This window comes from Pelagicoccus mobilis, from assembly GCF_016595505.1.
GTDB lineage: Bacteria > Verrucomicrobiota > Verrucomicrobiia > Opitutales > Opitutaceae > Pelagicoccus > Pelagicoccus mobilis.
Genome location: NZ_JAENIL010000003.1, coordinates 115344 through 173014, shown reverse-complemented (window position 1 = coordinate 173014; position 57671 = coordinate 115344). Strand labels below are relative to the sequence as shown.

Sequence of the window (57671 nt, the reverse complement as noted above, 5' to 3'; positions counted from 1 at the left end):
CAGGGCGTCATTCGCTGGGCCATAATTAATTCCAGCATCGATACTGAGCATTCGCCCGCGATTGAGCACCGTCTCATAAATCTCGATCAGGCCGTAGTCGTTTATTGTAGACAGGTTCAGAGCGACATCCCCTTCCCAACGAGGGCCAGCCTCAGTCAATATACTGGCATCCGTATCCACATTGTTAGCAAAGAGGTTCGTAACCCTTTGGTTGAACGGATTGATACCAGCGAGCACGCGCTTGATCCAGCCTTCTGCGAGCGCTGGTCGAGTCCACTGCGAATAACCACTCTCGTCATCGTCAGCACGAGCAGATCCATCCTCCAGAAGCTTTGGACGATAGCGCATGATCAGGTAATTATCCGCCAAGGCTCTTACGTCCGCAGTCTCGCCCAATACAGTCCGAACCCCATCCGGGTAGCGCGAAGGATCCAAGGCAATCCAACTCTCCTCGGTTTTGTCCACTCTGTGGTACGCTTCGATACGGAGATTGAAATCCTGTACCGTATCCGCATCGGCACTACTGTAGAGCTCAACTGAGACATCATGAGTCACCTCATCAGCGCCATCCGTCCCGAGAAGCAACACTTCGACTGGGACTGAGTAAACTCTAGATAAAGTCTCAAATCCCGCAGGAGAACCTGTTGTCGGGCTATTCAAAGCGTCCTCGGAAACTTCTGACGCATTTGCTACCACGACTTCGACACCATTCACAAACACGCGAGCGCCAAGATCTGTGGCGATGTCCAAACTCAAGAAGATCGCGGAGAAATCCAGATCCTTGGAACTGGTAAACGTCCGGTGCAAGAAACTAGCCGGCAAACCTTTGCCCGCTAATTCCTCAATTGAAACAGGCACGAATCCGCTCGCGTCTTCTTCGAGCGCCAAAACCGATAGCACCGAATCAGTAGAGTTCGCCGTCCCGCGAACCAAGATGGCATCATCGGTAGCATCACGAATGACAAAGGAGTCATTCACTTCAACCTCGCCGGCGTCCGCAGAAGTAAACTCATGTTCGCCAGTCGTTCCGTTTTCCGTGGTAGAACTGACCGCCAAACTCTCGACCGCAGTCACGCTACCCGCAGATTGCACGCCCAGACGATCCGCGTCGATAGACGAGAACGAAACAGCGGAGTCAAATACCGTTGGAAATCTCAAGTGCGACCAAGTGTCGTCGCCCATGAGCAAGACGCGCTCGTTGAGATTTACCACTGGATCCGCTCCATCCACCGGGGATGCAATCTTCCACTCGAACTCATAGTCGTCGACCGCCCCGGCGAAGTCCGAGATCTGGCGCATGGTCAACATCTCATTCAGAGGATTGGAAGAAAGGACCGGCTTCACCTCGCCTCGGTACAATGCGTCGTCGACACGAAGGATCTGCATCACCACAGGATCTCCGACCGGAGTAAACGCTTCGCCATTTCCAAAGATCATGGTCACGTATCCAGATCCTGGGCCCACCGCACTCAGAGCATAGGAATCCACCGCGATGTCTTCATTATTAATCGACGCCAGTTCCTCTTCGCCCACCACTTTGTTCAACGCGACGTTTGGCTTGTAAGTTCCTGGCTTATCCTCGTCTTCCTCGAACGTCTCTAGAGTCGTCGCCAAAGAATCGATTGCGAGATCCCAAGCATCCTTGTCTTCGTCCGAGTCGACGACGAGCCCCTTGAGCTTCTCCTTGTCCGACTCGCTAAGGATGTTCAGCTGCAGATAGTCTTCGCCTAAAACCTCGTCCACGAACTGGCCCTTGTAAACAAGGTGGCCCTTCTCTCCACGAATCGGATCATAGAAAAAACGACTCCCGAGATGTGGCGGCAACAGGCTGAAATAGGTCTTGCCGAGATAGCCCTCCGTAACTGCCGAACCAGGAATCTTCTCCAAACCGTCTACACTGAGGGCGACACTCTTTTCACGCGTCGGGTCGTGCAAAACGACCGAAGCTTCTTCGGCATTCTCTTCACGAGCGGATTGCTGATAAAGAACCTCCGCGCTGATCTGCCCGCGCACCGCCGGCAATCCTCTCTTAGGATTCGTCAGAGTCTCACCCGTGAAGAGAACTGGCGTCGTATCCGGCCAATAAGGACGGTAGCTGATAGCAAGAGCTTGCTCCGCACTACCAAACGCTGGCCCCGACCAACTTCCGTCCGACTCGCTACTTCTCAGATAAGGAACAATCGTACCAACATCTGGCTGGTTCGCACCGGAGGCAGGGAAGTAGAAGCCGGGTAGCGTCTTATAGTAGAACTGCACGCTAAACGCTTCATCCGGAGCAGGTCCCTGCTTGCTGTGCGGCCCGCGATAGACCCACATGTTGCCCTTCCGGTCTTGGTAGGTGAACTTGCTTCGATAGTCGTTTAGAACCAAGTCATCACTTGCCAGAGGACTCTGGCTAACGTACCAATTATCCAAGGCACCGTCCGCCAAGCTTCCATCAGTCACGATCAATTCCGCGTCATCGAAGAGGACATCCCCAAACTGGTATCGCCTTACCGACCCCAGGCCTGAATTATAAACATCCTCCGAACGGAGCGCTTCGGGAGCCTCAAAAACAAGAATATCTACACCGTTTGACGTTTCCTGAGAAACGAGAGTCATCTCCAGCAACTCACCGCGAACAGGTAGGTACAGGTGGTAAGGATCTCCAATAGCGAGACTCGACAGATGAGAACTGCCAGAGTTCACGCTATAATAAACGTGCGGGTTTTGGTCCGACAAAAAGTGGTAGCCCCAACCACTGGTCTCTGTGTCGGTGACGCTGAGCGACGAGATCGAGACTTCCGCACCTCCAACAATGCCGCGAATCGTATTGGCGTCGTAGGAGTAGCTCTCGACATACAGCTTTTTCGTTTCGCTCAAGTCTGAGCTCTGCAGGTTGTAGGCTGAACCTTCAGCCAAGGCTGGCCTCTCAGCTGAAACGAATTCCCATACTTGGCTTGCCATCGGATCCTGCACGTCAGAACTCTGGATCTGCACCCAATCCGCCTCCTTGGAAACATTGAAGCCTTCGCTCTCGCCCGATTCCAGCAAAGGCAAATCCATCAGGGGCAGAGGCATCGGAGCCTGCAAAATAGTCCCCGCCTCTACAGGGTAAGTGAAGACCTCCCCTTCCGAGAGCTTTTCTCTCAAGACCTTGTAAGGCTTCATGGACAGGCGGCCATCGGTGTCTTCGTACTCAAGAATTACATACGGATCCGAGGAGTATTCGCCACTGTCGTTGGTGACGACATTCAAGTCGTCGCGCAACGCAAACGCTTGGCCGCCTTGCATGAGAGCATGCTCCTCGTTCGGGTTGTAACCCGGGGCGGAGGAATCGTTTTGATAGTAGACCGATCCCTTTGCCAAAAGACTGGAGAGAGGTCCCGTACCATCATTGCTAGCAAGTACAATTTCCGACGGCGAACTTGGCCACTCGACCGTGTAGCGACCTAAAGCAGACGGCCAATAGTGAGCGCTAAAGCCATCCGTCTCGTCATCATCGCTACGGCGGAACCAAAGAGCCTCCAGCTTGTTGTCGCCTGGAATCGAATTCACCGGGATGATCGCGCCTCGATTCGCTTCGTCGAAGCCGAACTCAAACGGATCGATATAAGCATTGGGATTGAACGAATCGCCGATATCAAGGTTCAGATAACCGGCCCAATACTCTTCGCCTTCACCAGATCCGAAAGCTGTATTCGGAACAGGAAGACGCTCGCCCACCGGCACCGTCATATCAAAAACGTATGGGATGCTAGACTCGTCCGGCCAAGTGAACTTGCCCGAGGTGGGATCATAGGAATCCAATTGCTGCGCCACACTCGTCCCCAAACTTCCCGCCACAAAACTATCGTCACTATCCAATGGCGACAGAGTCGTATCCAACCAAGAGAACACGCGCTCGAAACGAACTTCGTTTCCGGAGATAAAACGAAGCAAGGTTCGATGCGCCGGGAAATTCTCGTCCAAAATCGTATAGAAACGATTATCCGCCGTTAGCTTCGCACGGACCTGGTCCAGCTGGTCCTGATACTCGATCCGCGGGGCCTCATCGCCATTAAGCAGGACACTGGTCTCCTTGGCTTCCAGTTCACTTCCAACCAGAGGTCGCATGTAGTGGCTAAACGAAGCGATATCGCTGGGCCACTTGAAATCATAACGAACATACTCCTTTGGCCAAAGCACGCCTTGCACCCCTTTTTCGAGCCACCACAAAACGACATCATTCACGTTTTCCGTTTCCCGCCTAGCAAAGAGCACCGCATTGCTGAGATCGCCAGCAGTCGCCAGATCCGACGATTCAAAATGTTGATACAAATAGTTCTCTCCGTCAGGAGTATTCGCCACACGCGGAACAAGCTTTTCACCATCGCTCTCATCATAGACGTCAGGCACAGCTTCTCCGAGATGGACAGACTCGTTAAGCGGAACCACGTCTTTAACGATATCGACAACCTCGAAACCGAGATGCTCCGGTACACCAGAAACCGAATCTGGCGTGCCCAAAAACTCGACGAACAATCGACCTTGCCGATTCAAAGACTTCAGAGCCTTCTCCGTCGCCGAATACCACAAGGTGGAAGTGATAGCCGTTGCCACATTGCTTCCTTCAGAAGAAACACCACTTCCTTCCCCAAGTACCACTCCTTCGGATACAGGCACGTTTCTAGGAACGTCTGAGTTATAAACGATCTGTAGTTTGGATACAGTCGAAGCCGGAATAAGTACAGGGACTCCCACGTTCCCCGCCTCGCTCCAGTAGATCTTTTTCGGCTCCTTGACTGGAGAACCTGAAATCACGTACCTCTTGTTGAGGAGGCGGTAGTAGCGACCACCGTTTTCCACATAGTTATCATCGCCAGAATGATCTCCCGCAGTCGGCTCGATTCGTTGCCAAGTCACGGATACTGGACCAGGCTGGGTGGCAAAAACGGCATTCGCCGAAGCGCTGTAGTGATACCTCTCAGTCGCTCGCAGCACATAGGGAATCGGGTTCCAATAAGTCGTATCCGTTTCGGCAAGCGCGGTCGCTCCGTCGGCTTCGACCAATGGGGGCGGAATAGAATCCCCTCTCGAGACCCCGACATGAGAGTGTTCGTAAAGTCTATAATAAACACCCGCCTCGACATGGTAGTTTTCAGGGCTCGTTTCGTAGTCAGCAGGTTTTCCAATTTCGGCTCGCGACCGTTGCCAAACGATGTCGAAGGTGCCTCCCTCACTAGCCAAAACGCGGTTCCGGCCCTCGTCCCAAGCGTATCCAAGACGATCGCTCTCCCTAAACGGTCTCGCATTCCAATAGTCGGAAGGATTTACGCCCGAAAGCTCGATCCCATCCTCATCCGTATCCGGAAGCGGAAGAACCGCCCCGAACAGGTAGTTCGTAAAACGCCCATACAACGGAGCGCCTACCCTCATGTGCTGAATCTTCAGGGAACCCGTTCCATTCGAAGGTCCCTCCACCGGGTTGCTGCCAGTCAAAGGAGCAACCCCACCAAAGGTATGCAGAGCTGTAAACTGCCCTGGCGTCGAGCTACCGTCACCGGAAAGACCTGCGCCTTCCTGTACGCGATTGAAGATGTTCTGAAGTTGATCTAGCTCGAAGAAGACAACTTGTGCGGATGCAGCGATTGGAACTGCAGCCACGACCAATCCAGCAATCAGTCTCTTTAGACGTCTCATAGGCACATTGGATTTAGGTTTCCGTTCGATTATCCGCTCACCTTAGAGACTACAACTGAGGCTGATCTCCCCCACGGGTTCTCGTCTTATAGGTGCTGTTGTAGTCGTTCACCAAACGAGACGGCACCCACATGATCTGGAGGTAGACATCCGCGTTGTTGATGTGAGTCTTCGCCTTCGCGGTGATATACCAGTCGCCCGAGCCATTCTTTCTCCAATACAACTCCAAGAGATTTCCGCTACCATCTTCAGCAAGGTCGCCGTATCCAAAAGACCATCCAGTCAAAATCGGCCACCACTGCGATACCTCTCTGGAGCTAAACGTATAGCTGAAGTCCGTTCCACTTCCGATATACACTTGCTGGTACTCGAATAGACCTCCGACAATTTCGTTCCCCCTGACACCGTTCGTCGCAATGTCGCTACTCGTAATTGTATTCGAATAAATATGACCGCCAGTCACCGCATTGGGCGCGAGTTCGCTTTGCCCGATCGAATTCGAACCGATATCCGCCGCTCCAAGCGAGTTGTCGACCACATGACTCGAAGTCACCGCATTGTTCCCCAACTCAGACTGCCCTACCGCGTTCGGAGCGATATCCCAATAACCGATACTATCGTTTACTATGTTGGAGGAGTTCACCGAATTTGACCCCATATCCGCCAGGGCAATTGTACCGTTTATAATGTTCTCGCTCGCAACCGAGTTGGGAGCCAACTCAGAAGCGCCCACCGAATCCGCCGCCAAGTCATCCGCAACCAAACTGTTTATCGCCACCTTGTCAGAAGTAATCGCACCATTCTTGATTGCCGCCGTATCGATACCGTCTGAGCTCACCTTAGCCGCCTCATTCGCATACGAGGCTAGAAACGCATAAGCGCTTGGCAAAAGCCTGAGACGCGGAGACAAGGTTTGAGCATTACTGCCGTCCGTATCCGAAACTTGGATCTCGAGAAACCGATCCGAAGCGTCAGATCCGCTAAACGCGGTTGAAAGCTCGTGGTTCTGGCCCGACACTTCACTACCCTCTCCGAGCACGACACTAAAATGCCCCTTATCTACCGTCACAATTTGCTCGTCGGCGAATACGACCGTTCCACCTGTATCCGCATTGTACAGAGAGAAGACCATTTTCTTGTTCACCGGCGCCGCATTGCCTAGCGGCGTGCCGCCATCATCCGTAATGTAGCTCTGAACCGTCATTCGGTTTGGAGGCGTGTCGGACGCGCCCTGCAAAGAGGAAGCGGCAAACGCGAGAGTTAGCAACGCTAGCGTAGTGACAAAGGTTCGGCTGATAGCGGAATATTTCATGGCGATTGAAATAAGGGTGGATTGGATGGCATTCATTTTGGTATCGGTAAATTGGTTACATTATCACTCGCTCACAGTCGTGAGCAGCGTTCCTAGGTCATTAAGTCGAGTCAGCGAAAAACTGCCTTTCACTTCGTAGGACTCGTTATTGGTCCCACTTCCGGCGAGTTCGATCTCCTCCAAGTAGACCCCTCCGATGTCTACTCCTCCTGAGGTGAGAGAGTCAAAATCATCACTCGGAGGATCAAACTCTAGATGAAGCGTGCGAGTGACTCCATACGACTCGATTCCTTGCCCGAGGGAACTGGAGAACGTCGCGTTACGGTTGTCGTGATCAGGGTGATACGAGTGCAGGAACGGATTCGATCGGTGATCGTCGGCACCAAGGGTCACCTCGACCTCAACACTCTCTCCCTGACCGAAGTCCCCACCAGTGAGAAGCCACGGATCGTTACCTTCCGTCCAAGGCAAATGCGAAGCGCTAATTCTTCGGGCAATATCCAGTTGCTCCACATTCAGATTTTCTTCCTTGGTGCTCAGCACTGGTTGGTTGGCATCGTCCAGACCGTAAAAAACACGCTGCAACAGATGAGACGTCCCGTCCTCCGCGACATGCACGATCAACCTCAACTTAAAGGGACGCGCCACCGTACCAAATTCGACATTACGATCGATCTCTCGCACTTCCTCGCCAACACGCTCGAAGAATCCAAGGTTGTGCCTCACCTCACTGACAACCGCTTCACCAACCCAAAGGCCAGCCACGTTTCCTTTTGTGGCGGTTACCGGAATATCGTACTGGGCGTAACCAAGAGAATCCGTAAAACGCAGAAGCCCCGCGTAAAAGGAATCCGCTTCCGCAGTCATTCCGCTACGATCCAAGCCAAGAATCACATCCACTTCCGATCCCTCGGCTCCCTTCGGGGCCAAAGTCCAACTGCCATCAGACTCGCTCAACCGGCTGAAAGAGTGAGACAAAGTATCCACACTGAACGCACCCCGTACCAGAACTTCGGGAGCCCCCTCTATAGAAGCTTGCCCAGCGGGAGGCGTTTCTGAAGCCACGGAAGCAAGCGAAACATCCAAATCCTCATCTGTATTGTTCTTAATCCGCACCCGGTAGACGGAGGCATTCTTCCCAAAATCAACGCCTTCGCTCTTCTGAAGCGATATTTCAAACGGAGCATAGTAGCGGTTATAAACGCCATCTGCTCGTATCCAAAAAGCCTTACCTCGCTCCACCTTTTCGGATCTCAAATCAAACACGCGTGCCGGATTATCCGCTATCGGACCACCCACATACTCGTAGAGCTCCGCATTTAGCCTTACATCTGGCACTGGCTCGAGAAAGTCATAGAAGCTCGGCGGATTCGTTCCTACCGTAGAAAACCCCAAAAAGTTCGCTCCATCCGAACTCCAGAAACTACGCGGCGGCACCGGCTTCCCCTTCAGCTCCAATGTGTAGTTCGACCCTCGGCTCTCATCCACGCGAATGAGGTAGGACGCATTGCCAATAATGCTAGAAAGCGTCGCTTCCAAAGGAAAAGCCTTCTTCCACGACAACCACCGCGAGTTCGTATCCAACGGGTCTTGCGGGGAAGTAACAAACTGCAAGGTCGACAGATCCGGCTTCCACAACCACACCTCCGTTACCGGAGTCGAGCCAAGAAGGTCAGCCAAGCTCGTATGCTGCATATCCACATGCACGTTTACCGCGTTCCAACCAGGACTCAGCACGAAAGACTGGGTTTGCCACTGGGCTCTGCCAAGAGCTGTCAACAGACACATCGCCAACAGGGCGGCGGCGACTCTAAAATTCTTTTTGAGGAGAGGTTCCATATTAATCTTCTTAGCTATGGAGTTCTAAACAGATAAACCGTAGGGCTAGCATCAATACGCTGCAAAGACGCGATCCGACCTGAGTCTTCACGCCCGCCAAAAACAAGAGCTTCCCCGCCAATCCACACAACTGAGGATGCAGCCCTCTCGACCGGATTCCCTCCGGAAACAGGCCTCCATGCATCAGCTTCCAAATTGTACGCGTAAGAATTCGAAATCGTACCTGAAGCGGAATCTCCGCCAAAGACCACCAACTCTCCCCCAGACCAAAATGCCCCCATGTCATAGCGCGCATTGGGAGCGCCTGTATCCGAAATCTGAGTCCAGGAGTCAGTCCCTAATTCATAGACATAGCCATCTCCAAGCGAACTCCCCAAACGCTGACCACCCCACACGACGACATCCTTGCCCGTCCACACGAGGGCATGGTCCGTTCGCCCGTCGGGCGCGCCCACTCCGCTCAGCATTCTCCAAGACGTGGGGGAGGAACCGCTAAACAGCAGTTCAGCTCCATCAGCCAATGCTCCCGAAGCGCCTTCTCCACCGAACAAAATCAAACTCTCACCCGTCCATACCCCCTTCGTATCCTTCCGCGCAGCTGGCGCTCCCGATACGTTCAAAGGCGACCATTTATCACCAATCGGATCGTACAAGGCTCCGTCGGCGATCAAACCAGAACCGTTCACACCTCCCCATACTAAGAGAAACTCACCCGTCCATGCAGAAACATGACCCGTGCGCGGACTGGGAGCATCAACGCCGCTCATTGGAGTCCACAACTGAGTAGTCGGATCAAATCGTTTCCCGTCGCTTAAGTAACCCGTCCCATTAACGCCGCCCCAAACAAGCATTTCCTCGCCCGTCCAAATGCCACTGTGCCCCATTCGAGCCGAGGGAGCATCAACCGACGACAAAGCGCTCCAACTATCGGATACAGGATCATAGGAACCGCCCGTTGCCGTAAACAAACCGTTAGCGATCTCCCCTCCCCAAACCAGCAAATGCGTGCCTGACCAAACCGCAGAATGACCATCGCGAGCGGAAGGAGCATCAACAGCAGAACCATCGACCCAGCCCTTCGAATCGACCGTCGAAAACCTCTGATAGCCCGAAGAAAGCAAATCCGCGTCATCAAACGCCAAAGAAGCAACAACTGGCCTGATACGGCTAGACACTCCCAATTGCACCGCAATCGCGTCCACCTGAGCTTGGAGATCTGCAATTTCAGCCTCTAGTTCACTGGTACGCGCAATATCGTCGCTGATCCGAGCAACCGCGATCGTGCCACTGGAAATCCTCGAAGCATCAAACGTAGCCTCAGAGATCTTCGTATCCACCTCTTCGTCACGAGCGATGGCAGGCACGATCCGCTCAGAAGCAATCTCTCCCGACACAATCTGCGATGCGTCGACACTCAGCTCTTCAAGCTTTGCGTCCACTTCAGAATCAGTCGACAAACTCTCTGGCAGCCGAGTAACCGAAATCGTGCCACTTGTGACCCTCGAAGCGTCGAACGTCGCCTCAGAGATTTTAGTATCCACCTCATGATCACGAGCGATAGCGGATACGATCCGATCCGAAGGAAGCTCTCCCGAAACAATCTGCTCTGCGTCAATACTGAGCGCTTCAAGCTTCGCATCCACTTCGGAATCGGTCGACAAACTCGCAGGCAAGCGAGCGCCGGCGATCGTACCGCTCGTAATTTTAGATGCGCTTATATCCGGCACATTCCGAACCGTACCTGCCTCGTTCGCATACTCCGCTGACTTCGCCTTAATCGAAAAGGCCACCGAACTGAGCTCATGATCCGGACCCAACAACTCGTATTCCTCCAAACCGGAACTGAACCAAATCCTTAAATACAGCTTCTCAGATTCAAACGCCCCCGCTCCCAACGAATCCATTCCTTCAATACCAGTATCCCCAAGCCGGACCGCATAAGATCCTCTCACAACTGACAAGCCGACACCCGAGCCAGGCTCTGCTCCATTCGAGCTCGATCCGTCGTTACTCCAAACCGTCGCGCCTTCCTCATCCAACAAGGCAAATTTGAAATACCCCTGCCCTTCGTAGGGCTCGCCCGAAGAAATAATAAACCCTTGGTAGCTCAAAGTAAGAGGAACCGCCGCCAACTGCGCCACTGCAACGACGCAGAATAAAGCAGAGCAACAAGCCAGTCGAACCGTCTGGGCACAAAAAGCGGATACAAGAAAGGGAACGCGAAAGCGTTTTCGCATGAGCACAGGAAGCCATGCTTCACCGGAAGGCGAAGAAAACAGGCGAGGAGGTGGATTAGTTCAGAAGAAGAAGGAAAGGCGAAAAGTCCGCCTTGAGAGAAAGATTAGGCACCTGCGATTAGATAAAATCGTGAAGCGCTGAAGGAGAACTAATCCCCAGCTCTTACGGAACAAGCTAATAATAAAATATTTGCTAATTTGAAGCAGCGCTCATGCGAATACGCCACGCCGCCCTTGAATCTGCTAGCTCGTGCACAATTGCCGTCAATCCACCACATGCAAAAGGTTCATCACCGAATGCAGTGGAAGAGAACCCAACCGTTGGCGTCCCGCCTTTAGGCGGCATCCCTAAGCAACGGAAACCGATAAGCCCGCTGAAGCGGGAACACCGACAGTCTCGACTCAAACAGCAATCCACTGGATTGGGGTGATGAACCACTCCCCCAAGCCCCTCGCGGACATCCCGTTCCTATCGTCTAAAACTGAGCGCTTCCACCGAGTGCATAGAGCCAAGAACCCATGAGCGCTTATTTTATTTGAGCCCAACTACTTAAGAGCGAAATGAAAAATTAAAAAAGATGCTAATTTGAGTAGTTCGCTCTATTGGCAGCTTGCTAAAACTTTGCTAATTTCCAGCCATGTCCTTCGAAACCGCCAGATCCGTAACTCCCGAATCCTTCAATCAGGAGTTCCAGTTCACCAAGCGCCCCTCGGTTCGCTACAAGGTGAAAACCAAGGCGAAAGCGAAGCAGACAGTGAACATTTCAAACGACACGCTGAGCCGAGCCGCCCTACGCCGTTTGCAAAATCCCTACGCTCCCAAGCAGTCCTACAGCGAAAACGGAACGATTTCGGCAGGCACCGCGACAGGCCAATTCCTCAGCGCCTTCGCGTAAAAATTTTGTTATCAATTACGCATTACTAAGTTTACGAACACACAAGGGCAGGCCGGGAGGTCTGCCCTTATTCTTTTGCGAGCCTGCCCCATCTCTTAAAAACTCCTCGCCGCCGCTCGACCGCGTGTCCTAAAACCACTTCCCTCACGCAGAGAACGACACATCGAAAAATGGAAATCGACCTCCCAAATCTCGCCCCCGCAGAACGCTACAAGTTCCTCACCTCCGTCGTGGTTCCCCGCCCCATCGCCTGGGTCACCACCATCAGCTCGACCGGAACCGTCAACGCGGCGCCATTCAGCTTTTTCAACGTCTTCGGCTCCAAGCCTCCCCTCGTCGTTCTCAGCATCGGCAACCGCCCCGACACCGGAGAACCCAAGGACACCGTCCTAAACATTAAGAGCTCCAGCCAATTCGTCATCAACACCGTCTCGCTCGACCAAGCGGAAGTCATGGTAGCCACCTCCACCGCACTCAAACACGAGCAAAGCGAAGTCGACACCTACCAGCTCGAAACCCACCCCTCCACAAAAGTCGCACCTCCTCGCATCAAAGGCGCCGCCATTTCACTCGAGTGCGAACTCCACTCCATGCAAGAGATCGGACAAAACCGACTCATCATCGCCAAAGTAGTACACGCCTTCGTAGACGACCAGTACTTCGACACAGAGAGTGGCGAAGTGGATACAGCCGCCGCCCAGCTAATCGGCCGCCTCCACGGCCCCGCCGGCTACTGCCGCACCGACGCCTATTTCGAAATCGAACGCCCAAGCTAGCCTCTTTTTAAAGGTAGGGTCTGACCGCCGTGGCAGACCGCGCTGCAGGATCAACTCCTTGCCCTCACGCCCTACCATCGACGCTCCTACTTCTTCTTTTTCTTGAAGAGACCTTCTAGCAGCTGACCAGCTGCATCCGCTTCGTCTCCTTCCAGGCCAAACTTCTTCGTCGCTTCATCGAGCAGCTTCTTCTTTCCAGTCGAAACGAGAATTTTCTCCAACGCCTTCGAGTCCAACTTAATCCCCGGGCTATCCAGCGGCCCCTTGATCGCGACCGGCAAGGTCAAGCCATCCAGATCGACAGGATTGCCGCCAATCCGAGCCTTCGTTCCATCAAAGGTCACCTGAGCCACCAGATCGTTCGCAGCAGAGCCGATCGCTCCGCTCAAATCAATGTCGACCGTCCCCCCTGAAATAGGCGGCTCGCCGTCCGACTTGATCTTGGCCGCCAGCGGATCCACCTCCAGGTCCTTGAGAAGCATTTGCAACTCGTTGCTGCCTGTTCCGCTCGCGCCTGCCAAAGAAAGGCGGCTTTCAAACGAACGATCATCCGCAACCAGCGACACGACCGGAGGCGCTCCCGCCAAACTCGGATGCGTGGACAAATCAGCTCCATCCAGATCAAGCGTCGCTCCCTTAAAGTACGGCGTCCGAATCCCCTTCGCCTCGATTTTCCGTATCCACAAAGTGGGACTCCCCTCTGTCAAAAAGTCCGCCTTCACATTCGCATGGCCCAGCGCCCGAATGCGGTTGTTCAACTCTTCCTGCCAACTCAGAGCCTCAGCAGCCTCCTCGCCTCCAGCTGAAATCTGCTCCAGCCAACGCTTCGCTTGAGCAAGCCGCTCCTGCCACTCGCTCGCATTCGTCAGAACACTGTCGAGATCGTCGAAGTCCGGCATTTCCAGCTTCGGGCTAGGCGACGATTGCGGACCAATTTGTTTCCCCGGCGATTCACGAGCATCGCCAGAACTCGCGTCCTCCAAGACCAAACGATCGATCGAAAAACGCTTACGCAGCAAATCCGTCGTATTCACATCCGCCACAATTCGCTTCGAGGCAAAGAGATTCGTATCCAGTTTTTGGGCATCCGCCATTTCCAGGCCAAGCACCTCGAGCCTCCCCTCCTGCAAACTCAGATCCACCGTCTCCAGATCCACCGTCGCGCCATTCGCCGCTTCCAAATTCGACTTCGCCAACGCTGTTATCAACGGAGCGGTCAACTTACTAAAGCCAAGCGCAAGCACCCCAACCACGACAGCGACGATCGCCACCCCCCATATCCGCAACGGGTTTCCCATCCGCACCGAGAGAAGCTCCTCATAAGACTTCTTTCCACGCCCCTTCCCGAGAAACAGAAACTTCAAGATCTTCACCCACAGCTTTTCTTGATACTTCTTGAGCCGCTCCGAATCCTCGGACAAAGCCATCATCTTCTTGCGATAGCTCGTGATCGACCCCTTCAGAAAAAACGCCAAAGCGAAGCCGATCACCAAAGCGAGCAACTGTCCGCCCGCAACCACGTAGTAATCAAGCCCTGAATACGCGGTCACAGGAGCATTGATCAGCGATTTAAACAGCCCCTGAGTCGGCCCTTCCAACAAGAATTGACCAACCGCAAACACCAAAGGCATCGCGACCAAAAGAACCAGCTTCGCCAGCAAGAGCACGACCCCCGCCAAAAACAGATTCGCGTTCAAAACCAGCAGCAGCAAAAGCCAAGCGAGCATCAAAGCCGGCGCATGCGAAAACCCCGGAATGAAACCAAGCAAAGCCCCCAACAAGCAGGCCGCATAAATCTGGAACGGCGTGGTCTTGCCACGAATCAAAGTACCAATCTTCCGAGTGATGATCATAGAGAGCAGGATTAAGGGTTAGGGCAAAATCAAAGAGCCCGGATACGGATCCAACCCAAACGCCTAGCGTCATCTAAGTCAAAGCCCCAAAGCCATTTCGCCAAAACATCATACAATCCGCCATCTCTCCGGGAACATCACTCAAACTCGCCGATCTCCTAAACCTCCGCCCCTCTTCCCCGATTGTTAGAAAGATGAGATACGCCCTCCGCCTCCTCCTAGCAGCCAGCCTCGCCACCGCTATAACCGGCTGCGCCGTCACAGTTCCAGTAAAGGTCGCCACCAAAACCACCAAAGCCGGCGTCAAGGTTACGAAAACCACCGTCAAGACCGCCGCATCCGCCCTGCCCTCCGGCGAATCCAAAGAGGACAAAAACTAAGAAGCCTCACGGGAGTGGCACAATAAGGATTGCGTAAATCTACCGATCCCCTTCACTACTTCATACTTAATGAAGCGACCGTTCCTTCCCGCCCTCCTGAAAGTCCTTTCCGTCTTCATCGCATTAAGCCGCAGTCTATCAGCGCAGGACTTCGGATTCGATATACTTGGTCTGCAAGACGAGGACTTCTTCCGTCCACCCAATGTTGCAAACGTTCATCTGTCACCTGACGGAAACAGGCTCGTCTACACCGAGCCAACATACGACAGCGAACGTATTCATATACTGGATAGAGTAGACGATAGTGATGAGGTCGTCCACGAAATCGACAACGAGAGCGGCCCAATAAGCTACTTGGCATGGCTCGACGATGACACGCTACTCTACCAAAGCCAATTCGGCGATCTGCACACTAAAAACATAGAAACGGATTACACGGAATTGGTTTTCGGTGCGGATCGAACTCTTTTCTATGGCTACGCCCTGTTTCGCTCAAACGCCACTCTTCCTCGTGTCATCTCTACACTCCCTCAGGACCAGAAACACATCCTGATCTCAGCTTACGACAACAAGGGCCGCCGCCGCGTCTACAAACTTCCCCTCTCCAAATGGGATCTCAGCGACATGCCGGATCCACTATTCAAGAGCTCCAAGGGGTTTGATATCTGGCATGCCGACACAAACGGCGAGGTCAGGCTCGCAATGAAACTGAGCCAACGTGGCACCACGCTCTATCACAGGGCCGGCAACTCGAAGAAATGGGAGCAGATGAGCTCCCTTTTCAGCTCTTCCGCAAACAGCCTCACCTTAGATATTAACAAACATAACATTACACAAAAACGGGACTACCTGATCGGTTTCGCACCAGATCCGGAGCTTATCTATTTCGCCTCAAACAAAGAAACTGACACGGCCGCACTCTACCTCTTCGACATAAAAAAAGGGGAACTGGTACGCCGAATCGCTCACCATCCTCAGTACGACCTCATAGATCCTACCACGGGTATGGCCAGCGTGGTTACCAACCCCGAAGACGACTCCTGGCTCGGCATCCACTTCGAAGCTGACCAACCGAGGACCATCTGGCTAGAAAAGAGTTACCAATCGATGCAGCAGGAAATCGACGACCTTCTGCCCGACTCTAGCAATCTCGTAATTGAGTTTAGCCAAGATGAGTCTATCGCCGTCGTACAAGCTCTCAGCAGCGATCGACCGCCACGCTACCTCCTCTTCGAACGCGAAACCAAGGAACTGAAGAGCATCGGAAAGCAGAATCACCCGCTGCTCCAGACACCGGGCGTACCGACTCAAAGCATCGAGTTTCAAGGGCAAGACGGACACTCCATCCACGGTTACTTTACCCCCGCCAAAGACTTCAATCCCGAAAACCCAGCGCCACTTGTATTCATAATTCACGGCGGGCCGTGGGCTCGGGACACATTCACCTACGAACCTTTCTCCCAATGCCTAGCAAACAACGGCTTCTCCAGCCTGCGCTTCAATTTTCGCGGATCGACAGGCTACGGTTTCAACTACATGGTCGCCGCTGAGCAAAACTACGGTTGGGCCGTGCAAGACGACATCCGCGATGCTCTGCAGTGGGTCATCGCCCAAAACCTCGCAACCGAGGATAAGGTCGCGATCATGGGATTCAGCTACGGCGGGTATGCTTCCGCTCTCGCGGCCGCTCACCAGCCCACGGCGTTTCAGTGTGCCGTGCCGATGTCCGGCATCTACGACATCTTGTATGAAACCAAACAGATAAAGAAAGAGACTTCCCGCGGAGTAGGCTACCAGCACTGGAAGCAAATGGTCGGATCCGAGTGGAAAAACCGCGAAAGGCTCGCCGAAATATCCCCCATCAATCTGGTTGAGCAAATAGAGATCCCAATCCTCCTCGCCCATGGCACCCTCGATCCAGTTGCCGGCATTGAACACGCCCAAAACTTTGCCAAAGCCCTCGAGAAAGCCGGCAAGGAATACGAGTTCATCGAACTCGAAGAAGAAGGGCACTCCCTCGATCTCCCCAAAAACCAAGCCTACCTGTTTGGAAAGATAAACGACTTCCTCTCGGAACATCTCAATTAAATGAAGCTCCCATCCCTCGCCCATAGCCTCGCCATAGCAGCCCTCTTAGCCAGCTGCTCAGAACCGCCACCTCAGGATCCACTGCTCGACGCAGCCAAGAAAGGAGATCCCGTTTCCCAATTCGAACTCTACGAAAGAGAGTTCGCCAACGGAAATAAAGAGGCCGCGCTCAACTGGTTAAAATCGTCACATGATTCCGGATACGCCATTGCTCAAAAGAAATACACGATCCATCAGCTAGCAAACGCTCAGTCCGACAGCGAAAAAGCTCACGCAATCGCAATGCTCCAGGAATTCTCAGAAGGAGGAAACCTCGATTGCACCCTAGCCCTCGCTAAAAGCTACGAGCGAGGCATCGGAACGGTTGCCGATTCAAAGCTCGCTCTAGACTACTACAAAAAGGCGGCAGAATTGGGAGACGGATACGCTCGATACCGCATACTCCTCGACAATTGGCTGGCGAATAAATCCCAGCTTTCAGTCACGCAAACCAAAGGAATCAGCGAAGAAGCACGATCCATTGGAAGCACACAAGATCCAAGAGCCTTCAGTCTCTACGCCCGAATCCTGGATACAGAGGACAAGACAACCCAAGCTGACAAGTTTCACCTAGAAGCCGCGAAGGCCGGCGAGCCCTACTCCATGTACCGAATCGGGGTGGCTTACCACAGATACGTTAGAGATCCCGCATACGGACCTCTAGGGTTCGAGTTTCTGAAAAAAGCAGAGCAAGCCGGCGAACCCAAAGCCCTGCTTCCTCTCGCTAAAGCCCACTACCAAGGCAACGGGACGCCAGTAAACAAAGAAGCCAGCCATCAAATAGCAGTACTCGCTGCATGGCATGGTGAACCCGATGCAATCGACTTCGCATTCAAATCTTACCTTTCAAAGGGTGAATGGTCGATCGAAGACAAAATCGAAGTACGAGCCATGCACCTCGCTGCCTCAGACAAGCCTATCCTTGTCAGCAAAGCAGTTATCCAACGAATGGGAACCCGTAGCAAACTCTTCGATACATTCGCCGAAAAACGATCCGAAGAGATCAAAACCATGCTCGCGAGCTACCAAACATCCCGACGACAAGGGAAACCCGACCTCATCGAAGCCGAAAACGCCATCACCCGGAACGATCTTTTCGCCAAATACGGAGAAGACAGAGACATCGCTCTCAAAGCGCTGTTCGCCGCCGACAGCAAAGCTGCGTTAAAAATTGCACGCGGTTGCGAAGACGAGAACAGCCCGTACTACGCCCCTAGAGAAAGCACAAGCTGGATTGCTCATGCATCAGCCGCCGGCAACCCCGAAGCCGGACTTATCCTCTACGAACTCTATCTGGAAAATCCGGAAGGCTCGGGTATCTCCAAAGAGCAAGCACTCAATGCCCTCCGTCATGCAGAGGTCGCATCTACGCCCAAAGTGCTAATGTATCTTGCAAACGAATACAAATCTGGCGACTTACTCGAAAATGACAATCTACTAGCCCTAAGGGCCGCAGAGAGAGCCCTTGAAGGAGGGCACGAGGAGGCGAAAGACTTCATAAAGGATCACCTACTCGGCTCTTCCGACTTTCAGATCAACTCAGACCATATTCTAGCAGTCGTGGAGGAAATAGCCGACGAAGGGAACGTTGATTTCCAATTTCTAAGATCGGTCTATAAAATCGGCCTTCACATTACACGCATGCATTCAGCAGGCTCGAATTTTAGCAACGATCGGGCACAAGGAGCAATCCATGGAGTGTGGTTTGACGCGAGGGAAGACTACAAAGAAATCTGGTATGGAAACGATCTAGGCCTTTCACGCGAAAGCGGACTTCCGGAAGAGGTCGAATCGGCCGCGAACGAGATATTTAAACTAGCAGATGAAGGGTACCTGAAAGCTGTAGAAACAGTCGCGATGTGGTACCTGAAAGGAGTATTCACCGAACCCGATTCCGCCAAGGCCCTACACTACCTTTCCGTCTGCGAAAACGAGACTCGAGAGGCAAGGCTCCTGCTAGAATTCGCAAACGACTACTTCACAGCGGAAACGCTACCTCCGGGTGTAGTAGAGGCCGCCCTCCTCTACCGTAAGGCAGCGGAGCTGGGAAACAAAAGTTCAGCAGAGTTATTCCAAGACCTCGAAGGGAGCCCTCCCACCAATGCAGGAGAGGAAGGCGTCTATCCCTTTTCCATCATCGAAACCGCCTACAAAGCCGGAGCACAAAACGATCCGGAAGCAATGTTCTACCTCTCTCTCTACTTCCGAAACGAATGCGACCTCGACTCAGAGTATAAAGATTCCCAATACAAGTATTGGCTCGGCAATGCGGCGAAAAACGACCACCAAGACGCGTTGATTCAGATCAGCAACAACTATTTCTCCGGTACCGACGTCGAAAAGAATCCGCAGAGGGGGCTCCGCTACCTGAAACGTAGCGCTGATCTCGGGAACCCCGACGCGCAATTCCACTACGGGCAAATGCTAGCCCTAGGGGTAGAAATAGAAGCAAACCTGACTGAAGGCATGAGCTATTTGGACCGAGCCTCCAAACAAGGAAACCAAGAAGCCTCCACACTCCTGCAAAACCTAAAAGCCACCAACTCTATAAAATCAGATCAAGAAGCCACCGGAGAAAACGTAATCGCCCAGTTCGTGTCCTCGGCGCTCGGTCACGATACGTTCCCAATCTCTCCCTACGCTCAAAAAGACACAACGCTCTTGCCCATCATAGGCATAAACAAGAAACGCCCCATACTCCAAACAGAAGCAAAACCCGTATTGGGAACCACGAACCAAAAACCAGTACTACTCGCCGGTGACTCATTCTCGGATGCTCATATAACAATCCAAGCCGCCACCTTGATGGCTCCCATTCTTCAAATTGACGGAGCCATGATATTCACCGGCCAAGACCCAAGCCTAACCCTTGAGATCACCTCCGACTCCAATCTAAAAAACGTCTTCGCCTTGCTCCTCCTCAAGCAAGGAACCGAAGCCGCGACCTACTATTGGAAAGGAGTCGGAAAGATAAGCTCCAAGCAAAAGAAACGGGTGCTCTTCAAATACGAAGACCCCTACGTCCGAGCAGATGATATCGCGGTTTACTTCTTCACAGACGAGAACGAGATTCCATCAAACTTACGCTTTCAACCCCAATTCTTTCTACAGGAACGCCTGGTCGATTTTTCTAAAAAGCGAAAAGAATACATCGAGGAAAACAAAGAGAACACCCTGCCACCAAAGTTCTCCGAAGACTTCCAGACTCAAATGGGAGAGATCATCTACCTTCCTCTGGAATGTTACGCGAACTTTACCCTGAACCAATTCGGTTTCGTGAAAGATTTCGTAGTTCCTGAAGGAATACGCGACGACTCCTTAACCCAGCTTTACAACAAGCTTCCCTACCTCACCTTCTTTCCAGCAATCGAAGACGGTAAAGCGCAAGCAGGGGAAACAAGGGAGCTGCTCGACTAGGTGGAAACTTCCGAAATGAAGAGCCATAACCTGTAACGGCCGTTGCCCCCAACGACCATATCGACGGTTCGCCATGTCCCCTTCGAAAGCAGGGAAAACCGGCTACACCCTGTTTGCTAATACGTTTCTGCGAGTGGCACTAATCGAACTGATAAAAGCCCACAATCAAAAAGAAAGCCCTAGTCCTTCAACTAGGGCTGCAAAATAGACTCTCTTCTAGAGCTTACTTTACCGTCACCGTGATCTCCTCCGAAATCACCGGAGGAAGATGCGGGATATGCAAGTGATCCCCAAGGACGAGTTGCAAGCGGTGCTTGCCGGGCTCGAGCGTAAGCGTCACCTCCGTCTGGCCTTTACCAAAGTGCTTCAGACTCGGAGTCATCGGCATCGGCATGCTTTCGCTCGGTAGAGATTCCGCATCGACCAGAAGGTGATGATGTCCAGTATTCGGCAAATCGATACCGGCCGGGGCAACCCCCATCCCCTTCAAGCCAAACAGTACCGTGAAGGTCTTGCCAACCGTTTCACCGTCCTTCGGAGAAATGATATAGACCTCCGCTCCTTCAGGAGAGGGCGAGCGCTTGAGCTCTGCGAACGCTGTCGCGGAAAGCGCGACTGTTAATAACAAGAGAGTTAGTCTTCTTAGTTGGGTCATTAGGCTTGGTGCTTTTTTAGTTAGATAAATCACTGAGGCGTAGCGAAAACCGAATCGTCGATCTCCGGATTAATCTCCAGCGAGTCAAAGCTCAGAGTGATCAGCATGCCAGCATTCGTCATCTCCATCTTAGCTGGATACAAGATCCCGTCTTGCTCGCCATAGGACTTGATATTCATGCTCGCCGGCATCTCGCCCATCGGCCCCATATCGGCGATCGTATCAATGCGCACGAGCAACTTGCTCTCCTTGCTGTAAAAATGGGTTTCCTCTTTGCCCGTATCAGACGAGACGAGCTTGACGACCGTTGCCGATTGACCGTCCACTTCCGCATCCTCAAGAATCTCCCCAGAAGAATACGCCGACTCGAAGTCAAGCATGTCAGCGATCCCCTCGTTTTGCTTCAAAGTCGCAACCTCGCCCTCTGACAGCAAACGGAAGCCCTGCATTGGATCACGCGCCCAACCGGTCTCACCGTCAAACCCCTGCTCAATCCGCCCCATGCCAGGCAATTCCTGAACGTTGTATACCTTGTCTGGATACGCGTGCACAATTTCAGAGGTTCCGTTCATCCCCATGCTCGGGAGCGAAAACGTCCCCTTCAAACGCGTCGACTTGATCGCCGAGATCGCCTCCCGGCCGCCGCTCGCCTCGATGCTCGCCTCAAGCACGCTTGCAACTTCCGTCGGCAACGCAGCCTGAAGAGGATTTGAAAAGGCGGCGGCAACTAAAGCCGCTCCGGCAACGAGCTTACGAACAAAGGGAGATTTCATAACACACTATAGGGTTTGAGTTTGATGGATCCAATCAAGGGCCGCGGACAACACACTGTCCTCTCCTTGCGAAAGATCAACAGGCGAAATTGTAACAATCTCGTCGGGCGTAACACCTCGCCCCTCCAAAGTCACGCCTTGGGGCGTCTTGAAATCGCCCAACGCGATCTGAAGCGAGTCCCCGCTCGGCAGCGAAACGATCACCGACGGCAACGCCGCCCCAGGCGTCCGCTGCCCAAACACACGCACCCGCCCCAGCTCTTGCATCCCGATTGCGAACACCTCGCTCGTCGAAACGCTCGCCTCGTCCACCAGCACCGCAACCTTGCCGAGAAAACGCCCGTTTTGCGGAAAGCCTACCACGTTCATATGACCCTCCCGCAAAGTCGTACGCCCCAGCTCAGCCTGCTCATCCAAAAGCATTCCAGCAATGCCCCCCGCCATCAGCATCACCCCCCCTGGATTCCCCCGCAGATCAATGACAAGCCCATCCGCTTCAGGAGGCAGACTTTGAATAAACTCCCTGATCTGCGGCATCACCGCCGGAAACCAAAAATTGAAACGCACGTAGCCCGCCCCCGACTCCAAGCGCTTCAACTCCAACTCAAGCGGCATGCGACCAATCCGCCCCAACGGCTCCGAAGTCCGCCCCACATAACGCCCAAGCGTCAAGTCGAGCGTGCGACGCCTGCCATCGCTCCCCTTCACCACCAAGGACAACTCATCTCCCACTCCGCCTCGAAAGTGCGACAACACCGTAGCAAGCACGCTATATCTAAGCGTATGCTTCGGCAGCCCGCTTTTCCGAGCCGACCGCTTAAACTGCTTCACCGTGCGCCCATCAACCGAAAGCAAAGTATCCCCCGAGCGAATCCCTGCCTCGTAGCCCGCTCCCTCCCTATCCACGCGATAAAAGACAAGAGCTTCCTTCCGATAGCAAAGATCCACGCCCGCCCAGCCCCCGGTCCACGGCACCAGTGCGTATTCCTCAGATCCCCCTGCGGAGAGCAACGCCAGATGAGACTCGCCCAACTCGTACAACATCGAGCTGATCAGTCGCCGCACCTCATCCATATCCGTCGCCTTCTTCACCTTCGCCCGATAGCGCTCACCCACCTCGTCCCAATCTAGACCGCCAAAGTTCGCGTCATAGTAAGTCTTGCCCACTTGCGACCAGGCCGCCTCGAAAGTCTCCACAAACAGCCCCTCCGAATCGCCCCACAAGTGAGAGCCAGCTCCCCAAAGGAAGCCGATGAACAAAATGACGCGGAAGCAGTGCACGATTTTTCGCATTCTAGGGGAAAGACTGATCACCCTGCGAAACGCTTGCAACACAAGCTTTTAAAAGCGCCAAACACAGCCCAAAGCGTCGTAACACTATCTTTTCATTAAAAAACTTCCTTTCCGGCGCATAGCCTGCTTTATCGCATTCAAATCATCGATGAAACGTTCTCAACAACAGCAAACATCCAATCGCGCAGCAGTCCAAGGGCACGCCACCTCGGCCTGCCAGAAATGGACCCAGGCTTGGCCAGCGGAAACCTAACCGGAAAGAACCAAAAGAAACCACCGGAAAGACAACACCGCCCGCCAAGCCGAACGCCAAACGCCGTTCGGCTTTTTTTGGCCCAGAATTTCAAGTCCAACCCAAAACGAAACCAATTTACCAACTCAGGAAGGGAGAAAAACCATGACACACACAACAGCATCCAAGAAGAACATCCCCTCGATCATCGAGACGGAACACCTTCTCCTCAGAACGCCACGCATCGAAGACGCCTTCGCGCTTCTCGATCTCGCCTCTGCGGACGAAGCATTCGCAAATGCCACCGTAGGCCAAAGCTCGGCCACGCTCGATACCGCCTGCACCGCCATCGCCCGCATGCTCGACGAGCAACGCTCCGGCTCCGGCAGCTGGTGGGTCGTCACCGAGAAAAATTCCAACCGCGTCATCGGCCTCACCGGCTTCAACACCCGCGACGCTGGGCGCGGACCGCTCAACGCCCTGGCCACCGACGTGCTCGGACGCGGCTACGCCCGCGAAGTCATCACCGCGCTGATCAACAGCAGCTCCCCGATGCAGAGCCTGCACGACTCCTTCAACCACGCCCCAGAGCGACCCGAAGAGCCCGAGCACACGCCACCCACCCGCTGGTACTGGCACAACAAGCCCAGCCGCCAGCCACGTCCCGGCACCCTACGCTGCGCCTAGCCCAGGATTGAACCAACTTCGCCAAGCAAACGCCCACCCTCGCTGGTGGGCGTTTTTTATCCCAGGAGGGCAACACTCCGTTGTTGCCAAAACTCTCTCCACAACCCCAAACCCTAAATCCCTATCGACAAACTCACTTAAAAACTATTCTCTCCCCGCTCTTCGAATTCTACGGACTGACCAATAGCATATGAAACGCGCCCTCATCACCGGAATCACAGGCCAAGACGGCTCCTACCTAGCAGAACTCCTCCTTGAAAAAGGCTACGAAGTCCACGGCGTCATTCGCCGAGCCTCGACCTTCAACACCTCTCGGATCGATCACCTCTACCAAGATCCTCACGTCAACGGAGTGAAACTCTTCCTCCACTACGGAGACCTCGCAGACTCGGTCCAGATGGTGAAGCTCCTCTACGATCTCCAACCCGACGAGATCTACAACCTCGGAGCGCAATCCCACGTACGCGTCTCCTTCGACGTGCCCGAGTACACCGGCGACGTCGTCGGCACCGGTGCAGTCCGCATCCTCGAAGCCATCCGCGAAGCCAATCTCGTCAACAAGGTCAAATACTACCAAGCCTCCTCCTCGGAGATGTATGGCAAGGTACAAGAAGTTCCCCAAACCGAAACCACCCCCTTCTGGCCGCGCTCCCCTTACGCTTGCGCCAAAATGTACGCCCACTGGCTAACCGTAAACTACCGCGAATCCTACGACCTCTTCGCCTGCTCCGGCATCCTCTTCAACCACGAGTCCCCGCGGCGCGGCGAAACCTTCGTCACCCGCAAGATCACCCGGGCCGCCACCCGCATCAAGATGGGGCTGCAAGACAAACTCTACCTCGGCAATCTCGACGCCAAACGCGACTGGGGCTACGCCAAGGAGTACGTCGAGATGATGTGGCTCATGCTCCAACAAGACCAGCCAGAGGACTACGTCATCGCCACCAACGAGACCCACACCGTTAAAGAGTTCGTCCAAGAAACCTTCGCCCACCTCGATCTCGATTGGGAAGAATATGTCGAATACGACAAACGCTACGAGCGCCCCGCGGAAGTAGATCTGCTGATCGGCGACCCCGCCAAAGCCAAGCAAAAGCTAGGCTGGGAGCCCAAGGTCAAGTTCAAGGAACTGGTCAAGATCATGACCGACGCCGACCTCAAGCTCGCCCAAGACGAAGCCAAAATCAAAGCCGCCCTCGCGTAAGGACAAACCGCCCGCTTCGCTCGAGATCGCAGAGATCTGCCGAGGAATTGAAAGTCTACAGAGCACAAGCCCAAAGCACACCAAGGCAAAGCACCTAGACCAACTTCAACCCTTCCCAAATAACAACATCTCTCAGTGAACTCTGCGTTCTCAGCGGTTAGAAAACAATGACTCCCGCATCCAAAATCTACGTCGCCGGATCCGGCGGCATGGTCGGCTCCGCCGTCCTCCGCCGCCTTCACGCCCTCGGCTTCACCAACACTGTAACTCGCTCCTCGAGCGAACTCGACCTCACCCGCCAAGCCGACGTCGAAGCCTTTTTCCAAACCGAAAAGCCAGACGCCGTCGTCATGGCCGCCGCCAAAGTCGGCGGTATCCACGCCAACAATACCTACCCTGCCGACTTTGGCTACCAAAACCTAGCCATCGCCAGCAATACGATCCACGCCGCCTACCAATCCGGCGTATCCAGATTCCTCTTCCTCGGCTCCTCCTGCATCTACCCCAAACTCGCTCCCCAGCCCCTACGCGAAGATTGCCTGCTCACCTCCGAGCTCGAGCCCACCAACGAAGCCTACGCCATCGCCAAGATCGCCGGCCTCAAACTCTGCGAGTACTACCGCCAACAATACGGCGTTACCTACCACTCGCTCATGCCCACCAATCTCTACGGGCCAGGCGACAACTACCACCCCGACAATTCTCATCTGCTCCCCGCCCTCATTCGCCGCTTCCACGAAGCCAAAGAAGCGAACGCCCCCGAGGTCACCATGTGGGGCACCGGAACTCCCCTGCGAGAGCTCATGCACGCCGACGACCTAGCCGACGCCGTCGTATTCGCCCTCCAATTACAAGACCCACCCAGCATCCTCAATGCCGGCACCGGCGTCGAACACAGCATCCGCCAAATCGCCGAACTCGTGGCAGAGACTGTCGGCTACAAAGGCAAGATCGTAAACGACCTCAGCAAACCCGACGGCACCCCCCGCAAGCTCATGGACGTCTCTCGCCTCTCAGAAGCCGGCTGGACCTCCAAGATCCCCCTCGAAGAAGGAATCAAGCTCACCTACCCCCTTTTCCTAGAAGAGCTCAATAAAGGCACCCTCCGCGCCAAATGACCACCGGAGGGCAACGTGTCTGTTGTTCGCTTACGCTGTCAGCCTCGGGCTTCGGTACGCTCCGCTTGTACCGAGATCTCCGATCGTCACTTGAGTCAGCGAAGCAGACGAAACATGTCGTCACATACGTTCCTCGGTACCGTCGTTGCCGCGAACCACGTTGCCATCACCCCTGCTCTCCAGCAACCATCACCCCAGCAACCAATCAAAACGTTTAGCGGCCATTAGCGTCATTTAGCGGTCAGAAAACAAAACCTCCCGCCGCATCGCGGCACCTACTTGGCCACAGGCCAACCTGACAACCAACCAAACTCCGCGACCTCGGCGATCTTCGCGGTTAAAAAAAGCACAACCCGATCAAAACCTCCGTGATTGTTTCGTCACTCCGTTTCTCAAGTGTCGCACAGTGTGCTCGGCACAGCGGCCTCGGCGGTTAGAACACCACTCTCACCAAACTTTCCGTCGAAACAGCGACACCGACATCGCCCGAGGCTACCCCGACTCTATCACATCAAAAACCGATCGCCTTTAATCGGCCCCCGTTCGGACACATCCTCGGTCATAAACTGCTGCGCCCAGTTCAGAAACAGCATCAATTCGTCCGGCGACAGCGCTTGCTGACTTCCCGCACGCAAAGACCTGAAAGCCTCCCTCCGCTCAATCGAAAGAGCATCCTCCAAGAACTCCTCTTTCTCCCTTTCGCTTAACCTAGCCATTCGATTTCCTCAACTCTCCCAAAAGTTCATACCGATCAAAGAGAGGGAAGAAGTCACCGAGTAATTCCCAGTCGACAACTCGCCCATCTCTCCTCGAAGCACCTTGTCCGTCACCAACTGAAAATCCATAGGCATCAGGAAAGGAAGTCTGACACCACTAACAGTTTCAGCCACCAAAAAAGTTGGAGAGTGCTTTCACCACCGTGTAATCCAAACGGCCAAACATCGCACACCACACCCTAGGCCCCCAAGCAGCACTTCCCAAAAACCTCCCGCCGCATCGCGGCACCTACTTGGCCACAGGCCAACCTGACAACCACCCAAACTCCGCGTTCTTGGCGATTGTTTCGTTGCCCTGCTTCTCAAGTGTCGCACAAAAGCGCTCGGTACCGCGGTTCAGAAAGCACAATCCAAACCGCCCGCTTCGCTCGAGTACGCTAAGAACGCAGAGGCAAGCGATAGTTCGAGCCTAATAAAGAATTAACCACCCGTTCGCGATGCTCACTGGAGGTCACGGAGTTCAGGAGCCTCATGATGAATCCATGTATTACTTCCTCCGTACCTCTGTGATCTCCGTGGTAAAAACCAATCATTGAAAACCTCTCAGAGAAATCCGAAAACATCACCCCGCAGCCAGCCGGTCGTAGCGTCATGTGAAGTCTAGTCGTGAGCAGTTAGAACAACACCTTCATCGCCACATGGGGTACTGATCCAACGCTCCATGCATTCTGAGCTCTCCGTGGTAAGCCCCAACACAATCCGTGAAGGTCTTCGCTGTAGCGAAGGCAAAACCCAACCAAATTTCTATTTGGTCACTTTGCTTCTGTGTCACTCTCTTTATTGGCTCTTATCAGGCCTTCTCGCACACGCTCGTAAAGGCTCAAAAGGCCTCAAAAGCCAAATCAACCTCCGAGAGCTTCACTTGCAATCACACGGCATCTGATTGCCCCTACCGAATCTCCACTATGGTTTCACCATCCATGAAACGGGATACAACCTCATCGAGGTGCGAAGCAAAGATTTCGCGAAGTCTACGGTTTGTGGTATTGCCAGTTTTCAACAGAATAACTTTAGGTGGAGCACCCCGAGCCTCGACAAGATCGACGAAATCAGAGTCTTTCGTGACGAAAATCACGTCAGCTTCCTTCGCTCGCATGAAAATGGTCAAGTCATCGGCATCACGCAGACCGAGACCACGCAAAGACTGCACTTTATAATCGGAAGTCTCGCTCAGCCATGCGGCGATGCCCGGAGAAATGTGGGCATCGATCCAGATTCTCATACCGCGATCACTGCGTGATCCATACGCTTTCTGGCGTAAAGCACAGATGCACGGATGTCAGCTTCCTCTAGATCGGGGAGTTCTTCCAAAATCTCTGAATCGGTGAGACCTTGAGCGAGCAGGTCTAGAACATCAATAACCCTGATGCGCATACCGCGAATGCAAGGTTTGCCTCCACACTTGCCGGGGTCTACAGTTATTCTCACGGTTAAATCATCCATAAGGAAAAAGACTGTCACCACTCTGCATCAACTCAATCTTTTTGCCCAGCACAACCCCACACCCTCGCCTAACTCAGATCGCGAATCCCTCAAAATTGATCTAAATACAAAGCCCTGCTCTCCAGCAACCAATCAAAACATTTAGCGACCATTAGCGTAATTTAGCGGTCAAGAAAAACAAAACCTCCCGCCGCATCGCGTGCACCTACTTGGCCACAGGCCAACCTGACAACCACCCAAACTCCGCGTTCTTAGCAGCCTCCTTGTCTCGGCGTAGCCAGAGGCGAAGACGGACGCGATTCAGAAAGCAAAACACAACCCGACTCGCTTCGCTCAATCCTCAATCAGTAATCAGTAATCAGTAATCCAACCATCAAAAACTTCGCGAACTCAGCGTACTTCGCGGTTAAAAAAGCACAACCCGATCAAAATCTCCTACCGCCAATCGATCTTTCCATGGACCTCGTCCATGTACCACTTGACCATTCGCTCCAAGCCACCCCGCAGCGAAGTCTTTGGCTCCCAGCCTAGCTTCTTGCGAATCTTCCCAATATTGGCGTGGGTCGCCGCCTGATCGCCCGGACGTGGCGGCAGCAGATTGATTTTCGCCTTACGCCCCATGATCTCCTGGACCGTTTCGATCGCTTCTCCAGTGGTGAAGCAACGATCCGTCCCCACGTTAAAGATCTCCCCTTCCGCCTTCTCCCAATTATTCAGAACACAGGAGATCGCTTCACAAATATCCCCCACATACGTAAACGACCGCTGGTGATCCCAACTCCCCTCAAAAAGCGGAAACTCCTCTTCATTCGCAATCGCCCGAATCAAACGAGGAAACAGCTTATCCGGCCGCTCCCTCTCCCCATACACCGAAAACAAACGCAGAGAACAGGCCGAAAAGCCACCTTCCCCATCTTCCGTTTTCGATTTTACATTTTTCATCTGCCTCCCCTGGCGTACCGCCCCCATCACCTCCAGCTCCGCCGCCAACTTCGTCTCTCCGTACCAGGACGCTGGTTTAGGCTCTCCAATCTCCGAGTCGGTAGCCCGCAAGCCATAAACCGATGACGACGAAACATTAACGAACCGCTTCACCCCAGCCTTGCGAACCGCCTCCAGCAAACAATGCGTCGCCACTACATTGTTGCGGTTATAGTCCTCCCAAGGCGTTGTGGCGGAGATTCCCGGCTGAGCAGCAAAATGCACCACCGCATCCACATTCTCAAGGTAGGGCGGCATCGCCGAGGCCGCCGCTTCTGTCAGATCCCCCTCAAAGATTTTCACTCCCGCTAGCTCCAACCGACGAGCCGTTTCACGCTTCAACGCAGGGTCATAATAGTCCGTAAACCCATCCAAACCTGAGGCTTCAGCTCCCTCCTCCTTCAATCGCAAAGCGAGGTTGGACCCGATATACCCCGCAACTCCTGTAATCAAAACTCGCACCGACACAGCCATTTACGAATCCACCCTTAGTTCAACCCCAAAGACAGAACCGTCTCGCTCCGCTCGGATCACGAAATGCTGATTCCTGATTGCTGATTGCTGATTGCTGATTGCTGATTGCTGATTGCTGATTGCTGATTGCTGATTGCTGATTGCTGATTGCTGATTGCTGATCAAATCCGCGGAGGTCGGAGAAATGAGTGCAACTACAAAACCTCCTAAACTCCGATCTACCAGTGAGCCCCGCGAACGAGTGGTTAAACCAACTCAACCCGATCAATCTTAGCGAACTTGGCGTGCTTCGCGGTTAAGAAAACAATCAACACCTTTACCGAAACCTAGAACCCGACAGCAGCACCCAGACAATTCCAAACCATAGGCCTTCGCACTCAGACATAGATATGCCATAATCATAAACATGCGCACAACCGTAGACATACCAGAGCAACTCTACCGGCAAGCCATAGCCAAGGCCGCCCTACGAGGAGAATCGTTCCGCGAATACCTAGCAAACGCTCTTAGACGAGATTTGGAGACGGCCGAATCTTCGAAACCCGTTCGCTTGCGAGGCCCTCTCTTCTCAACCCCGGAACCGATCGCGGTAAGCCCAGACCAACAAAGCGACCTATTGGAGGAAGAAGACCGTGCCCTACTTGGCTGACGTCAACATCTGGCTCGCCCTCGCTTTCGAGAAACACCCACACTGCTGAAGCGCCTGGGAGTGGCTCAACAAACAAGACACCAAAGCCTGCTGCATGTGCCGGATGACCCAACAAGGGTTTCTCCGCCTATCGACCAATCCCAAAGCGATGAACATCCCACTCACACATGCTCAAGCTTGGAAAGCCTGCGAACGCTTCCTGACTGAAGATCGAATAGAATACGCCGAAGAGCCACCCGAAATAGCGAGCCAGTGGAAGGCCTACCCCAAAAACGCAAAATTCTCGCCCAAGATATGGAACGACGCCTACTTAGCTGCCTTCGCCAAAAAATCAGCGATGACAATGCTCACCTTCGACAAAGGGTTTACAGCCTACAAAGGACTCGAAGCACACATCCTAAGCTAAGCATCATTCGTCGCACCAGCCCCGCTGCAACGACTAGTAGTGATTCGCATATACGGAAGCACCTCAAAGGTAGGGCGGGACCGCCGCGTCACGCCTAAACGCAAGATCCCACAACCACCCCCATTATCTCTCTTTCCTTCCCCTCCATAAGGTGGGGCAGGCGCTCCGCGCGTGTCCACTCCCCCAACAACCAATCAAAAAAACAAAATCCTCCCCGCCAACGGCGGATCCTCCCCGAGCTAAACTCGGATCCAGTGAGCCCCGCGAACGAGTGGTTAAACCAACACAATCCGATCAACCTTAGCGAACTTCGTGGTTAAGAAAACAATCCAAACATTTAGCGACCATTAGCGTCATTTAGCGGTTAAAAAACGCATCGCTCCCCTCGTATCGCAAATCCCTGATCCCGGATTACCGATCAGAAATCGACCCTTTCGCACACGTGTTCATTTTTTCTTGAACTCCTTGAACCGAACTTCAGTAGTTCCCGCAATCACCTTGCAAACAAACTCCCTAACTCGGATTCAACACACCGCACCACTTCGTGCCTATTCGTGACCTTCGTGGGTAAAACAAACACAAACCAGCTCACCGACATCGAACGCGAGCTTATCGCTTTCTTCGTCAGTGCCGCCCAAGCCTTCGGCCTCCCAAAGTCTTATGGAGAGATCTACGGCCTCTTCTTCGCTAGCGAAACTCCGCTCGCACTCGATCACGTCGTCGAGAAGCTCCAGATCAGCAAAGGCTCCGCCAGCCAAGGCATCCGCTTCCTCAAAAGTATCAACGCCCTCAACCCCGCCTATATCGCGGGCGACCGTCGCGATCACCACATTGCCGAAAACAGCCTCCGACTCATTGCCGACGGCTTCATCAGCCAACGTATTCGCCCAGAACTCAAAGATGGGGCTGAACGCCTCAAAGAAATCGCCCGACAAAGCAAAAACACCTCTAGCCCAATCGTGCACGAGCGAATCGACACCATCACATCATGGATCAATAAAGCCGAGCTCCTTTTCCCAATCGTATCCAAATTTCTGTCAACTCAAGAAGAGCGTGTATCCCCAAAGCGTAGCCTCCCAATTCATCACAAAGATATTATTTAACTAAATAACATCAAGCTCACACAGTTCAAAAAAGGTGAATTAACACCACCCTTCCATGGTAATAAACAACGCAGCTAGCATCTTCCTGTATACGTTCCCAATATTGGTAGTGGCTCTATTCAGTAATTTTAAGCTCTCAAAACGCAATTTTCCGGCAACAACACTTTCCCTACTGGTAGTATTCATTATCCTATCTTTAAGAGACGGAATAGGATTCGACTACATTCAATACAAAAACAACTTCTATTCCTCTATCCACCCAAGAGAACCAATTTCCAGGTTTCTATTTCAACTGTCACTACTTACTGGGCATCATCAAACGCTCTTCATACTACACGCTCTATTAACAACCTCCCTAATAGCACTAGCAAGTCGTCACTCCAAGAACTGTTTCACCGTAATTGGCTTCATTTGCCTACCATGGTTCTTTCCCGAATCCTTCTCGATAATCAGACAGACCACCGCAGTGGGCTTCTGTTTCTGTGCCTATCATTTCGTAACGACTAAGGAATGGAGATTCTGGGTTTTCTCTCTAGCAGCAACCCTAACCCACTACAGCTCAATACCGTTTGTACTTTTTTTAGCAGCACTTTGGATCTCCCCCCGGAAGTACCAACTCATCCCAACGCTCATTTTAATTTCATTAATACCAGTATCCGAACTTCTTATCGCAATAGCAACATCTCACGTCCCACTAATTTCATTCTACGACGGAAAGCACGAATACGGCTACAAGTCTTTATTAACGACAATACTCCTCCTCATAATCTCCCTAAACAAAAGAGAAAACAAACTCCACTATTACGTTATAGTAGCCGGAATCGCAATAAACTACATGACTATCAGTTTCGACGCAGTATTAGGTCGTATGTCATTCTACTTCTACATTGCATTCTGCTTCCTAACATGGAACAGAACATTCCTAGTCATGAAGAACAGTGAAAAGACAGCATTCATCATCCTAATCATACTTTACCTAGCATCTTTATACACAAAATCCAATCTCGATCAAGGATCCATGATCCCATACCGAATACTTTCGTACTAAAATGCTAACAACCCTAATATACCCACGCAAAAACGGTCACTTCAAAAACTACATATCTATAATAGAAAGCCACCACAATAAAAGAACAGCATCTCAACTCGTCAACAAAAGTAAACTCTCACAAGCTTTGTTCTCAATCTCAAAGGCAGGAACAAGCGAAAAAAGCAACTATATCTTCCTACACGCAGAATCGCACTGGTTCGCTGCAATCCTGCTAAGACTATTCGGTCATACAAACAAGATAAGCTTACTTTTTTATTATGGTCTTCTAAACAGCCCCAGCACAACAAGAAGACTACTCGTAAAAGCTCTCCTTGAGATATTAAACATACTAGACATCGAACCCCTTTCTCTCGAGAACCCAACAGAAGACTTAGTTAAAATAGACGCGAACAACACTAAAATGATATTCGACCCAATTCTGCTGAGCCCACCTGAGACAATCCCACCCCACCGCCCATCCGCCTCAAAGTTCCTGATTGCCGGCTATATTGACAATCGTAAATCAATAGTAGAGTCAATAAACGGAATACACAACTATTCAAAAGCACACAATATCAAATCACATCTTACGATACTCGGCCAACAAGACAAGAGAACCCAAAGACAAATTGCACAAAAGTCTGAACCGAACTCAAACCCAACAATCAAATCCGTCAACGAACGCTTCTCAGACGAACAACTCCACCAGGAACTCACTAAGACGGATATAGTTTTAGCCATTTACAAGAACCATGCAGGTTCCTCTTCAATGGTTATAAATGCAATACTTCACAACAAACCAGTTCTTTTCATAGCCGAGAACACCCTTCAAATCTTTTCAAAAACGCTAGGGATCAGTCAACTACCCAAACACCCAACCGAGGAAGAAATAGCTCGAGCACTCAATAGTCTGGCACGCTCAACCAAAGAACAATACACACAGACACATCGATCTAGTTTTTTAGCTAAGAGAACCCCCGAAGCCTTTTGCAGAGGACTGACAGGACACCAACCTCCAATAAAACAGGAAATATATTAGGGTAAAAGTGAAAACTGTCGTAGTAGCAAACCACCCATACCACCTATCCGCCGTAAACAAGCAGAGGTGGCAATACAACAAGCTGATTTACTTTGGAAACGAAAATGACACCCACAGCATTTCTCCGACTATAGAGAAACACTGTTTGCCGCTTTTCGAACCCCTCCCAATAAGAGGAAAGCTCTTACTCAAAGTAAAATTTCTAAAATTGCTGCAACAAATCGCTCAAGAACCAAATAATGAGTTCATCTTCTTCGGCTGCCAAGACCTACTCTCTTGGAAACTACTGCTATCGATCGATGCCAACTCAGCAACAATAGTACCAGACAACATTGAGTTCTACCTACGGCCTGAAAGCATTAGCCAAATCCCAACACTCAACAGATCAAGACCCAAGCTACGATCAACAATAAAGTCGATTCTCTACGGCGTCCCACCCTCAAGCAACGAGATCGCAGAATTCAGCGGACGTTTCATATATTCATTAAGAGGACGTCACACGACAGCGCCGATCTTCATACAAGAATTTTCTCACCGAAAAAATAACTGCAGCACATCCGATTGCACATATATTTCACAACCTTACTACATCGACTACAACATAGACTGCAAGTTCTGGACAGAAACTATCTGCAAATCCCTTAAACGCTACAACTGCACCAAGATTAGGTTCCACCCACGAGATAGCCCTGAATACAGAGAAAACATTAGAAGAAACGGCATAGAGGAAAGCAAACAAGATAGCGACAATCTAATTGGCCTATTTTCTACTCACCTATTCCAATGCGCATCATCTGGCCTCAACGTCACATCCTTCATGAACGATGTAATCCACCTATTTCCGAAAGACTACCAATGCTTCGTAACATGGTTCGCATCTACCCTAAACATCGATCTGAACAATTCTAACACCTGGACGGTCAACGCAGCGAAATTCAGGCACTTCGATAAATCCATTCAAACTTCTTCGCATCATCAGCCAGTCAAAATTAATACCATCTCGCAGAAAGCTATATAAGATACTGTCACGCTACGCAGCGTACCTTAGCCGCTTCCTGACAGCCGGCATCAACTTCACAGCAACAATAGCCATTGCATATTTCTTCTCGAAGTACTCGGAAGAGATTTTCTTCAACCACCTCATTTTCACCGCATGCATCGGTTGGTGCTCTTTCAGTTACAGACAAAACCTCCACATAAAACTGCAAGACCAACCTCCCAAGGATTCTGACTCAAGAACAAGCTACATATCTTCCAGTATATTAATCACAATAGCGATCTCTTTGTGTATTCCACTAATATTTAGCACTAAGAAAATCACCCCTTCAAACACATCCATTTTTCTTTACGTCATAGCCGCACACTCACTCGCAATTTCATATAGCAGACTGTGGGCAATCAAAAAACTGCACTTAAGCTACCTGACCGACCTAGCACCATTGACCTGTGCTCTAATAGCAACAGTTATTGCTATAAACCTCGATCTAGACATTACCCTAACGTGGACAATTTTGCTATTTTCAACAGCCGCCCTGATACACCTTTACACATCGAAACAACATAAAGGAGTCATCATCCTCAAAAAAGACACCATATGGGCATGGCTCAACTCTCAGTGCATCATATTAATATCATACGTCGAAATATTTTTCGCAAAAGAACTGCTAAGATTAGAACAAATCACTAGCTTCAGAATATTCCTGGCAATCAATACTGCCCTCGTCCTCATCGCAACAGTCTTCAGACAAAAGGCCATCAGCGATGGCCAAACAGGCTTCAAGATAAACAAAAAAAACCTACTACTCATTGCCGCTTCGCTCACACTGTACGCACTATCACTAGCAAGCATCATTTTCAACACATCCCCTAATCACATCACATCAGGATTATGTTTTATAACATCTTGCATAATCCAAATCCGCATTTCCTTTGCAATGTACGACATATATAGCAAAGGAAAATCCAAACTAGGTTTCCTAGCCGCCATCACCACACTTGCTTACGCGGCATACATAGCAACTACGACCGATATAAGCTCCTACTTATCATTGATATCAATAAAGATAAACATTATAAATTTTAATATATTAATCACGACACTAATAATCACACTAGAAAGGCACAGAAACCAAAATGGGATCAGTTAGAAAAATACTCCACAAATCGACCTTACCAGACAGAGAAAAGCATCATTCAAGACTATTCATCGATCTCGCAGAGAATATCCATATTCATCATCGGGAATTTCGAACTGTATTTTCACTGGATGAATACTTTGAGTACGCAGACATAATTAAAAGCTCTACCGAAGATGTTAGAAGTTTTCTGGAGCAAAACCCCAGCTACCAAGAGCACAAGTACCCAACAACAATAATGATTGCTGGGGGAAAGGAACGCCAACTCAAGTTCCTTGAAAATTCGCCAACCCCAAACAAGAGCGAATACTTCAGCAACGAATTCACAATCGAACTACAAGACGTCTTCGTCACAGACGAAGTCCACATCCATTATCGTGACTTCAGAATTGCACTTGATCGAGTTCGATTCAAACAAATGGCGAAAGGATTCGCAGAATCACTTACAGAACTTGAGAATTTCGAAAAGACTCAGTCTTACGATCGTGAACACCACCCAGATAGGCTCATAGAAGACTTCAACACCAACAAGTCAGTAAGCAACTATGAGGCGAAAACGATGGGAGTAACGCCGACCCGCATATCGCAAATCACATCACCTTGGCTCGAAGGAAAAGGACCGAAATGGCAAGCAAATCGCGATTCAATAAACTCCATCACTGCTTCAATCAAAGAGGGAATAAAGTCACCTCCTATCATATTGAGCACTGAAAATGACGGCAGTCACTACATCATCGACGGACATCATAGATTCGAAGCACACAAGCAACTTAAGCTAAACACAATTGACGCAATCGTAACCGACATCACATTCAAAGAGTCAGAGAAAATCCGAAAAGCAGAGCATCTACTCAAGGAATTTGATATAGAGACCAATTTTAAGTACTCCCTATGCTCTTTTATGAAATCCTACCTTGGGTTCAGATTAAATCGCTTCTACACGTCGGCATTCAAACGAAAAATGAAACGCCAGACATGGTGGTGGAGGACCTTGCGATGGATAAAAATACGCCTCTTCGGCAAGGGGTTCGTTTTCAAGACCTTCAACGAAAGCCACAATCACCACAACTGACACAAGCTCGAACTCAACGAACAGTAAAAGCAGACAATACATAAATAAACAAGCCAACCGACTGACATACAAATACAGCAATCAGTTTGAATCGCTTAGAATTAGATCATTTGACAACATCAACAATAGACATCACCTACGTCTGCCTCCCATTAAGCAGCAATGACGGACGATCCATATACGACAAGCGTCTAACGGAAGCACTGAATGAGCTCGGTATTCGTGTCAATACACTGGAACTGGCGCACCCATGCCGTAGATTTATTCCAATCTGGGGTAAGAAGTGGCAAAAGATGCAGGTAGAGTATGTAAAAAAAACAAGCCAAAAGAGTAAATTCACGATTGTATCCCACGAGCTGCTGGCGGATTTTTCGCGAACCCTAAAGCCAGATCTCTTTATCATACATAATCTGTTTTCACACTTTTCCTTCAAAAGCAGACCAGATATTCAGCTTTTCTACAGGTGCGGGTCCTCCCACCTGTTTAACAGCGTAGCGGCATCATCTCAAAGACTCCTCTTTTTAAGCGAGAGAGAAAGAGCGATTGCGAGTGAAACCTGGCCGGACCTACCCATATACGCAAGCCCCCCAGGTATCCCCCAAAAAGAGAACCTTCCGCTGAATTACAATGCGACTTCCATCAAAACACTTGGATCGAACGATTGGCTACCCAAGCGAGCTTCAAAGCTAAGTCGTTCAGATCACAAATACCTAAAAAACGCGAAGCTGGAAGTAATCTCCGACAACTTTGGCAATCCATCTCCAGCAATCATCGAAGACAAATTCCTGTCTGGTTTTAAGTTGAAACTGATGGAACACCTTTACAACGGGGACACTATTGCCTCCTTTTCCGACCTTTCCAGCGAGATAGACTGGATCAATCCGCACTATTCAAGATTTAAACACGTGAATTCCATCAATGAAGCTATCTCGTTTTTCAACAAAACAGAAGCCTCCATCGGAGCGACAAACGAAGACAGAATCACAAAAAGCAGACTAGATCTAACTTCCAGATTTGCTTGGAAAGAAGTAGCAAGAAATATCGCTTCAAAGCTCGATCACTAATCGAACAGGCACGCTTAAGCATGCATCCAATACTTCTCAGCCAAAAAAACAGTAACCCAACTTCCGAAAGTGCTCTTTTCAATCATAACCGCAGCAAAAAACAGCGAGAAGACGATACACAAGACCATCGAGTCTGTTAAGAATCAAAGAAATGTTAGAGTAGAACACATCGTCAAAGATGCGATTTCCGACGACAACACGATTAAAATCGCAAAATCTTACAATCCAGATGTTAAAGTAATTTCCAAATGCGATCGTGGCGTGTACGACGGAATGAACCAAGGGTTCGAACACGCAACTGGCGACATCGTAGCATTCCTGAACTCGGATGACCAATATGCCCATTGCGACATTTTGTCGGAGATCGAAAAGGAATTCTCCAACTCCAACTGCGACTTAGTCTACGGTAATATAAAGATCATCAACAGCAACGGGAGGATTATTCGGCACTGGAAGACTGGCAATGTTGATGCTTCAAATTTCAAGTCCAAGCAGATCCCGCACCCAGCCTTATTCATACGCCGAAGCACTCTCGAAAAACTAAAACCCACGTTCGATCCAAACCTTAAAATCTCCTCAGATCTAAAGCAACAACTCCTACTATTCAACAATCTCCGAGTCCAAGGAGCCTACTACCCACATACAACAACACTCATGCTTCACGGCGGAGAAAGCACTAACAGTATGAACGCATACATTACCGGTTGGATCGAATCCAGAAAATCATATAACGATGTTTTCAAAAACGGAGGAACGATATTTGTAATCAAAAAGGTCCTCCGCAAGACCCTTCAATTCAGTAGAAAATAGAATAACATGCAAATATCACTAATCGGGGGAAGCGGGTTCATTGGTTCACGACTTGCAAAAGCAATTCATGCAAAAGCAAACACGATAAAAATACTAGATACTAGGCAAAGCCTTAATTATCCAAATAGCTGGCAACCATGCGACGTTCGCGACTTCGAAGAGCTTTCTGCTAATATAGACAGAGAAAGCACAATAGTCAATTTAGCAGCTGAACACAGAGATGACGTAACACCTAGATCACTATACGATGAGGTGAATGTCGACGGGGCACGTAACATATGCGAAGTCGCCCGTAGAAAAGACTGCAAAAAAATTATATTTACCAGTTCCGTCGCCGTCTATGGTTTCGCACCTAAGGGAACTGATGAAAACGGGGCAATCAACCCATTTAACGACTATGGCCGTACGAAATGGGAAGCGGAGAAGTTATTTCGCGAATGGCAAGAGGAGGCTCCGAACAAGAGGACGCTCGTGATAATACGACCCACAGTCGTTTTTGGAGAAAACAATAGAGGCAACGTATATAACCTACTGAAGCAAATCGCATCCGGGAAGTTCGCAATGATAGGCAACGGCCACAACCAAAAATCGATGGCCTATGTAGAAAACGTTGCAGCCTTCATCCGACACTCGCTATCGTTCACCCCTGGCATCCATACTTACAATTACGTCGACAAACCCGACTTCTCTATGAACGAGCTCCTCGCTAACGTTCACAACGCTCTCGGCTTGCCTGAAAAAGCAAAATTCCGACTGCCCTATGCACTTGGAATCCTCGCTGGATACTGCTTCGATATACTAGCAAAAGTCACCGGCAAGAAACTTCCCATCAGCTCGATACGGGTCAAAAAATTCTGCTCTGACACTCTCTTTGATACATCAATCGAAAAGACGGGATTCAAAGCTCCCGTGAGCTTGGGAGAAGGACTGAAGAGAACAATCGAACACGAGTTTAAGTCGTAAAATCGCAAATTCCAACCGCCCAGCGACCTCAATAGCCACGGGTTTGGCAGAAGGGGTCAAACATCAAAAGTCAATCGCGCACCTCTAGCGAATGGTAGTTCCTTGAAAACCAAACCTAACTGCGCAGCGCCTATGAGGCAAAGCCGACCTGACACTCAACTCTCAAGAATCGTCAAGTCGGCTCTGGCCGAATAGGTCCCGCTTCGCGGCATCAGGCTAACCCGAAGACAATACCCACCCTTTTTCACCGCTACCCATTTGCGTAGATTCGCGTCTTTTCACAGCCCCCACCAAGACCACAAGAAGAACCAAAAAAACTTTGCAGCCTCCGCGTATTCCGCGGTTAGTTCCTCCCCGAATTCACGCATGAACAGATCCCTTTTCCTGACCCCTTTGATCGTATCAACTGCGATCGCCTCCCCACGCATCGAGTCGGACTCGATCACGACTCGCCACGACATGCAGCTGCTTCGCGATGCTGGAGCGATCGAAAGTGCGGTATTAACCTGGCCATGGCCAATGGGGCGAAACGCCTTTGGCGAATCCCAACTCGACGAGAGAACCTACCAAGACGGTCAAAACAGGCTGCTCAGCATCTACAGATCCGAAAGCGAGTTAGGCTACCGTCCGACCGAAACGTCTCTCTCGATCGCTTCAGACAAACTCCCTTTTCGTTCTTTCGGCCACCAACCACGAGAGCAGTTCGAAGCATCCATCTCACAAGCATGGCTCAGCGAATGGTTCGCTGGAAATATTTCAATAGCCTACGCCGACAACCCACTCGACGGTGACGATCTACGCTTTGACGGCTCCTATCTGGCCGTCGCCCTTGGTAACTGGTCACTCGCCCTCGATCAGGTCGACCGCTGGTGGGGCCCCGGCTGGGATGGCTCACTGATCCTTTCCAACAATGCCCGCCCGGCACCCGCCGTGTCCTTGACCCGCATTTCCCCTGACGCCTGGAAAACCAAATGGCTCAACTGGATCGGCCCGTGGACCTTCACCACCTTCATGGGACAACTCGACAATGAAGAGCCATTACGAGAACGTCCAAATCCAGACGCTGGAAAAGAAGGCGAACCAGAGACCATTCTTATTCCTTGGGGTTCTGACGCCTTGCTCTTTGGCATGCGAATCGACTTCACCCCCTTTGGATGGAAGAACTTGGACATCGGTCTGAGCCGGACTGCGCAATGGGCAGGCGAAGGACGCCCCAAGGACTGGAGCACCTTCAAAAAGCTGCTCCTTGGGGAAGACAATGCCGTCAACGGCATCAACAGTGAAAACGAGCCGGGCAACCAACTGGCAGGAGTCGATTATCGACTTCGAATTCCAGGCTTCAAGATCGCTCAGTACGCTCAACTGATTGGGGAAGACGAGGATGGCTTCTTGCCAGATGCTAATATGCTACTTGCTGGCATCGAAGCTTGGGGCGAGCTTGAATCACAAAACGCTACCTGGAGGGCTTATTTCGAATGGGCCGATACCCGTGCCGGCTACTTGCGGCGTGACCCCGAATCCCACCCCAATCGCGATTTTAACACAGCCTATAACCACCATATCTACAAGTCCGGCTACCGCCGCAAAGGTAAAGCCATCGGGCATGCGATGGACGGTGACGGCATCATGCGCTCCATCGGCGGCTTCATCGTGAAAGAGAATGGAGATCTCTGGGGAGCAAAATACCGCAACTATTCGCTCAATCGAGATGGAGCAGGTCCAAACTCCGTCACCATCGCCCCCAAAGAGGGGCAATCACTAGAACTCTTCTTCGAGCTAGATTTCTCAGACTCGCCAATCCTTAACTTTCAATTTTCTAACCTCCGGACATCAGGAGGCATCCACTACATCGACGAAGACAACCTCGCCACAGGAGAAAACGAAAGCGACTTCGGAGGGCACCTAACTGTCATCACTTCGTTTTGATTTTAACCGCCCGCTACGCTCAAGTACGCTAAGAACGCAGAGGCTACCAACGCAGCCCGCATATCCCTATCTCCAGACACGAGATACAGCGATACAACTCACGCCTGAAACATCACTCCGCGACCCCAGCACCTATAGTCCGCCGGAGCCATGCGTAGGAGGATCCGCGGTTAGAGCACGCCCTAATCGAGTGGATCCGACTCAAGCGGTGGACGGTCACGGACTTTACCAAGGATCTCTCGAAATGCCTTATCGCTACCACGGTCCGCACGCTCCTGCAGATATTCGAGCGTTAGCACTGCAGACAGTTTCTCGGACGCAGCAGAACTGATGAATTGGTTCAACGAGATTCCGTCGCGCTTAGCGACCTCCTTCAGCTTTCGATGCAATGACTCTGGCAACCTGATTGTTATAGCGCTCATCGTTTTTCTTTCTCCTTTAGATATTCGCCAGGGCTAAGAACTTTGATCCCGAATTTTTCGCAGCCGGAAAAGTCCTTCGTGTTGTGAGTTAAGATAGCGTCGGCCCCGAAGGCGACAGCTGCTTCAAGGACTAAATCGTCCTTAGGATCCTTCAGAACAGGTCTCCATAGGAAAAAGACATCCAAGAGCGTCGCCCTACTGCAAATAAAGTCCAGAATCGCTTCTGCCTCTTCGTTCGTAAAATCATCCGACAAGGGCGGCCGACGCAGCACATCCGAATACTCTTCGTAAAGGCCAACGGATAAGCCCACACTCAAGACAAGATCTGCAATGTCTTGCAGCACGAGATAAGACGCCCCCTTTGACGAGTACAACCCAGCATAGAGTACGTTCGAATCCAGAACCACCAGCATGGTATCATATATGCAACCAGACCATACCCAAAGTCAACGATGAATAGGGCATGATTCGGTCATGGTCTGGCGTCGGTCTCTCCAAAACAAGCCAGAGCAAGACTAGGTCGACCGTTGGTGGGGCAGGCTCGGATGGCTCTCTGATCCTGTCAAAAAAACAGCCCCCCGATTCCAATTGCTCCAAATCCCCTCCCCCCAAAAAACTTCCGCCGCGACCTCAGTGCTCTCGCTGGTTAATACAATCCTGCCGAAACCTCAGTTCAGAAAGCAAGATTTAGAGTTAACCGCCGCCATTGCTTCCGTCTTCACGATATTACGCCGAGACAAGCGAGTACGCCAAGATCGCAGAGGTAGTACCACAGAGCAAAGATCAACAATACTACGCCTAGCATCATCTCCCATAAACCTCCCGTCGCATCGCGGCACGTACTTGGGCACAGGCCAACCTGACAACCACCCAAACTCCGCATCCTTAGCACCCTCCTTGTCACGCCGTATTGAAAAGGAGGCGGACTTGTCTCGGCGTAGCCAATGGCGAAGACAGATGCGGTTCAAAAACACAATGCAATCAATACCTCAGCGGTTGGACAAAATCCACTAAGGAGCGATCCCCATAGCCCGAGCTCGGTCCAGGATCGCTTTTACCCTCTTGCGGTAGGCACGCTGTCTTTCGGCAGCCTTTTCGCGTTTCAATTCCAAGGACACCCTCGGCCGGCCTGGACGAGGAATGAAAACATTGTCAGGAACGGCAAACAGCCCTCGCTTGCTGAAGTTGATTGGAGCCGCTTTTTCTAAATAGGTCTGATCGGGGCCAGAATACCAAGGCTTATTCGAGCTACGTTGCCCCCGTTGGCACCAGGTAGGCGATGGAATATCCGCATTAAGCGAAAGCCATTCCGCATAAGCGGCAAGGTAAGCATCCGCCACATCGCCGTCGACAAACCGCCCAGCGAGCAAGGGCGGCGCTTCCTCAATGCTCTCAGCAAGCTGCTTGCGACTGGAAAAACGACGCGACACTTCATGCTGCCAATCACGCAGATTGTAACCGAAATCCTCAAGCGATTCGGACCAAACCGCGACATCATTCAAGGTTTGGGGGCGGCCTAGGGCTGTCAACGCTCGCTCACCCATCGTTACCGGCCTCCTCAATCAAACCTTCGAGAGTCTTCCGCTTGCTCTCCGAAATGACTTCGTCAGGAAAGAACAGGTCGATCCTTTCCTGTATTTCATCGACGGCTTGGATACCGATTTTGCGGATCAGAAAGACAAGATCCTCATGGTCGCCACGATACCCAGGCAGCGGATCCCTGCAAGCCAGCGCCTTCATCGCAAGCAGAGAATTCGCGGTAGCCACATGCACATTCAGCCCAGGGATCGAAAGCTCAAGTTTCCGGCGCCCTGCTTTCGGATTTGGCCCAAGAAACTGGGTAACATCGGAATTTAGCCAGTCCTCGTGCAAAGAGAGGATCTTCGCAACTCGTGCGACTAGCTTAACTCCAATTTCGCTCGGATTGAGGGTCGCGTCTACATCCTTGGTCGCGTTCCTAGACTCATACGCGAGCAACATCGCCGATCCTCCGTAAACAGCAGATATCCAGATCAATACCCTCAACAAGGGCCAGCTTGCCGAGCTCCTCGAGAGCAGAGACTAGCATTTCACGATCCAGATATTTCATAATAAAACATAACGTTATGTTTAATATAGGAACGATCAATCACTTTCTCAGACCTAACGCATTGCCTCCTCGTCGCTTTCGTACATTCACACCTCCCCAAAACTTGAAGAGCATTCCCCTCACGTCGCATCGCGTCACGTACTTGGCCACAGGCCTACCTGACAACTACCCAAAACTCCGCGTTCTTAGCGATCTTAGCGGTTCAAACAGCACAACTCGACTCGCTTCGCTCAATCCGTAATTAGTAATCAGTAATCCAACCCGCTCAAAACCTTAGCGTCATTTCGCGGTTAAAAAACACCCCCCTTGTCACGCCGTATTGAAAAGGAGGCGGATCCGAGCACTTCTTAGTTCCTAATCCCTCTCCTAAACTCCGTGCCCTCGAGAGAGCAGGTTTAAAAACAACACAATCTGATCCTGCAACGCGGTCCGCTGCGGCGAGCGAACCCTACCTCTCGATCTTTGTGGCTAGAAACAACGCCAATTGACAGGTGATGCGTGATGCGTGATGCTCCCACTGTGAGAACTACCGTCAATCTAGACGACGACATCGTCCAAAGGGCCCGAGCAATCGCCGAGCGTTACAACAAAACCCTTGGTGAAGTGTTGTCAGATCTGGCTTGCAAGGGTCTCCAAAAACGCAAAACAGCAACCAAAACCCGAAACGGCATTCCTATCTTCGATCTAAGCTCTAAGCCAACAAGCACCCTCTCAATCGACGAAATAAACGAGTTAAGGGACGCCGACTAGATGCCACGCTACCTCCTCGACGTAAACGTGCTCCTAGCACTCTTCGATCCTTCGCATCCGCGCCACAACGACTGCCACGAGTGGATTTCTACACAGGGAAGCTTTGCGTGGGCAAGCTGCCCCATGAGTGAAAACGGATTCGCCCGAGTCATCTCAAATCCAAAGTATCCAGGAATCGAAACAACTCCAAGCGATGCATTGGCATATCTCAGCAAATTCGTCGCGAGCAGCGACCATACGTTTTGGCCGGACTCCATCAGTCTTCGCGAATTTAACCTGAGCCGCTTCAGTCCCAAGCAGATTACGGACGCTTACTTCGTTCTCCTCGCTTTCAATAACCAGGGAATCCTCGCAACGCTCGACAAACGCTTGATCAACGCCAGGGAGAACACGCCACAAGCCGACCACATCGAGCTCATCAGCGACTGACCACAAACCTACCGTCGCACAGCGATACCTAAATCGCTACAAGCGATCCTGACCTATCTGCCCGGTCTCATCCACAACACAACCCGCCCTCGTTATAACGAAGACCCATCACAACCCGATTCTTGTTTGGTCGCTTTGCTCCTGTGTCACTCCGTTCAGTAGTGCCTTCTTGTGGCAAAAAACGATCAAACTTCGCGGTTTAAAAACAACACAATCTGATCCTGCAACGCGGTCCGCTGCGGCGAACGGACCCTACCTTTCGATCTTACATCCTTTGAGGTTAAAAAAACTTTGCGTTCTCCGCGTACTTAGCGGTTAAAAACACCCGTCCCATGAAGTTGCTCAAATCCTTTATCCTCCTCATCCTCTCAGTCTGCACAGCACTCAGCACCCAAGCCCAGACACTATCCCCGGAACAGCAAGCCAAGCTGAACTCCCTGCCCGCCCCCTTGAGAGCGCAAGCCATCGAAGAGCTCCGGAAATTCGAAAGCCAGCAAGCCGCCCAAAACGCGAGCCAACCCATCGAACAACCAGAAGTCGTAATACCCAAAACAGAAGCGACTGACCTGAAAATCGAGTCCGAGTTCGAAAGCTCAACCGATCTGGCCGAAGTCGAAGAGAAGAGTGAAGCGAAAGTCATCGACAAGGCACTCGAACAATTCGGCTACGACCTTTTCGCGGGCTCCCCGACCACCTTCGCCCCAGCCACGGAAATCCCCGTACCAGTCGATTACGTCCTCGGCCCCGGCGATCAGGTCCGCATCCAACTTTTTGGTAAAGAAAACATCTCCTACGATCTCTACGTATCCAGAGACGGAATACTTCAGGTCCCTGAACTTGGCCCCCTCCCCGTGGCTGGACAAACCTTCAACGAGCTCAAAACCAGTATCCAGCAAAAGGTCAGCGAGCAGATGATAGGCATGCAGGCCTTTGTCAGCCTTGGCGAATTGCGTTCCATGCGCATCTTCATGCTAGGCGATGTTAATCGCCCCGGAGCCTACACCGTCAGCTCCCTGTCTACGATGACCAACGCCCTTTTCGTAAGCGGCGGGATTCGCCCGATTGGCTCACTACGAAACATTCAACTCAAACGGTCCGGTGAAATCGTAGCCACTCTCGATCTCTACGATTTACTCCTCAATGGTGACACCTCTTCCGATGCGCGTCTACAACCTGGCGATGTCATTTTCGTCCCCCCAGTTGGAACCCTGGTCGGAATCGCAGGCGAAGTTCGGCGCCCCGCTATCTACGAACTGAAAGAACAAAATAGCATCGGCTCTATCGTGGCCATGGCTGGCGGTTTTACCGCTCGTGCCTTTCCCTCTCTCTCTCAGATCGAACGCATTTCCCCTAAAGGACTCAAGGAACTAATTGATGTCGACTTGAACCAGAGTGCCTCCTTGGAGTTACAGGGTCAAAATGGCGATACCATACGGATTTACTCCTCTCTCGATCGGGTTGAAAACTTCGTTCGCCTCGAGGGAGCGGTGGAGCGCCCTGGCGACTATGAATGGAGCGAGGGACAGAGAATCTCGAACATTCTCACCAACATCGAACAACTCCTTCCCGAAGCGGATTTAGACTATGCATTGGTTGTATCCAGAAACCCAATCACCGGAGATACCAGCACCCGCTCATTTAGCCTGGAGAAGCTTTTCCTAGGGAACCAAGCTGAAAACGATCTCGAGCTCGAACCAAAGGATCGAATTCTCGTCTTCGACGGCACCACTCCCAATAGAGAAGGACTACAGCCGATCATCAACCAACTCAAAGCTCAAGGCACGAGTGAAACTCCCCAAAAAATCGTCAGCATCGAGGGCCGCGTCCGCCACCCAGGCGAATACCCACTAGACCGTTCAATGCGAGCGTCTGACTTGCTGAGAGCAGCAGGCGGCTTCACCGAAGATGCCTATACACTGCAAGCCGAACTGATACGCTTCGAAGACAATGAAAAGACCGTTCGCGACTCCTTCCTCATTCCCGTCAATCTGAGCCAATTCTCAGAGCAGAGCGACATCACGCTGCAAGAGTTCGATCAGGTTCATGTAAAACGCATCCCCGAATGGACAGAAAAAGAGAGCATTATCCTAAGTGGCGAGGTTCGCTTTCCCGGCACCTACACCATCGAACGCGGGGAGACCTTGTCTCGCATTATTGAGCGTGCAGGTGGACTAACCGATTTAGCCGACCCCACTTCAGCGATCTTCGTTCGCGAGAGCTTACGCATTCAAGAGGCAGCCAATTTGCAAAAACTCCGTGAGCGCCTTCAAAGCGACATCGCCGCAGCCTCCCTGCAGAGCGATGCCCTTTCGCTCGACTCCGTTGACACCGCCCAATCCCTTCTTGACCAACTCGAGAATACAGAGGCAGTCGGCCGGCTCGTCATTGATCTTCCCAACGTCCTCACTGGAGAGAAGGACATCAGCGTAAAAGATGGAGACCAACTGATACTCAAACAACAGCCACAAGCGGTTACCATCATCGGCAGTGTCAACTACCCTACCTCTCACTTATACCAAGGTGGACTCAGTCAGTTCGATTACATCGACCTCTCTGGTGGTTTGACCCGAAAGGCGGACAAAAAGCAGATTTATGTCGTCAAATCCAATGGTGAAGTTCGAGTCGATCAGCGTTCTCGCTTTTTCCCGAAAGGAGGAGTCAGTATTGAAGCTGGGGATACAATTGTTGTACCGATCGACGTCGATCGCGTTGCCCCACTAAAACTCTGGACCACCACCAGTCAGATCTTCTACCAAATCGCCCTCGGCGCCGCCGCCATCAATTCGTTCTGATTTCCTAACCACGAAGGACACCAAGGTCGCAAAGGGCAAATTTGGCAGACCTAGCTTCTGACCATTAAATCAGGAGATAGTAAAAACCTTCGCGACCTTCGAGTCCTTTGCTGTTTAATTCCCTTTCAAACAATGTCAGATTCCACTCCACCGCAGCATCCACAATACACTTACCCTCCAGAAGACGACGAACTCTCCCTGATCGACCTCTGGAACATCGTCTGGAAACGCAAATGGCCCTGGCTTACATTCGGCCCTCTCTTCGGTATCGTCGGCACTATCATTGCCCTTAACGCCACCGTCTACTTCAAAGCAGAAGCCACCCTTGCCCCAAACACTGACGAAGACACAGGAGGTGGCCTCGCCGCACTCGCAGGACAATTCGGTGGACTCGCCTCCATGGCAGGCATCAACCTCGGGGGCGGGGGCTCTACCGAAAACGCAATTGCCACCCTCAAATCCCGCCAATTCCTTACCCCCCTGCTCACCACGAATGAAAATCTGATCGCTCTTTTTCCAGACGAATGGGATTCCGACACAAAAACTTGGACCGTATCCAAGGATCGAAGAAACAACGACAAGCGTCCAACCGACCAAGAAGCTTACGACCGCTTCGTCAAAAGCAGCTTTGGAGTCTCCCAAGATAAAAAGACCGGAATCGTCACGGTATCCATAGAACTAGAAGATCCGGTAAAAGCAGCCGAATGGACTAATGCTCTGATAGCGCAACTCAATGCCCACTTACGCACACAAGCACGACAAGAAGCACAAAAAAACTTGGACTATCTCAATAACCAGCTAAGCCAAACCCAGGTCATTGAGATCCGCGAATCCCTTTACGGCTTAATCGAAAGCCAAACGAAAAATGCCATGCTAGCCAACGCGAAAGAAGACTTCGCGTTCAAGGTTATCGACCCTGCTATCGTACCCGAGTTGAAATCTAAACCCAAACGCGGATTAATCGTTATAGCATCAGGTTTTTTAGGGGGTATCTTCGGTCTATTTCTTTGTTTCGTTCTTTACCTGAAAGAACAGCAGCAGGCCTAAAGCCTAGCCTGCAGGCAAGTCGCACCTACCTCTAGACATCAAGAGCCCTTCTTGACATCCTTATAATAAAAAAACAGAGCCGCGACAGGAGAGAGAACGATATATAGAAACCAAAAGCACTTCGGTAAAGGTCCATTCACCACAAGGCGACCTGGCACAACGTCCCAAAACGATCTCCGTAGTCCCTCAGCAGATACTCCTCGATTAAGCAAATCGTATATTCTAATATATACGCGAGTTTTCAGGTCCCTTCCAACCTTTGAGCTGAAAAGTAGCCGTTGAGCAATGCTCCTAAAAAAAACACCTTTTCGAGAAAAGAGATCGATATCAGATCCACAAAGTCCTAGCTCGGCCAACAAATTCCTGCAGTTTTTACAGCTCTTCAATGACGCCATCTCACTAAAAAGCGTGGTTTCGGTCTCAACGAGTTTCGAAAAGTCCATCAGCCACTTGAGGCGAAACCAGAAATGCCGGCAACCATGGTCGAGTAAATACTCAAGCATTATGATCTCCTTAAACGAGCTAACAGATCGACCACAAACGGACCACTCTCTCAACTGCCCCGCAAAGGATTCCAACCCTCGGTAGGAATTACCGAACGAAATCCTCCAATGCAATTCTACACACTCCGCCCACGAGCCTCTCAATGTGAAATGCTGTCCGATGCTCGTATTACGCTCCCAATGAAAACGCTCAATTCGCTCAACTTCTGAACAATGAGTAAGCCCCAACTCCAGCAGGGCTGATAAAGCTCTCGGAATTTCATCCTTAGCCACCAGAATATCCAAATCCTTGAAATGTCGACCACAAGGATCCCCCCATATCCACTGCGCCACTACAGGCCCTTTTAATACGACAAAAGGAATACCCTTTTCCTCAAAGACATCGCAAATCCGACAGAGCAACGCAAGGTGACGCAATCGAGACAAACGCTGGAGCTGAAGTTCGCCTGCTAGCCTTTCTACCACCCAAGCTGGAACATCTCCACACTCCACACTCTTCAATTGCGGCACTACGGAATCGAGTACTCGATGGAACTCGGCAATCCGGACAAACTCATTCCAATCTACGCCTTCGGTATTCAATTCAAAAGTCCCCCGCTCCACATTCGGCAAGGAACGCCTCAGTAAATACAAAAGTAGCTCGAAGGCTTCACTCTTAGCCTTCATTCTTTGACAGTTCGATTCTGATAGACTGTCCAATAATTCCTTCCATAAAAAGGCTCAACAAGGACTGGGTTGTATTGAAAGTACAATTACACTACCTTGCATCGATGGCACAGAAAAAACAGGCTTTCCAGATCTAAAGTATCGGTGTCTATCAGTGTGCATCGGTGGTTTAGAATCTCTACTGGGCAGCCTCCGGGACCTCAGTGCACCTAGCTGAACTAATTTCTACGCTTAGTTCAGCAATGCTGCTATCGCGACCCTTGCTTCCCAACCATGACATAGATCGTCTTAACGAAGATTGAGAAGTCCAACGTGAACGAGAAGTGGCGAACGTAGTAGAGATCGAACTTCAGCTTCTCGATCGTATCGCGCTCGTTCTCGCCGTAAGGATAATTCACCTGAGCCCAACCAGTGATCCCCGGCTTCACAAGGTGACGATAATGATAAAACGGAATGCTCTGCTCATAGCCTTCCACGCAGCGCGTCCATTCCGCACGAGGACCGACCACTGCCATCTCCCCTCTAAGAACGTTGAACAACTGAGGCAGTTCATCCAAGCGAGTCCGACGGAGAAAGTTTCCAATCTTTGTAATCCGCGGGTCATTCTCTAGAGTATAAAGGTGTCCCTTTTCGGAGCCCACTTTCATAGTGCGGAACTTGTATAACTTAAAAGGGACTCCTCCCGCTCCGATACGTTGCTGCGTAAAGAATACAGGCCCCTTGCTCGTCAGCTTGACCGCAATCCCCACTGCTAAAAGCAAAGGGGCGAGCAAAACGACAGCAACCGCCGAGATCCCAAAATCAACAACACACTTGGCCCGATAATAGACCGTATTTTCAAGAAGGCGAAATCCACCCTCGAAAAACCAAGAGCTGCTCAAGCCTTCCAATGAGATCTTCTTGTGTTCCGAAGAGATGAATTTACGGGCGGTCTCGACACGATAATCCACTAGATTAACAGCCATCAGGTGATTCGCGAAATCCACTGGCAAACCATCCACACTGTCCGAAATGACAACCGTATCGACCTCTCCACCTATCGATGGGGACTGCCCCGCCTGCAGATGTTCAATGGTAGGCGAATTCGGATTGCCCGGAATCAGCTTCTGCCCGTACCTGCCCAGGTTAAAATCAAACACCCGCATGCGACGCTTGTCGCCCTTGGCAGCGTGCAGCAAATAGAGCTCTTTCGCATTCTCTCCGGAACCGATAACGTAAATAAAACGTTGGCTGTCCCCCTCCGCTCTCTTCGACTCCAATACACGCTTCGACAAGACAGAGCTCAGCAAAACAGCGAGCCCCACTACCAGCACATGCCCATAAAGTGATCCATGGCTGGCTTCAGAATCCAAAACAAACATCAAGCTGAGCCCAGCTAGTAGCATTAAAGTCGCGATGCCTGAAGCGATTACATGTTCGCTCAAGAAACGGGCTGAGTGAAGTTCAGTAGCCTTTGAATACCCCCCAGAAATTAGAATCGGGACAAGCGAAAGACTGAAACTGGCCGCCGCATAAAGCACAGCACCCGTTTCACTCAATGCCGGCTTGAGCAACCAGTAGAGCAGAGAATAGCAAATTGCCCATGAGGCTACATCACAAGAAATCGCCAGAAGCCTGAATGCGAACAAGCGATTTCGCTTAGCTTTCTGAGGCGACTGTTCTCGAGCCGAATTGAGGCGATCGAAATCCAAAAGACCGCCAAATTCAGCGAATCGCTTGGGCTCAGCCGAGGAAAGAGGCATTTCCATTTTCATTGAGCAGAGGAGTAGAGGATAAGTTTAGCCGGTCAGGATAGCTCAGGAGCGAACTACTTGTTCGTAAACAAGCACAGGGGAATCAACCCACCATTACGTGTATGTAGTTGGAATAGCTCTCCATTCCGAGAAATTTTTCGTAAGTAATATTCACCCATCTATTTCGATATGCTACCTACCCGTACAAGCGTACAAGCCTAGAAAATTGGCAAGCAGAAAGAACTCACGAGCGAGCTGAAACAACTAAAAATTCCTACACTCGTAAGCTGTTATTCCATTTTTACACCAAGACCCACTACAACTTGCTCAAACGCAAAAAAGAGGCGAGAGTCACGCTCTCGCCCCTTTTCGAAACTAAAATTCTACTGGGAAACTACTTTAACCTGCGGGCAATCGCCAGCATCCCAAACATCCCCAATCCCAATAAACCAGCGGTCGTACCAGAGTCTGGCACTTGCTTTCTCTCCGCTTCAACTGCGAGATAGCCACACCAAAGGTGAAGCGACGGGGAAGGGTCATTACTGCCCTGTTCTGGGATTTGCGAAGAGATGCTAACACTCCAGTCAACGAGACCATCCAGAGCAACATCAACAATCAGCTCGCTCAACGCAGGATAGCTTACAGGATCGAACTCTACCTGGAAGTACGCCTTGGAGCTTCCTGTTCCCCCGTCGTCATCGAGTTCAGGGTCCAAATCCCCAGGATCTCCAGGTGTCGAGGCAACATTGGAGAGATCGAAATAGTCTCCAATATTAAAGAGAGCTTCATGAACGATCGTTTGCGATCCCTCACCCGTCTCGAAAAAGACGAATCCGATGATCGCATCTAAAATATTGTAGTCGTCAATACTTTCACCCGGACTAATTGGGCGATCTCTCCACCCGTCTTCCCCGTTGTTCACGATGTCGAAGGAACGCGAAATAGTGGGATTGGATGCATCGAGCACCTCATCGATAAGGTCCACGTCACGGAAAGTCGCGTCCTGAATAGTAAGCGCTGAGACACCAGTCGCCAAAAAGGCAGTAGTGAGTGCGGCTAAAGTTAGAAGTTTAGTTTTCATGATGTTGTTTGGGTTCGCAGTGGGATCTGCTGGATGACAAACAACTTCGCCCATCGACAGGACACTCGCAAGCAACTCAAAACCAATAACTTACCTCTCAGGGACACCCCGATCCGCCTCATCGGGGCCAATTGCACAATTCCTCTAGGGGCGCTAAGGCGCAGCGCTCAGATGAATTGCTAACGACTTGTAAAACCCGCCCTCAAGAGCCCTATTGGCCGCCATTTTTCAGATTTATTTACAACTCAAACACCCCAAAAACCGCTCACATGAGCTATTTCCACCTTCAAGGGTGATCCACCTAGCCAACAACCCATTGCTTACAAACGATTTACAACTCCCAACGCATCCCATCAGGGAAACCCTCAAGCCACCCCTATATCTGCCATTTCAAAGGCGACCTGGAGCAACCGAGCCCCCAATCAAACAATCCGCGCCATCGCCTGAGGCGACAGCTCCTTAGCGTAGCGCAACACCGTATCTTGCCGGAAAACCGCCTCCCGAAACGCATCGCGAGCCGCGTCATTCGCGAAATCAAAGCCGATCAAAGCCCGGCCCACGCGCTCGCCTGTATAGTTGTAGTTGAAGTACACGATACTCGCATCCCGGCAATTGTTGCCCAAGAACTCCTTCAAGGCCCCCGGGCGCTCAGGAAACTCGATGCGAATAAATACAGGCCGCTCAAGCAGCGACGCATCGTAATGGATGATGCGAAATTCCACATCCTCCTGCCCGGTCGCATCTTCATAGCGAATCCCAAGCGTCTCCAAACTCCGCTCAAAGAGCTCCATCTCCTGAGGCATCGCGTCAATCCCGATCACCGGCTGCGCAGTCCTCCCCTGCACCACTCCATGCTGAAATTCCACAATACTCACCCCGTCCGGAAACCGCTCCAATAGACTCAGCAGACTCCCCGGTTTCTCCGGAATCTCGAACCTATAGTATTTCCGATGTGCCGAACCGATCCCCGCATGCCGCACGATCCAAGACAATTGGCCAAAGTCCATATTCCCGCCACACACGATCGTCAGCACCCGCTTCCCTCGACAAGCCTCACGCTCTTTCATCCACGCCGCCAACCCCATCGCTCCCGCCGGCTCCGGAATCGCTCTCCGCTTTTCCCAAAGCATCTGCACCGCCGCGCAAACTTCAGGATTCGTCACCGTCACAAAACGATCAACCAGCTTCGCGCAAAACTGACTCGTCAACGCGCCAGCCTTCTTCACAGCCGTGCCGTCACAAAAGACATCAAGGTAATCAAGCGTAACCGGCTCGCCACTACGCACCGCCGCCGCCATCGAGGCCTGGTCGACTCCCTCAACCCCCACCACCTCGATTTCAGGATAGTAGCGCTTCAACCAGCAAGCCACCCCAGCCGCCATTCCGCCGCCACCGATCTGCAAGTAGACAACATCAAACGCCCCCACGCCTGCCATCACGACTTCATCCGCCAACGTGCCCTGCCCCGCGATCACCGCCATATCGTCATACGGATGAACAAAGGTCTGTCCTGTTGATTCGGATACCGCATGCGCCGCGGCGGAGGCCTCGTCATACGCGTCCCCCTCCAAGATCACCTCAACCGCGTCCCCGCCGATCGCCTTCACCGCCTCCTGCTTCATCAAAGGCGTCGAACGCGGCATAAATACCTTTGCCGTGGTGCCCAGTTTCCGAGCCGCCAAAGCCACTCCCTGAGCATGGTTTCCCGCCGACGCGCAAACCACGCCTCGCTCCAACTCCTCATCACTCAGCAGCTTCATGCGATTGTAGGAGCCCCTCCACTTGTAAGCATGAATTGGAGACAAGTCCTCACGCTTCACGTAAACCGCTTCGTCCTCCTCCAGTTCAAGCCGCTCAAGCGGCGTAGCCGCAGCTGCCTCGTACACACGCCGGCGAGCCGCCAAAGTCTCGTTAAAAAGCTCCTCCAGATTCGCTTCGCTCACGAGTAAAACGATCCCCAGATGCTCATGAACAAAACCGTGCCCACCCAAGCCGACCCGATCGCCAACGGCCCCACCTCCGGCACCATAAACCATACGCCAATAGCAAACGCCGTCGCGACTCCAACAGGCAAATAGATGGTACGAATCTTACTCGGCTCCTTAGGTTCTTCCTCCATGCCCGAAACCTAGAAGCAACGCCCAGAAATCCAATGCCAAACTTCCTAAAGGTAGAGGCCGTTGTCCCAACGGCCACAAACACCCAACTCCCCCCTGAAAAAGGTTAATCACGATTCTGCGGGTATCCTGCGAAACTGTTGGGGTTCCCGCTTTAGCGGGTTCATCGGTTTCCGCCTAAAGGCTCCAACGATCGGGCTCTCTTCCACCGTATTTACCGATGAACCCCAAAATCACCCACCACCAAACAAGCGATCGATCTCCCGCCGCTCTCTCTTGGTCGGCCGACCGCTGCCAGCCTCCCTCTGCAAGATTCGCTGAGCCACCGTCTCGCGCCGCACCTCCAAACGCTCCGGCGGCGTCAGATCCTCCACGAAATTAGCGACCACCTTCGCACCCACGCGCTTCAGCAGCAGCCCGACCACCCGGTACTCGCGCAGCACTCCCTCCTTGTTCACGTCCACCTTCTCGCCCACCCGAACCAAGCGCGAAGGCTTCACGTTTTCCCCGCCGATCTCCACCTTGCCGCCTTTGCACGCCTCAGCCGCAGCCCCGCGTGTTTTAAACACCCGCACCGCCCACAGCCAGCGATCGATCCGCACCTTCTCTAGTTCAGTCTTTTCCAAGCTGTAAAAACTGAGCCAAAATCCGCCCGCTCGCCAATCTTTTTACTTCCCATTCCTACCCTCAACCACCCAATCTCAAAACCGGACTGTAGGTCGTCGCGCCGAGACGACGTCGGCCCGTTTCCTACTTCATCCCTCATCCTCCAAACTTTGCTTCCTTCGTCCAACAAGCACCACCATCCTCGGGTCGACCTCATCAACCCGATCTGCATCCTGCTGCTTGCGACCATCGGCATCATCTTCATCTACAGCGCCCAGCTCCACCCCGCCCAAGCCGGCACCGGAGGAGGACAATGGAAAAGCCAAGTCGTTTGGCTCTTCATAGGAACCGGAGCCTACATCACAGTCTCCTTCATCGACTACTCGCTGTTCATGAAACACAGCCACTGGATCTGGACCCTGGCAGTCATCATGCTCGCCCTCGTCCTCTGGAGCCCCCTCGGCGTCTCCCGCTACGGAGCCACCCGCTGGCTCAACCTCGGATTCTACACCTTCCAGCCCGTCGAAATCGCCAAACTCGCCGGCATCGTCATCAGCGCCAGCATCCTCACCCGCTCCGAGGTCGGCGACATAAAAGACTCTGTACAAGTGCTTGCCAAAATGGCGCTTGCGATTTCGATCCCCTTCCTGTTGATCTTGCTGCAGCCTGACCTCGGATCATCCTTGGTCATCCCCATTTTCGTGTTCGCACAACTATACGCCTCAAACCTTTCTAAACGATTCTTCACCACCGCGATCCTCCTATTCGTGGCCTTGGTGGGAGCCATTTTAATCGATAACCACAACTACGTTAAATTTTTAGACGACAACGGCATCGATCCTCAAAACATCGAAGGCCGCTACCAGGAAACCACCTGGTTCCCCCTCAAAGACTATCAAAGAAACCGTATCTTAACCTTTATTAACCCCGACAAAGCCGACCCCCGCGGAACCGGCTGGAACCGGGAACAATCCATCATTTCAGTCGCCTCGGGCGGCCCGTTCGGCAAAGGCTGGACAGAGGGCTCCCAGGCTCAACTCGGCTACCTGCCCCGGTCGGTAGCCCATAACGACTTCATCTTCTCCGTCGTCGCGGAAGAAGCCGG

The 57671-nt window shown here is 51.6% G+C and carries 44 protein-coding genes and 1 pseudogene (2 of these 45 cut by a window edge); 23 read left to right on the top strand and 22 right to left on the bottom strand.

Translation table 11 applies throughout. The annotated features are described in order from the left end of the window. The 4 genes in view from JIN87_RS02430 to JIN87_RS02415 are tightly spaced (at most 49 nt apart) and all read right to left on the bottom strand, a layout consistent with a single transcriptional unit that may run on beyond the window. Window positions 1–5661, bottom strand: the 5' portion of a protein-coding gene (locus JIN87_RS02430; RefSeq protein ID WP_200353922.1) for a hypothetical protein. It extends 3303 nt beyond the left edge of the window; only the first 5661 of its 8964 coding nucleotides appear in the window; the start codon lies at window positions 5659–5661; its stop codon lies beyond the left edge, outside the window. Between the two features lie 49 nt (window positions 5662–5710). Next, a complete protein-coding gene (locus JIN87_RS02425; RefSeq protein WP_200353921.1) occupies window positions 5711–7009 on the bottom strand; it encodes a hypothetical protein in 1299 nt (432 codons plus the stop codon). 27 nt (window positions 7010–7036) lie between these two features. Then, a complete protein-coding gene (locus JIN87_RS02420) occupies window positions 7037–8812 on the bottom strand; it encodes a hypothetical protein (protein WP_200353920.1) in 1776 nt (591 codons plus the stop codon). Between the two features lie 14 nt (window positions 8813–8826). Continuing rightward, entirely contained in the window at window positions 8827–11049 is a 2223-nt protein-coding gene (locus JIN87_RS02415; RefSeq protein ID WP_200353919.1) for a Kelch repeat-containing protein, read from the bottom strand. 638 nt (window positions 11050–11687) lie between these two features. Between JIN87_RS02415 and JIN87_RS02410 the strand changes: the two genes are divergently transcribed. Both JIN87_RS02410 and JIN87_RS02405 read left to right on the top strand, forming a co-directional pair. Continuing rightward, a complete protein-coding gene (locus JIN87_RS02410) occupies window positions 11688–11945 on the top strand; it encodes a hypothetical protein (protein WP_200353918.1) in 258 nt (85 codons plus the stop codon). A 170-nt stretch (window positions 11946–12115) separates the two neighbouring features. Beyond that, complete coding sequence (locus tag JIN87_RS02405; RefSeq protein ID WP_200353917.1) at window positions 12116–12721, top strand: flavin reductase family protein; 606 nt, start codon at window positions 12116–12118, stop codon at window positions 12719–12721. Window positions 12722–12807: 86 nt separating this feature from the next. Here JIN87_RS02405 and JIN87_RS02400 read toward each other — a convergent pair whose 3' ends face one another. Further along, window positions 12808–14574, bottom strand: coding sequence for a hypothetical protein (locus JIN87_RS02400; RefSeq protein WP_200353916.1), 1767 nt, complete (start codon window positions 14572–14574; stop codon window positions 12808–12810). A gap of 194 nt (window positions 14575–14768) precedes the next feature. Here JIN87_RS02400 and JIN87_RS02395 point away from each other — a divergent pair, with 194 nt between their 5' ends. From JIN87_RS02395 to JIN87_RS02385, 3 genes are all read left to right on the top strand, one after another. Next, complete coding sequence (locus JIN87_RS02395) at window positions 14769–14954, top strand: hypothetical protein (RefSeq protein ID WP_200353915.1); 186 nt, start codon at window positions 14769–14771, stop codon at window positions 14952–14954. A gap of 69 nt (window positions 14955–15023) precedes the next feature. Then, on the top strand, window positions 15024–17042 hold the full coding sequence (locus tag JIN87_RS02390) for an alpha/beta hydrolase family protein (protein ID WP_200353914.1): 2019 nt from the start codon (window positions 15024–15026) through the stop codon (window positions 17040–17042). Beyond that, entirely contained in the window at window positions 17043–20498 is a 3456-nt protein-coding gene (locus JIN87_RS02385; RefSeq protein WP_200353913.1) for a tetratricopeptide repeat protein, read from the top strand. It begins immediately after the preceding gene. Between the two features lie 223 nt (window positions 20499–20721). Here the strand turns inward: JIN87_RS02385 and JIN87_RS02380 are convergent, their stop codons facing one another. The 3 genes from JIN87_RS02380 to JIN87_RS02370 are packed head-to-tail and all read right to left on the bottom strand — an operon-like array spanning window position 20722 to window position 23219. Beyond that, window positions 20722–21153: a DUF4399 domain-containing protein gene (locus tag JIN87_RS02380; protein WP_200353912.1), complete on the bottom strand. Its 432-nt coding sequence runs from the start codon at window positions 21151–21153 to the stop codon at window positions 20722–20724. 29 nt (window positions 21154–21182) lie between these two features. Then, window positions 21183–21926, bottom strand: a complete 744-nt coding sequence (locus tag JIN87_RS02375) for a LolA-like protein (RefSeq protein WP_200353911.1) — start codon at window positions 21924–21926, stop codon at window positions 21183–21185. Between the two features lie 6 nt (window positions 21927–21932). After that, on the bottom strand, window positions 21933–23219 hold the full coding sequence (locus JIN87_RS02370; RefSeq protein WP_200353910.1) for a S41 family peptidase: 1287 nt from the start codon (window positions 23217–23219) through the stop codon (window positions 21933–21935). 397 nt (window positions 23220–23616) lie between these two features. Here JIN87_RS02370 and JIN87_RS02365 point away from each other — a divergent pair, with 397 nt between their 5' ends. The 3 genes from JIN87_RS02365 (at window position 23617) to JIN87_RS02355 (ending at window position 26460) form a co-directional block, all read left to right on the top strand. Then, complete coding sequence (locus JIN87_RS02365; protein WP_200353909.1) at window positions 23617–24138, top strand: GNAT family N-acetyltransferase; 522 nt, start codon at window positions 23617–23619, stop codon at window positions 24136–24138. 190 nt (window positions 24139–24328) lie between these two features. Next, on the top strand, window positions 24329–25342 hold the full coding sequence (gene gmd, locus JIN87_RS02360; RefSeq protein ID WP_200353908.1) for a GDP-mannose 4,6-dehydratase: 1014 nt from the start codon (window positions 24329–24331) through the stop codon (window positions 25340–25342). Window positions 25343–25509: 167 nt separating this feature from the next. Continuing rightward, complete coding sequence (locus JIN87_RS02355) at window positions 25510–26460, top strand: GDP-L-fucose synthase family protein (protein WP_200353907.1); 951 nt, start codon at window positions 25510–25512, stop codon at window positions 26458–26460. Between the two features lie 506 nt (window positions 26461–26966). On the opposite strand, the gene JIN87_RS02350 is transcribed toward JIN87_RS02355, so the two are convergent. From JIN87_RS02350 to JIN87_RS02335, 5 genes are all read right to left on the bottom strand, one after another. Next, window positions 26967–27176: a hypothetical protein gene (locus JIN87_RS02350; protein WP_200353906.1), complete on the bottom strand. Its 210-nt coding sequence runs from the start codon at window positions 27174–27176 to the stop codon at window positions 26967–26969. 9 nt (window positions 27177–27185) lie between these two features. Then, window positions 27186–27311, bottom strand: coding sequence for a hypothetical protein (locus tag JIN87_RS28525; protein WP_267909326.1), 126 nt, complete (start codon window positions 27309–27311; stop codon window positions 27186–27188). Between the two features lie 814 nt (window positions 27312–28125). Then, window positions 28126–28458: a DUF5615 family PIN-like protein gene (locus JIN87_RS02345; RefSeq protein ID WP_200353905.1), complete on the bottom strand. Its 333-nt coding sequence runs from the start codon at window positions 28456–28458 to the stop codon at window positions 28126–28128. After that, window positions 28455–28679: a DUF433 domain-containing protein gene (locus JIN87_RS02340; protein WP_200353904.1), complete on the bottom strand. Its 225-nt coding sequence runs from the start codon at window positions 28677–28679 to the stop codon at window positions 28455–28457. Before JIN87_RS02340 ends, JIN87_RS02345 begins: the two co-directional genes overlap by 4 nt. 435 nt (window positions 28680–29114) lie before the next feature. Then, window positions 29115–30134 carry an NAD-dependent epimerase/dehydratase family protein gene (locus JIN87_RS02335; protein WP_200353903.1) on the bottom strand — a complete coding sequence of 340 codons (1020 nt, stop codon included), beginning with the start codon at window positions 30132–30134 and terminating at the stop codon, window positions 29115–29117. Window positions 30135–30540: 406 nt separating this feature from the next. On the opposite strand from JIN87_RS02335, the gene JIN87_RS02330 reads away from it, so the two are divergent. From JIN87_RS02330 to JIN87_RS02285, 10 genes and pseudogenes are all read left to right on the top strand, one after another. Further along, window positions 30541–30783: a hypothetical protein gene (locus JIN87_RS02330; RefSeq protein WP_200353902.1), complete on the top strand. Its 243-nt coding sequence runs from the start codon at window positions 30541–30543 to the stop codon at window positions 30781–30783. Between the two features lie 67 nt (window positions 30784–30850). Beyond that, window positions 30851–31189 (top strand): annotated as a pseudogene (locus JIN87_RS02325) (TA system VapC family ribonuclease toxin); the annotation flags it as partial. Between the two features lie 563 nt (window positions 31190–31752). After that, window positions 31753–32292 carry a GbsR/MarR family transcriptional regulator gene (locus JIN87_RS02320; RefSeq protein WP_200353900.1) on the top strand — a complete coding sequence of 180 codons (540 nt, stop codon included), beginning with the start codon at window positions 31753–31755 and terminating at the stop codon, window positions 32290–32292. A 55-nt stretch (window positions 32293–32347) separates the two neighbouring features. Next, window positions 32348–33340 carry an EpsG family protein gene (locus tag JIN87_RS02315; RefSeq protein ID WP_200353899.1) on the top strand — a complete coding sequence of 331 codons (993 nt, stop codon included), beginning with the start codon at window positions 32348–32350 and terminating at the stop codon, window positions 33338–33340. 1 nt (window position 33341) lies between these two features. Beyond that, window positions 33342–34361: a hypothetical protein gene (locus JIN87_RS02310; RefSeq protein ID WP_200353898.1), complete on the top strand. Its 1020-nt coding sequence runs from the start codon at window positions 33342–33344 to the stop codon at window positions 34359–34361. Between the two features lie 2133 nt (window positions 34362–36494). Continuing rightward, window positions 36495–37568, top strand: coding sequence for a ParB/RepB/Spo0J family partition protein (locus tag JIN87_RS02305; RefSeq protein WP_200353897.1), 1074 nt, complete (start codon window positions 36495–36497; stop codon window positions 37566–37568). Window positions 37569–37678: 110 nt separating this feature from the next. Continuing rightward, window positions 37679–38632, top strand: a complete 954-nt coding sequence (locus tag JIN87_RS02300) for a hypothetical protein (protein ID WP_200353896.1) — start codon at window positions 37679–37681, stop codon at window positions 38630–38632. A gap of 69 nt (window positions 38633–38701) precedes the next feature. Then, a complete protein-coding gene (locus JIN87_RS02295) occupies window positions 38702–39442 on the top strand; it encodes a glycosyltransferase family 2 protein (RefSeq protein ID WP_200353895.1) in 741 nt (246 codons plus the stop codon). Between the two features lie 6 nt (window positions 39443–39448). Continuing rightward, window positions 39449–40405 carry an NAD-dependent epimerase/dehydratase family protein gene (locus tag JIN87_RS02290; protein WP_200353894.1) on the top strand — a complete coding sequence of 319 codons (957 nt, stop codon included), beginning with the start codon at window positions 39449–39451 and terminating at the stop codon, window positions 40403–40405. A gap of 366 nt (window positions 40406–40771) precedes the next feature. After that, the gene (locus tag JIN87_RS02285; protein ID WP_200353893.1) at window positions 40772–42331 is read left to right on the top strand and encodes a capsule assembly Wzi family protein; all 1560 of its coding nucleotides are present in this window, start codon (window positions 40772–40774) and stop codon (window positions 42329–42331) included. Window positions 42332–42513: 182 nt separating this feature from the next. On the opposite strand, the gene JIN87_RS02280 is transcribed toward JIN87_RS02285, so the two are convergent. From JIN87_RS02280 to JIN87_RS02265, 4 genes are all read right to left on the bottom strand, one after another. Continuing rightward, window positions 42514–42753: a toxin-antitoxin system HicB family antitoxin gene (locus tag JIN87_RS02280; RefSeq protein ID WP_200353892.1), complete on the bottom strand. Its 240-nt coding sequence runs from the start codon at window positions 42751–42753 to the stop codon at window positions 42514–42516. Next, on the bottom strand, window positions 42750–43166 hold the full coding sequence (locus JIN87_RS02275; protein WP_200353891.1) for a putative toxin-antitoxin system toxin component, PIN family: 417 nt from the start codon (window positions 43164–43166) through the stop codon (window positions 42750–42752). The genes JIN87_RS02280 and JIN87_RS02275 overlap by 4 nt, the downstream gene beginning before the upstream one ends. 597 nt (window positions 43167–43763) lie before the next feature. After that, on the bottom strand, window positions 43764–44297 hold the full coding sequence (locus JIN87_RS02270) for a hypothetical protein (protein WP_200353890.1): 534 nt from the start codon (window positions 44295–44297) through the stop codon (window positions 43764–43766). Beyond that, window positions 44290–44733: a hypothetical protein gene (locus JIN87_RS02265; RefSeq protein ID WP_200353889.1), complete on the bottom strand. Its 444-nt coding sequence runs from the start codon at window positions 44731–44733 to the stop codon at window positions 44290–44292. Before JIN87_RS02265 ends, JIN87_RS02270 begins: the two co-directional genes overlap by 8 nt. A 628-nt stretch (window positions 44734–45361) precedes the next feature. Here JIN87_RS02265 and JIN87_RS02260 point away from each other — a divergent pair. The 4 genes from JIN87_RS02260 to JIN87_RS02245 all read left to right on the top strand — a co-directional run bounded on the left by JIN87_RS02260 (window position 45362) and on the right by JIN87_RS02245 (window position 49860). Next, the gene (locus JIN87_RS02260) at window positions 45362–45592 is read left to right on the top strand and encodes a hypothetical protein (protein ID WP_200353888.1); all 231 of its coding nucleotides are present in this window, start codon (window positions 45362–45364) and stop codon (window positions 45590–45592) included. Then, window positions 45593–46021: a TA system VapC family ribonuclease toxin gene (locus JIN87_RS02255; RefSeq protein WP_200353887.1), complete on the top strand. Its 429-nt coding sequence runs from the start codon at window positions 45593–45595 to the stop codon at window positions 46019–46021. 332 nt (window positions 46022–46353) lie between these two features. Continuing rightward, window positions 46354–48813: an SLBB domain-containing protein gene (locus JIN87_RS02250; RefSeq protein ID WP_200353886.1), complete on the top strand. Its 2460-nt coding sequence runs from the start codon at window positions 46354–46356 to the stop codon at window positions 48811–48813. A 132-nt stretch (window positions 48814–48945) separates the two neighbouring features. Next, on the top strand, window positions 48946–49860 hold the full coding sequence (locus JIN87_RS02245; protein ID WP_200353885.1) for a Wzz/FepE/Etk N-terminal domain-containing protein: 915 nt from the start codon (window positions 48946–48948) through the stop codon (window positions 49858–49860). A gap of 38 nt (window positions 49861–49898) precedes the next feature. Here the strand turns inward: JIN87_RS02245 and JIN87_RS02240 are convergent, their stop codons facing one another. From JIN87_RS02240 to JIN87_RS02220, 5 genes are all read right to left on the bottom strand, one after another. Next, the gene (locus JIN87_RS02240) at window positions 49899–50945 is read right to left on the bottom strand and encodes a nucleotidyltransferase domain-containing protein (RefSeq protein WP_200353884.1); all 1047 of its coding nucleotides are present in this window, start codon (window positions 50943–50945) and stop codon (window positions 49899–49901) included. Between the two features lie 332 nt (window positions 50946–51277). Next, complete coding sequence (locus JIN87_RS02235) at window positions 51278–52783, bottom strand: exopolysaccharide biosynthesis polyprenyl glycosylphosphotransferase (RefSeq protein WP_200353883.1); 1506 nt, start codon at window positions 52781–52783, stop codon at window positions 51278–51280. A gap of 373 nt (window positions 52784–53156) precedes the next feature. Next, window positions 53157–53843 (bottom strand): VPDSG-CTERM sorting domain-containing protein, encoded by a 687-nt coding sequence (locus tag JIN87_RS02230; protein WP_200353882.1) that lies wholly within the window; start codon window positions 53841–53843, stop codon window positions 53157–53159. Window positions 53844–54265: 422 nt separating this feature from the next. Beyond that, a complete protein-coding gene (locus JIN87_RS02225) occupies window positions 54266–55786 on the bottom strand; it encodes a pyridoxal-phosphate dependent enzyme (RefSeq protein WP_200353881.1) in 1521 nt (506 codons plus the stop codon). 407 nt (window positions 55787–56193) lie between these two features. Further along, the gene (locus JIN87_RS02220; protein ID WP_200353880.1) at window positions 56194–56586 is read right to left on the bottom strand and encodes an RNA-binding S4 domain-containing protein; all 393 of its coding nucleotides are present in this window, start codon (window positions 56584–56586) and stop codon (window positions 56194–56196) included. A gap of 150 nt (window positions 56587–56736) precedes the next feature. On the opposite strand from JIN87_RS02220, the gene rodA reads away from it, so the two are divergent. Further along, window positions 56737–57671, top strand: partial view of a rod shape-determining protein RodA gene (gene rodA, locus JIN87_RS02215; RefSeq protein ID WP_200353879.1) — the 5' portion only. It continues 283 nt past the right edge of the window; the window shows 935 of its 1218 coding nt (coding positions 1–935); its start codon is at window positions 56737–56739; its stop codon lies beyond the right edge, outside the window.

Excerpts from the sequence above, each read along its gene's own strand:
- JIN87_RS02390 (WP_200353914.1), top strand. The coding sequence starts at position 15,024 with ATGAAGCGACCGTTCCTTCCCGCCCTCCTGAAAGTCCTTTCCGTCTTC.
- JIN87_RS02385 (WP_200353913.1), top strand. The coding sequence starts at position 17,043 with ATGAAGCTCCCATCCCTCGCCCATAGCCTCGCCATAGCAGCCCTCTTA.
- JIN87_RS02280 (WP_200353892.1), bottom strand. The coding sequence starts at position 42,753 with ATGAGCGCTATAACAATCAGGTTGCCAGAGTCATTGCATCGAAAGCTG.
- JIN87_RS02410 (WP_200353918.1), top strand. The coding sequence starts at position 11,688 with ATGTCCTTCGAAACCGCCAGATCCGTAACTCCCGAATCCTTCAATCAG.
- JIN87_RS02275 (WP_200353891.1), bottom strand. The coding sequence starts at position 43,166 with ATGCTGGTGGTTCTGGATTCGAACGTACTCTATGCTGGGTTGTACTCG.
- JIN87_RS02255 (WP_200353887.1), top strand. The coding sequence starts at position 45,593 with ATGCCACGCTACCTCCTCGACGTAAACGTGCTCCTAGCACTCTTCGAT.
- JIN87_RS02235 (WP_200353883.1), bottom strand. The coding sequence starts at position 52,783 with ATGAAAATGGAAATGCCTCTTTCCTCGGCTGAGCCCAAGCGATTCGCT.
- JIN87_RS02395 (WP_200353915.1), top strand. The coding sequence starts at position 14,769 with ATGAGATACGCCCTCCGCCTCCTCCTAGCAGCCAGCCTCGCCACCGCT.
- JIN87_RS02330 (WP_200353902.1), top strand. The coding sequence starts at position 30,541 with ATGCGCACAACCGTAGACATACCAGAGCAACTCTACCGGCAAGCCATA.
- JIN87_RS02400 (WP_200353916.1), bottom strand. The coding sequence starts at position 14,574 with ATGATCATCACTCGGAAGATTGGTACTTTGATTCGTGGCAAGACCACG.
- JIN87_RS02310 (WP_200353898.1), top strand. The coding sequence starts at position 33,342 with ATGCTAACAACCCTAATATACCCACGCAAAAACGGTCACTTCAAAAAC.
- JIN87_RS02335 (WP_200353903.1), bottom strand. The coding sequence starts at position 30,134 with ATGGCTGTGTCGGTGCGAGTTTTGATTACAGGAGTTGCGGGGTATATC.
- JIN87_RS02365 (WP_200353909.1), top strand. The coding sequence starts at position 23,617 with ATGACACACACAACAGCATCCAAGAAGAACATCCCCTCGATCATCGAG.
- JIN87_RS02290 (WP_200353894.1), top strand. The coding sequence starts at position 39,449 with ATGCAAATATCACTAATCGGGGGAAGCGGGTTCATTGGTTCACGACTT.
- JIN87_RS02355 (WP_200353907.1), top strand. The coding sequence starts at position 25,510 with ATGACTCCCGCATCCAAAATCTACGTCGCCGGATCCGGCGGCATGGTC.
- JIN87_RS02230 (WP_200353882.1), bottom strand. The coding sequence starts at position 53,843 with ATGAAAACTAAACTTCTAACTTTAGCCGCACTCACTACTGCCTTTTTG.
- JIN87_RS02370 (WP_200353910.1), bottom strand. The coding sequence starts at position 23,219 with ATGCGAAAAATCGTGCACTGCTTCCGCGTCATTTTGTTCATCGGCTTC.
- JIN87_RS02285 (WP_200353893.1), top strand. The coding sequence starts at position 40,772 with ATGAACAGATCCCTTTTCCTGACCCCTTTGATCGTATCAACTGCGATC.
- JIN87_RS02245 (WP_200353885.1), top strand. The coding sequence starts at position 48,946 with ATGTCAGATTCCACTCCACCGCAGCATCCACAATACACTTACCCTCCA.
- JIN87_RS28525 (WP_267909326.1), bottom strand. The coding sequence starts at position 27,311 with ATGCCTATGGATTTTCAGTTGGTGACGGACAAGGTGCTTCGAGGAGAG.
- JIN87_RS02415 (WP_200353919.1), bottom strand. The coding sequence starts at position 11,049 with ATGCGAAAACGCTTTCGCGTTCCCTTTCTTGTATCCGCTTTTTGTGCC.
- JIN87_RS02270 (WP_200353890.1), bottom strand. The coding sequence starts at position 44,297 with ATGGGTGAGCGAGCGTTGACAGCCCTAGGCCGCCCCCAAACCTTGAAT.
- JIN87_RS02315 (WP_200353899.1), top strand. The coding sequence starts at position 32,348 with ATGGTAATAAACAACGCAGCTAGCATCTTCCTGTATACGTTCCCAATA.
- JIN87_RS02265 (WP_200353889.1), bottom strand. The coding sequence starts at position 44,733 with ATGTTGCTCGCGTATGAGTCTAGGAACGCGACCAAGGATGTAGACGCG.
- JIN87_RS02380 (WP_200353912.1), bottom strand. The coding sequence starts at position 21,153 with ATGACCCAACTAAGAAGACTAACTCTCTTGTTATTAACAGTCGCGCTT.
- JIN87_RS02340 (WP_200353904.1), bottom strand. The coding sequence starts at position 28,679 with ATGGATGATTTAACCGTGAGAATAACTGTAGACCCCGGCAAGTGTGGA.
- JIN87_RS02250 (WP_200353886.1), top strand. The coding sequence starts at position 46,354 with ATGAAGTTGCTCAAATCCTTTATCCTCCTCATCCTCTCAGTCTGCACA.
- gmd (WP_200353908.1), top strand. The coding sequence starts at position 24,329 with ATGAAACGCGCCCTCATCACCGGAATCACAGGCCAAGACGGCTCCTAC.
- JIN87_RS02350 (WP_200353906.1), bottom strand. The coding sequence starts at position 27,176 with ATGGCTAGGTTAAGCGAAAGGGAGAAAGAGGAGTTCTTGGAGGATGCT.
- JIN87_RS02420 (WP_200353920.1), bottom strand. The coding sequence starts at position 8,812 with ATGGAACCTCTCCTCAAAAAGAATTTTAGAGTCGCCGCCGCCCTGTTG.
- JIN87_RS02305 (WP_200353897.1), top strand. The coding sequence starts at position 36,495 with ATGGGATCAGTTAGAAAAATACTCCACAAATCGACCTTACCAGACAGA.
- JIN87_RS02425 (WP_200353921.1), bottom strand. The coding sequence starts at position 7,009 with ATGAATGCCATCCAATCCACCCTTATTTCAATCGCCATGAAATATTCC.
- JIN87_RS02375 (WP_200353911.1), bottom strand. The coding sequence starts at position 21,926 with ATGAAATCTCCCTTTGTTCGTAAGCTCGTTGCCGGAGCGGCTTTAGTT.
- JIN87_RS02405 (WP_200353917.1), top strand. The coding sequence starts at position 12,116 with ATGGAAATCGACCTCCCAAATCTCGCCCCCGCAGAACGCTACAAGTTC.
- JIN87_RS02345 (WP_200353905.1), bottom strand. The coding sequence starts at position 28,458 with ATGAGAATCTGGATCGATGCCCACATTTCTCCGGGCATCGCCGCATGG.